The sequence below is a fragment of the Clostridium sp. DL-VIII genome, from assembly GCF_000230835.1.
In the GTDB taxonomy this organism is placed as follows: Bacteria; Bacillota; Clostridia; order Clostridiales; family Clostridiaceae; genus Clostridium.
The window spans coordinates 2999464-3057134 of record NZ_CM001240.1 but is presented as its reverse complement, the minus strand read 5'-3'; the positions used below and the strand labels follow the sequence as shown (position 1 = coordinate 3057134).

The window sequence follows — 57671 nt, the reverse complement described above, 5'->3', positions numbered from 1 at the left end:
TCTAAGTGGAAGTTCATCTGATTTCTTCAATTCATTAAAAGTATATAGATAAACTATAGTACTTTGTTCTATATCTTTTTTATAACTTATTCCTACTATATTATTATTTTTTTCCTTTACTATATCTATAGGTTTAGGTTTCTCTCCTGACCATTCTTTGAATTGCTCTTCTATTAATTTTATTGCATCTTCATGACTTAAAGATGATACTATAGTTATAATTGAATTTTTAGGTGTATAGTATTTCTTATAATAAGACATTATTTCTTTTCTAGTAAACTCCGAAACATTTTCCTCAATTCCAGTTACTTCATATTTAAGAGGACTTTCGGTAAACGCAATTCTATTTACATTTTTAAAACTAAAATCTTCTATATCATCTTTGCTCATTTTTATTTCTGAAAGTATTACCCCTCTCTCTTTTTCTATTTCTTCCTCATCAAATTCAGGGTTTATAATCATATCTCCTAATAGTTCGACTGCATTTTGTAATTCTTCTGCTAAACAGCTGATTGTATACACTGTAGCATCATAGTCTGTATAAGCATTATATTCTCCACCTAATGCTTCTAATTCTTCATTAAGCTCTTCATCACTTCTATTTACAGTCCCCTTAAATAATGTATGTTCAATAAAGTGGCTTATCCCTTTTTCCTTTATATTTTCGCATAATGCTCCAACCTTAATTCCAATATTTATTGCCGCTATTTGAGTATCTTTATTTATTGTTATTACCTCTAAACCATTCTTTAAGGTATGTGTCCTTACATCAAAATTTAATTTTATCATTATTTCTCTCCTAAACTGCATATATCTAATCTTATAATTAATATACCTTATAATAATATTCATTATCTATTTTAGTTTATCATAAACTATGCCACACATAATAATATCATAATTTTTTCAATTTCTTCAATCAAAAATCATAAGTTTATATTATAATGAAAGAAATAATATTGCTAATTATACTATTATATTATAAATTAATTAATATAAACTCCTACACTGCTGGATTCTTAAATAGAGATACATAATAAATCTTGCAATGAAAATATAAAAGATTGTAAAATATGTTTTGTGGCTGTTAATAATCAAACTTAAAGTCATGCAAAATAATTTATTTGTAATATATTTGCCTTATTTATAAGTTATAATCAATATTATAACTTATTCTTTAATGCTGAATCATTACTTATTTGTAATTTTTGCAATTTACCGCATAAGTCTAAGTTCAAAGCTAGCTATCTAGGGGTTTAATGTATTTTGAAGGAGATGATAATTTATGAAGAAATCTATTTTAATCGTTGAAGATGAATTAAGAATAAGATTTTTACTTAGAGACTATTTACTTAAAGAAAATTTTAATGTTTATGAAGCATCAGATGGAGAAGAAGGTTTATTTGTATTCAGCACTCAAAAAATTGATCTAATCCTCTTAGATATAATGATGCCGGTTATGGATGGCTTCACAATGCTTGGTAAATTAAGAGAAGCGTCAACTGTCCCAGTTATTCTTCTTACTGCAAAAGGTGAAGAAGAAGATAAACTTCAAGGATACGATTATGGTGCTGATGATTATATTACAAAACCATTCAGTCCAAAAGTTTTAATGGCTAAAATCAAAGCTCTTCTAAAAAGGACAAGAGAAGATTTAGATTCAAGCCTTCAAGATTTTAGAGGCCTTACTATAAATAAACTTTCTCATGAAGTTAAAATAGATGGACAAGAAATAATATTATCGCCAAAAGAATACGAACTATTAACATATTTAATTACTAATGAAGGAATTGCTTTAACCAGAGATAATATTTTAGATAATGTATGGGGTATAGATTATTATGGTGATATTCGTACTGTAGATACTAATGTTAAAAGACTTCGTGAAAAATTGTTAGATAAAGCTAATTTTATAGTTACAGTACGTGGCAGCGGCTATAAATTCGAGGCTAAATAATGAAGTATAATTTATCCAAAAGATTATTTATTATAACATTATCTCTCGTTGTAGGACTGCTGCTTATAGCATATGTCGCACAGGCTGTTTTCTTTGAAAGTTTTTATTCTTACAAAAAAACAACTTCATTAGTTAATGAAGTAAATAAATTTCACGATTTATATTCTTATCAATTTAGTAACAGCCATGATTTAAATATTGCTCTTCAAAAATTTGAAAATGACACTAATGCAAAAGTTATAGTTACCTCAGTGGATGGTAAAATCAAATATCTTCCTAATACTGACAATACTGATAATGAAAGCCTTAATACTTTAGCTGCTTTTGGTCAAGAATTATTAGATGATAAAGATTTAATAAATCAAGTTGTTAAATATTCTAAAACTGGATATACAAACTTTGATAACAATACTAAAATTGGAGTAATTAGTACTCTGTCTATCAATAGTTCTAATGACAGTCTTATGTTTTGTGTCTCGCCAATTCAGCCCATAAAGGAAGCTTCTGAGGTAATAAGTGAATTTTTCATTTATTTATTCATAGGTCTGATTGTCATTTCAGTACTACTTTCGTTTGTTTATTCTAATTTAATATCTAAACCTCTTGTGAATTTAACTCATGCTGCAAATAAAATTTCTAAAATGAATTTTACTGAAGTTTGTGAAACCGAAAGAGAAGATGAGATAGGGAGCCTCGCCAAATCTCTAAACTTTCTGTCCAAAAATCTTCAAGCTGCACTCCTCGATTTGCAGAGTAAAAATAAGAAATTAGAAGATGATATTGAAAAAGAACGGCAATTAGAAGATATGCGGAAAGACTTTATATCAAATGTCAGCCACGAACTTAAAACTCCTATTGGGATAATAGAAGGTTATGCTGAAGGACTTAAAGACGGCATAGTATCTGGTGAAGATGCCAATTTATATTTAGAGACCATAATTGATGAATCTAAAAAAATGACTGTTTTAGTTACTAATATGTTAGAGCTTTCAAAACTTGAATCTGGAATTATAAAACCAAACTTTGAATCCTTTAATATTAATAGATTAATTAACAAGGTCTTAAATAAACATAAGCCTGATTTTGAAGAAAATAAGCTTAACATAAACTTCAATCCCGCAGTACCTTATAGCTATGTTTATGCAGACCCATTTCAAATGGAGCAGGTTTTAACTAATCTTATAACAAATGCAATTAAATATACGCCACCTAAAAATGATATTAATATAAACATTGAGGAAAAATTAGATAGATTTAAAATATCCGTACAAAACATGGGTGTAACCATCCCTGAGGAAGAGATAAGTAAACTTTTTGATAAGTTTTATAGACTAGACAGATCCAGAGAAAGAACTCAAAAGAATAGTACAGGAATAGGATTATCAATAGTAAAAAATATCCTGCACCTTCATAATAGTGAATTTAATCTGCAAAACATAAATGGAGGAGTTGAATTCTACTTCTATCTTGAAAAAATAGTATCATCTGAGGATGAAGAAGAAATATAAAACTTTCTTCTAAATGAATCCTCCATCTACACGTATAATTTGCCCTGTAATATATGATGAATCTTCACTGCTTAAAAATACTGCAAGCCTTCCCACTTCACTTGGATCACCAAATCTTCCTAGAGGAATTTCTTCTTCTAGGGATTTTTTTTCTTCATATCCTAAAAATGAATTCATCTTCGTATTTATTACTCCTGGCGCAATACAGTTTACTCTTATATTTGATGGAGCAATCTCCTTTGCAAGAGCTTTTGTAAATAAGTTTATTCCTCCTTTTGTTGTTGAATAAAGAACTTCACATGATGCTCCTGTTTCTCCCCAAATTGAAGAAATGTTAATTATATTTCCTTGTTTCCTTGAAATCATATACTTCAACACATGCTTTGTTAAATACATAGCTCCTAATAAATTAGTATTTACAATCTCGCTTATTTCATCTTCAGTAGAGTCCATAAATAAACCTATTTTACTTATGCCTGCATTATTTATTAAAATATCAATTCTTCCCATTGCAGTTATAACTTCATTAACGATAGCTTCACAATTTTTAAAAGATGAAATATTTCCTTTTACTATAATTCCATACCCATCTACTTTTTTAATTTCTTCTAAAGTTTCTCTGGCTCCATCGTCATCCTTTGAATAATTTATTACTACACTTGCTCCCTCCTTTGCAAGTTCTAGTGCTATAGCTCTTCCAATACCTCTTGATGCTCCTGTAATCAATGCTACCTTACCACTCAATTTATTCATAATTCTCCTTAGTGATATATCTATCTACTAAGAGTTCACCACCTATCAAACTTTTTTACTTAATCAATCTTGTATACATATTTATCTTCTTATACTTTTTCTTTCTTCTTTATCATAAATAATTGTATATTTTAAAAATACTCACTATTATTTTAACGTTTCTTCAAAAACTCTAAGGGAGTTCTTGTAAAATATTTTTTCTATTTCTGCTTCTTTAAAATCATTTTCTTTAAGAGCTGCGTGCAATTTATCAAATTCTGAGGCATTCTTTATTTCCACTTCATTTTTTATTCCATCGAAATCACTGCCAATGGCTAGAACATCAATTCCACCTATATTTCTTATGTGATTTATGTGAAAAACCATATCTTCTATTGAAGATACACTTTTATTACCTAAAAAATCGGCGCAAAAATTCAAACCCATTACACCACCTTTTTCAGCTAATAATTTTATCATATCATCACTTAGATTTCTAGGATGATTTGTTATTGCTCTTGCATTAGAGTGAGATGCTATAAATGGCTTTTTGCAAACTCTAATTAAATCATAAAATCCGGCATCAGATAAATGCGATGAGTCTGGAATTATGCCTAAGCTTTCACATTTATCAATTACTTCAAGCCCTGTTTCAGTTAAATGTTCATTCTTATTAAGAAATTCTACATTAGGATAACCCAATTCATTTTTATAATTCCAGGTAATTGTTAATATTCTTATCCCCATTTTATATACTTTTTCTAAAATCTCTGTATTTCCCTTAACAACTTCCCCCCCTTCAATTGAAAGAAAAGCACCTATTTTACCATCCCTTTGTGCAGAAAATAATTCTTTATTATTTCTCACAATTTCTATTTCTTTAGAGTTCTTTTCAATTTCTTTCATGAATCTATCATATAAATTAATAAACTCATCATATGGATCATCATTTAATTTTTTATCTATAAAAAAAGCAAATACCTGCCCTAAGTTTCTCCCTACTTTTAAATTTTCAATGTTAACCTTACACAATTCATTTCTAAGGTTCAAATTTTCATAAAATATTCTTCCTGCCGTATCACAATGCAAATCTATATACATCATTTTCATTCCCCCATGTCAAAAAATTCTCCCTATAGAGTTTTTGCGTAATCCAAATATTTTTGTATTCTTTCTGGTCCTCCGGTTATACTTCTTGTAATATATAAAATATCATAATTACCTACTTCTATCTCCCATTTGATTAGTGAAATTTCTCCATTTATAATTTCAATGCAGGTTATTGCTGATGGAAATACGCAGCACCCATCATTAAAATAAATTCCTTCGTCAGGTTCTGGAAATATATCATTATGAGTATGCCCGCAGATAATCACTTTTCTTTCTTCTCGTGCAAGCTTTCCAAGTATACCGTCTATCTTACTACCTTTATCATAATTATTAGCAGGACTAATTGGTGACTTAAACCCAGCAACTCCTTCCATAAATCTCCATACATATCTAACCAAAAATCTGCTGGTCTTCCACATATCACAATTTATTATATCAACCTGATGTCCATGAAATGCAATTATATCACCATTAGAAGGTACATATCTAAGTATGATTCCCTCATAAAAATCTATTCTGCTGTATAAACTAATCATTTCACGTCCAAATCCATGTCCCATATCTTCAAAAAGTCTTTCTTGATCTTTTATAAATTGTGAATTTGATTTAACTATATCATGATTTCCAAATACCAAATATAATCTATTCTCCTCATAAAATCTATTCATTAATGCAAAAATATCCTTATAAGTATATGCTATATCCAGACAATTTTTATTTTTCCATAGTTCATCCCCATCTCCTAATTCAATTAAAGTATATCCGTTTTGATAATAAAATCCAAGAGCAGCTTTGTAAATATTCCTGTTCTGCCTTAATGAATCTGCATATCCTCCATCTCCCCTATGAACATCACTTATTATCACTATTTTTGAGTCGTCATCAAATTTAACTAGTTTTCCCTCATTTAATAATCTCTTGATAAAATCTTTACTTTTAGAACAATGTTCACTCATTATATCAATCCCATAAAACTACATTAATTTCATAATATTATATGAATCTTAGCCAATAGGTGACAATTTATATTTTTCTGAGCATTCTTCATTTAGCATATTATAGCAAATTTCTGTTATTTTTTATATTCATACTAAAAATATCACCTAAAAATTAAGCACATATTAACTCTAAGAAATGAAATAACTATCTAAAAACAATTATTTTCTTATCCTCTGCTAATATGTGCTTAATTTAAATATGCTTTTAGTACTCTGCAAAAATTTTTCCTATTTCAGAATAATCCTTTGTTTTAGTCAACGCTAAGGAAAGCAGTATTCTAGCTTTTTGAGGTGATAATGTATAACTTGGAATACAGTTGGAATATTTATCTATAGTTGAATCCTTTAATATTATTCCACTTCCTATTCTTGAAGATCTCACAACAGGAATTCCTTTATCTTCTAATTCCTTAATTTCATCTAACCATTTTGAACTAAAAGTTCCGCTTCCTGCTCCTGCTATTACTATCCCCTCACATCTTTGAGCAAAATAATCGATAATTGAAGGATCAGCATCAATATTAAAATATGCAATAGAAACCTGTGGTAATTTACTTAATTTTGAAATATCAAATTGCGAATATACCGTATGTGGCTTTACAGACTTATTAAAAAAATAAGGAATGTTATCTCTCATATACCCAAGACATCCAAATTCTATGGAACTAAATGCATTGGTTTTAAAAGTATTTACCTTTTGAACGTTTCGTCCACTATAAATCCCATCAGAAAATACAACCATGCATCCCTGCCCTATGGATAAATCACTGGCTGCAAGTGCCACTGATTGATATAAATTCAAGGGACCATCAGCACTTGTAGCAGTAGAAGGCCTCATTGCACCTGTTACTACCACCGGCTTGTTAGTTTTAACTGTTAAATCCAAAAAATATGCTGTTTCTTCTAATGTATCAGTACCATGAGTTATTACAAAACCATCTATATCATCTTGTTTTGAAAGTTCATTTATTTTATTTGCAAGTGTTAACCAATGATTAATAGTTATATCATTACTATCTACATTTGCTATTTGTTCACCATATATATTCGCTATTTTATCAAGATTATAAACACTTCTAATTAATGTCTGTATATCCAAATTACCTGCCTGATAATTTGTTGTTTTTCCTTCTTCTCCTGTGCCTGCAATAGTACCTCCTGTAGCTAAAATAACTATATTTTTAAGATTAGAATTATTCTTATTAATTAACAACACGTCTTCCTCCTCTGACATTTTTATATAAATTTTGTTTCTTAACTGCTTTATTTTGAAAGTCTGCTCACATCTATTAAATTAATTTCTTATTGTATATCACTGTATCTCTTTTACTATAAATAAACTTATCCTCTTTCACGCCAAATTATAACTATTAATATTTATATACTAGCATATTTAAATATTTTATAGCGATATATTTTTCTGAATCTTTAAAATTTCTGCTATGAATATTTATATAAACAAAGCATTGTTTATACAATTTCATTTACATTAGAAATTTAAACAATGCTTTTATATTAGGCATTTTAACTATGCCTCATATTAATTATTAATTACTTTATCCAAGAATTCTTTGCATCTTTCACTTGTAGGAGCTGTAAATATTTCTTTTGGATCTCCTTCTTCTACAATATATCCTTGATCCATAAATATAACTCTATCAGATACCTCTTTAGCAAAGTTCATTTCATGAGTTACAACAACCATAGTCATTCCTTCTTGTGCTAAATCCTTCATAACTTTTAATACTTCTCCAACCATTTCAGGATCTAGTGCTGAAGTTGGTTCGTCAAATAGCATTATTTTAGGATTCATTTCAAGAGCTCTGGCAATTGCTACTCTTTGCTTTTGTCCCCCTGATAATGTGTCTGGATAAACATCCTTTTTATCCTTCAAACCAACCTTATCTAATAAATTTAGAGCTTTTTCAGTCGCTTCACTTCTATTCATCTTTTTTAATTCTAAAGGTGCAAGCAACATATTTTCAAGGACTGTTAAATGGGGAAATAAATTAAAGGATTGAAACACCATTCCTATTTCTTCTCTTAACTTATTTATATCTTTATTATTTACAAGCTCTTGTCCTAGTATTGTTATACTACCAGCTTGAATTTCTTCTAAACCATTTAGACACCTTAAGAATGTACTCTTTCCTGAACCCGAAGGTCCTATGATACAAAGAACTTCTCCTTCTGTTACATTTACAGATATATCTTTAAGAACTTCTAATTGTCCATAACGTTTCTTTAAATTCTTAGCGCTTATTACCATAGTTAATTTTCCTTTCTATATAACTTGATACTAAAGTTAGTATTGTAATTACTATAAAATACATACATGCTACAATTGCATACATTTGAAGTGCTTTAAAGTTTCTTGCAATTATAATTTGTCCAGATGATGTAAGTTCTCTTATACTTATAACCGTCAAGATTGATGTATCCTTTAGTGTAACAATAAATTGATTCAATATAGATGGAATCATGATTTTAACTGCTTGAGGCAGAATAACCTTTCTCATAGCTTTAAAATAGCTAAGCCCTAAACATCTTGCAGCTTCCATTTGACCTTTGTCTACTGCTTGAATTCCGCCTCTGAAAATTTCAGCCATATAAGCTGTTGCATTTACTGTAAGGGTTATTATACCTGCTACCATAGGATCAAATCTTATGCCAAGTGCTTGTCCAACTCCAAAGTATAAAAATAAAGCTTGAACCATAAGTGGTGTTCCACGAACTATATATATGTATATTGTCGATATACCTTTTAATATTTTTGAATTACTTATACTGAATATACCTAAAACTATTCCTAATATTACAGCTAATATTAATGATATAACTGCAACTTCTATTGTTACCGAAAGCCCACTTAGTAAGCTAGGAAGGCTATCTTTTAGTAATTGAAAGATTTCCATATTTCATTTCTCCTTACTATTTTCCTATATATTGACCAACTATTTGATCATATTTTCCATTTTCTTTTATTTTCTTAAGACCTTCATTAAATTTATTTAATAAGTCTGTATTTTCACCCTTTTTTACTGCAAATCCATAATCGACAGTATCTAATTTATCTCCAACAATTTTTAGTTTTGAATCACCGTCAACTTTAATTTTATATGCGATAACTGGATAATCCTCTAACAAGAAATCATCATTTCCATTTTCCACCGCCTGAAACATTGATGGTGAATCTTCAAAATAATTTAATTTCAATCCGTATTTAGCTTCATTGTCTTCAGCAAATTTCGCTCCTGCTGTCCCCTTTTTGACTGAAACACTTTTTCCATTTAAATCATTTATGCTATTAATTGAATTATTATCTTTATTAGCTACTATTGATAACCCTGATACAAAGTATCCATCTGAAAAATCCAAAGTTTGTTTTCTTTCATCAGTTATAGTCATCGCTGATATAGCTCCATCTAATTGATTAGATGCAAGTCCAGGAATTATTCCGTTAAAATCCATTGGTTTTAGATCGTAATCAAAATTTTCTTCTTTAGCAACTTCCTCTAAGATTTCTACATCTATACCTTTATATTTACCATTTTCCTCAAATGAAAATGGTGCAAACTTAGAGTCACATGCGATTACATATTTTTTGTTTCCCGTATCTGCTTTTATATCTCCTTTAGATGCACCGCAGCCAGCCAATAATCCTACCGACATTGCTGATGCTAATAAAATACTTACTAATACTTTTCTATTCATCGTTAATTTGCCCCTTTGCAATTTATTTAATTAAACTAAAATATTAATTCATTGCATATTTATTAATCTAATACCCCTGCAACAAATTTCTCATAATCCATATATCTTTCATTATGAAACTTATTATATAGTTCAATTCAAAAACTGTCAATAAGGCTATATTCTTATTCTATATAATCCTTTCTGTTTGCAACTCCATACTTCCCCATTATGACAAAGCTTCAATGTCACTTAACTTGTATCAAAATTAATTTATAATCTCAGATATACATCCTCAATTATGAATCAAGATGCATGTCTTCCTTCATTTTTATCATTTTATGCAAGTTGCTTAAATGTCCCAATTTCATAATATAAAATGTTATATTATACAACAAAGAGTTATAAATGAGAAATCCATCTCAAACTTATAACTCTTTATTATAATTAAAACATGAATCTTACTTTCAAATAGGTTCGTCTATTTTGCGATATATTGACCAACTATTTTATCATATTCTCCATTATCTTTTAATTTCTTAAGGCCTTCATTAAACTTCTTTAATAAATCTGCATTTTCACCTTTTTTAACTGCAAATCCATAATCAACATTAGTTAATTTATCTCCTGCAATTTTTAGCTTAGAATCTGGATCGACTTTAATCTTATAAGCGATAACAGGATAATCTTCTAATAGGAAATCACAATTCTTGTTTTCAACTGCTTGGAACATTGATGGAGAATCATCAAAATAATTTAATTTTAATCCATACTTTGATTCATTGTCTTCTGCAAATGTTGCTCCTGCTGTACCTTTCTTAAGTGATGCACTTTTTCCATTCAAGTCATTTACACTCTTAATATCATTATTATCCTTATTAACAACTAATGATAATCCTGATTGGAAGTATCCATCTGAAAAATCTAATGTTTGTTTTCTTTCATCTGTAATACTCATACCAGCTATAGCACCATCTAATTGATTAGATGTAATACCTGGAATTATTCCATTAAAGTCCATTGGCTTTAAATCATAATCAAAATTTTCTTCTTTAGCAATTGCAGCTAAAAGTTCTACATCGATTCCTTTATACTTTCCATCCTCCTCAAAAGAGAATGGTGCATATTTTGCATCACATGCAATTACATATTTCTTATTTCCATCACTGCCATTAGATGAATCCTTTTTTGCTGCTCCGCATCCTGATAATACACCTACCGACATTACTGATGCTAGCAAAATTCCTATTAATGTTTTTTTGTTCATTTATTAATCCCCCTTAAATAATTTTAAGCTCGCAGTATATCTGCATTTTTAAAACATTATTTATATATTTTTATAAACTAAGAGACCTTCTTAATGTATTGTTTGAAGCATTATATTTTTTTATTCAAACATAACTAAGAACTTCTTATTTTATTAAAAGCTTAAATAAAATTTAATTTCTTATGCTTTTATACTTTCATAAGAATAAAACCTTGTTTCTAAATTCGAAATATGTTCTACTATCAACTCTTCTGCTTTTTTACTATTTCTATCAAGCAGGGCTTTTGCAATATTTACATGATCATCTTTTTCATTTGTAAATTCTAAGTTCTTGCAATCCATTAACAAAATTCGAGAAAGATTCTCCATTGTTCCCTCACAAGTTTCAATTAATAATGAATTATGAGTTGCTCTTACAATTGACATGTGAAATACATTATTTAATTCATTAAATTTTGCTATTTCACTGCCTTTAGAATCCTCTGGAAATTTCATAGCTAATTCGTGTATACCTTCCAGCTCTAATTCACTAGCTGTTTTAACTGCCAATTTTACAGCAGCTCTTTCTAAAATAGATCTCATTTGGAAAGATTCCCTTATACTTTTCTGCGTTACAGGCCTTACTAAATAACCTTTTCTAGGCAAGGATTTCAGATATCCTTCTATTTCCAATGCTCCTAATGCATCTCTCACTGGTGTCTTGCTTACATTGTACTTATCTGCCAATTCAGCTAATGTAAGAAAATCTCCATCTTTTATTTTTAAATTTAAAATATCTAATTTAATATGCTTATATATTTCCTTCGCATATGATTTATCGTCCTGACACAGAATTATCTCTCCTTTCATTGAAATCCCACTGATATATCAGCAAATGTAAATAAAAAAAAGCAATAAAACACCTATATAAATAAATGCTCCATTGCTTTCATTTGAATCTATTATATTTCAACAAAATATTCTTTGTCAAGTTTTTATCAAAATTTTTTTAGTTGTAATTAGATATAATAGCTATTTTAATTTCTATTCATTTATTTCAAATACAACTTCTGCTGCATCCTTAAATACTGATAATACAATTCCTTCTGTAGAATCTTCTATTGATGCACCTTGAATATTTTTTATATTGTGGATATTTCGCATTACAATTCTAATTCCATCAAAATTATTTGAAAGCTTTATCATTATCTTATTTTCGTTTCTTTCTGCCTTTACTTTGAACACAGTTTTACCTTGTACATCATTAATTTCTGCATTTGTCTCATTTATTAAATTAAATATATGAAGCTGCAAATTTTCTAAATAATTATAATCGCAGGTATTATCTTTGCCGCCTATTGGAATGATTGAATTTTCTTTTGCCATAAGCGGTAAAGTAAAAAAGTCAAATTTTTCATTAATCCAAGATCCTCCTTCTATAATTTCATTTGTAAGTATATTCGTCCACTTTCCCCTTGGTAGATAATAATCAACAGTTGACTCAAAATTAAAAATTGGAGCTATCAAAAGGCTGTCTCCAAACATGTATTGTCTTTCAAGATAGTCACACGCTCTATCCTCTGGAAATTCCATAATCATAGATCTCATTACGGGTATTCCTTTTTTATTCGCCTCTACGGCTTTATTATAGATGTAAGGCATCAATCTGCATTTTAACTTAGTAAATTTCCTGACAACATCTACTGATTCTTCATCAAACAACCAAGGGACTCTATAAGAATTTGATCCATGCAGCCTGCTGTGGGATGATAACAAGCCAAATTGTACCCATCTTTTATATACTTCTGGTGGCGCAGTATTTTCAAATCCGCTTATATCATGACTCCAAAATCCAAATCCTGATGACATCAAAGATAATCCACCTCTAAGAGTTTCTGCCATAGATTCAAATCTTGATTCACAGTCTCCGCCCCAGTGTACTGGAAACTTTTGACTTCCTGCTGTTGCTGAACGGGCAAATACAATTGCATTCTCCTCTCCAAGTTTTTCTTTAAGTAAATCAAAAACAGTTTTATTATATAAATACGTATAATAGTTATGCATTTTCAATGGATCTGATCCATCAAAATATACCCCATCAACTGGTATTCTCTCTCCAAAATCTGTTTTAAAGCAATCTACTCCCATATCAATTAATTTTTCAAGATATGAAGTATACCATTTGCAAGCTTCTGGATTTGTAAAATCAACTATTCCTTGGCCTGCCTGCCACATATCCCACTGCCATACGCCTCCATCTTTATTTTTTATGAAATATCCATTATCCATTCCTTCTTTAAACAATGGTGACTTTTGTCCTATATATGGATTTATCCATACACACACTTTTATACCTTTCGCTTTTATTCTAGATATTAAACCTGCTGGATCTGGAAATACCTCTTTATCCCACTCAAAATTACACCATTCATATTCCTTCATCCAAAAACAATCAAAGTGAAATACACTTAACGGAATATCACGATTTATCATACCATCAATAAAACTATTTACAGTATTCTCATCATAGTTAGTTGTAAATGATGTTGAAAGCCACAGTCCAAATGACCAAGCTGGTGGTAATGCTGGCTTTCCTGTAAGATCTGTATATCTTTCTATTGCTTCCTTTGGTTTATCTCCTCCAATAATCATATAATCTATTTTTTCTCCTTGTACAGAAAACTGACACTTTGACACTACTTCTGTTGCAACTTCGAAAGATACTTTTTCAGGTTGATTCACAAACACACCATAACCTTTGCTTGTAAAATAAAACGGAATATTTTTATAAGCAAGATCAGAACAAGTCCCTCCGTCTTCATTCCAAATATCTACAGTCTGACCATTCTTAACATACTGTGAAAACTGCTCTCCAAATCCATACACACATTCTCCGATGTCTAAATTCAATTGTTCTCTCCAGAAATTCCCATCAGCAGTTTTAATGTAACCTAATTGATTTTTCTGACTTTGTGTTAAAGGCTTTCCTTTATAATAAAAACTTAAGTTCCAATTATTTTTTCCTATTTTTATAGTTGTATCTCCACTTGTAAGCGAAAGAACTTCTTCAGTATCTTCAATACTAACCTTATGCTTATCATTTTCCAATATTTCAAAGGAAGGTCCATTATCTATCCCTCCAATATGATGATAGCCTCGTACTCTTACAATATTAGGAAGAGGCGATGATACATAAAAGGTGAGCATTGGATCATTTAAAGTTTGTCCCCTATCTGCGATTTCCTTACCTGATGCATAAATCACTATAGCTCGATCTTCTATCTTATAATCTATCATTTGTATTGGGCTAATTTTATTTACCCCATCTTTTAAAAGCCAATATCCATTTGTAAATTTCATATTTACCTCCAAATTTATATAAATTTTACAACAAAATGTTGCAATTATTCTTAAATAAAATAAATACTTAATTGTTTTAAATTCTACCCGTTAACTGCTAAATTTCTACCATTACTCAATCCATCGACTATTGAGTCATATTCTTTATCTAAATGATAAAATGACATAACAAAAATTTGTAAAACAACGACTACTGCAGGAATATAAATGAATATTGCATTAATTGACATTAATGCTGAAGCACTTTGAGTTACTGCATTTTCTGAATATCCTCCAAATGCCAAGATCCATCCAATCATTGCAGAGCCTAAGCCATTACCAACCTTAAATCCAAAACTTGATGCACTATTTACTAATCCTTCTGTTCTATAACCAGTTTTCCATTCACCATATTCAATAGTGTCAGAAACAATAGCAAACATACAAGATGAAATCCCTGCATTTCCAATACCTTTTAATGCAGATGCAGTCATTATTCCCACATAGCTTGTACCAACAAAACCAAACATGACAAATCCTAAGCCATAAATAACTGAACCAATAATCAGCATATTTCTCTTTCCGGTTCTTTTAATAATAATTGCAGTAAAGAACATTGCTGCAATTTGCACAACACTTGCTATCAAATTCATAGGTCCAATCATATTAGGATCTCTTAGTACAACCTTAGCATAGTAAACTGCTGCCCCACTATTTAAAGAGTAATTTATAAAAATTAGAACCAAAGTCACTGTTATCATTATCCAGTACTTATTTTTAAATAAATACTTAACTCCTGTATGGAATGGTATTTTCTCTTGATGTGTATTTTCAGAAGGTTTTACCCGTTCCTTAGTTCCTGTAAATGTAATCATGAATACTATAATTGAAAGTATACCAAACACTAAAAAGGTTTTTGTCCATGCTGAAGCATTATCGCCAAATAACTTTACTAAAGGTAATGTTAAATTTGTTATTATTAAGGTTCCTACTGTTGCCATAGTCATTCTAAAAATACTTAGAATTGAGCGTTGATATTGATCTTGCGTAATCAACGCATTTAATGTTGCATATGGTACATTTATAGCCGTATAAATAACAGATGAAACCAAATTATATGTAATAAAAATATATATTATTTTTCCACTTTCACCCAAGCCTGCTGGCACCGAAAATAATAAAACTGCTGCAAGTGCAAATGGAATAGTCATACGTAATATCCATGAACGACACTTCCCGAATCTTGATTTAGTTCTATCTACTATAACTCCCATCGCTAAATCCACTACACCATCAAATAATTTTGAAACTAGCATTACTGTTCCAACTGCAAGTGCACTTACTTTTATATAATCAGTATAATAATACAAAAGAAATGCAGACATAGCTGAATAAATTATATTACAACCTAAATCTCCGCAACCATAAGAAAACCTTTCCCAAAAACTGATTTTTATCTTTTTACTAATCTCGTTCATTACACTATATCCTCCTCGAAATGTATTGTAATTGTTATCATATATTTATGATAACAATTACACCTCGCATTCAAAAGTCATTATAGCGACATAAAAATATGACTATTCCGACTTATTTCGAAATAGTCATATTTTTCTCTTTTCTTTTTTCTTTTGGAGTACATCCATATCGTTTTTTAAAAAGCTTTATTGCAACCCTATAATTATTACATCCATGATTTTCAAAAATATCATTTATATTTAAATCCGTATCAATTAAATCTTTATATATATAATTAATTCGAATTTCATATAAATACTCGATGACTGTTAATCCCATATACTTTTTAAAGAATCTTGAGATGTAATCTGGATTATATCCAAATTTATCTGCCAATTGTTGCATTGTTATCTGCTCATCATGGCAATTATGTAAAAACATAGTGATTCCTTTTAATCTTTCTAAATATTTATTATCTCTTTTTATTTGCTTTAGAGCCAATTTAGAAGAATATGAATGAATCAAAGTAAAAAGCATATCGTAAAGCAAACTATTAAACTTAAGCAAATATCCTTCTGGTTGAATATCATATATTTCATACATATCATGAAATATTTTTTTAATCTTATTTAGCCTTTTAATTTCAGCTTCATCTATTGGATTCATATCAACATTAAAATAATACAAGTCCATATTGCGAACATATTTTTCAAAAACAACACTTGGTATCTGCAAAACTAATGCACGATTTTTCTTACTTGTAAATCCATGTACATTTCTTGAGTTTATAACAATAAATTCTTCTGGTAATACAGTAATTTTCTTATTTTCAAAAGCAACTGTAATACTGCCTTCAAGCATATAGACTATTTCTAAACTATTATGCCAGTGCGGTGCTACATACCCACCTTCATCTATTGATAAATAAAACTTTACCTCTATGTCTGGATTTTCAGAAACGATTTCATGCCTCATGTTTGAAATATCCATTTTTTCCTCCTCCTGATCTACTCATATATCTTTTTACTATATTTACAATTGCTAATTCTAACTTTCACATTAATACTATATTTATTTTATCACTTTAGCATCAATCTTTAAAAAAAATCAAGAGGATTTTACATAATATTTCTATTCATATGAATTCAAAAAAGTTTCTACACTTTAACTCAACACCTGAATGTTATTCATGTAGAAACTTTATTTTTTAATAGAAATTTATATTACAATTCTAATATTTGTTTAACTTCATCTATTTATTACTTTTTAGGACTAGTATAATTTATATTTTAAACTTTAATATCATTTCATTTAGCCTTTGTGCAAATTCCGTTTGATTTTGTGAAGTTAATGCCACTTGTTCTATTGCCTTTGCTGTTTCATCTATACTTCCCTTTATTGTTTCAACATGTTCTGATGATTTTAGTGAGGCTTCAGCCACATTCTGCATTGCTTCATTCACCTGACCAACTGTTGCAGTAAGTTCTTCTGACATAGATGCTATCTCTTCTGACATTTTACTTACAAAATCTGAATCCCTATAATATTGATTTCCTACCTTTTCAAATTCTTTGAACTGAGGATCCACATTTTCATTTATAAAACCTAACACGTCTTGACCATTTCCAGATAAATTTTTAAATGCCTCTTGAACTTTTCCAATAGTATCATGTATAGAAGCTACTGCCTTAGAAGACTGTTCAGCAAGTTCTCTTACCTCCTCTGCAACTATAGCAAAGCCCTTACCTTGCTCTCCTGCTCTTGCAGCCTCTATAGCAGCATTTAGAGCTAATAAATTAGTCTGTTCTGATATACTTGCAATCGTATCTGCCATAACCTTTATATTATCTACAACTTTGCCCTCCTCAATTGCATTTAGCATATTCTCTCTCTTCTTAGAATATAGTTCTCTAACTCCTTCTATTGCTTTTTTTCCGTACTTCTCTGCTTCTATAGCTCTTTCTTTAGATTGGACTGCATTATTGCTTCCTTCCATGGCTTTTCCAGAAAGCTCTCCAATATTTAAGTCAACTTCTTCTATAGATGCAGTCACCTCTTCTGTAACTGCACTTGTTTCTTGTATTCCAGCTACTATATTAGTTACAGCATTATTTATCTCTTCAGTTTTTGCTGATAATTCCTCTACTGTCGCTGAAAGTTCTTCACTTGAATCACTCATCTTTTGCGAACTATTCATAATAACACTTACGAGGTCTTTAATGTTTTGCTGAGCTTTTGTGAGAGCTGAACTTGTTTTCCCAAATTCATCTTTTCTTATAATTTGAAAATCCTTTGATAAATCATATTTCGCTAAGTTTTCAGCAAATTCTTTTATTTTAAGTAATGATGTATTTATGTCCCTTGAAATAATTAATCCAATTGCTAATGCTAATATTAATCCTGCTATGACAAGTATTATCATTATATGATCGCTATGTACATATATATCATTGTTTGTTAAATTATCTGTCTTTGCGCTATTAACATTTATATCTATTATCTTACCTATATTCTCCATAAGCGAATTTCTAATATCTCCTATTTGTTGATATTGATTAGCTGCTTCATCATATTCACCATCATCTATAAGTTTAATAACCTTATCTGTTAACGTTCTATACTGGCTAAGTTGCTCTTTAATTGTTGGCCACAATTGCTTTTCAAGGGTGTCCATCTGAATATCTTCATAGTTTGATATATCTTTATCTTCTGTTTCTATATTAGATTGAATCTGTTTTTCTAAATCATCTTTTTTTGAAGCATCTTTAACATAGGTTAATTCAATAATATTACTCTTGCTGCTGAGTAACGACTGTTTAATATCTGTAAGCAACTGTATTGACTGTAAGTCGTCATTATACATGGCTTTTGAATTTGCATCTGATGTTTTTAATGATGCTCTTCCTATCATACCTACAATAGCTATTAACATAGCCATAATAAGAAAAGATGATATTAATTTAGTTTTTACTTTTATATTCTTTAAAATAAGCATTTTTAATTCCTCCCCATATTCATATTACTAATTTACCTTGAAACCACTACCTTATAATGCATGTACTAATCAATCTCATCTTTGAAATTCAATTTAAATTTTTAAGTTTGTATTTTTTTAAGAATACTGTTATTCAATTAGTAGTTCTGCTAAAATTTATTATGTCATTGTCTTAATATTAACTGTAAATTATGGCAAACAGGTGACAATTATCATACTATGTAAATTATTGTAGATAGGCTCATAACTAGATTTTTTGTATTAAATTGATTTTCCAATCAAATTTTAAATTTTTATAGAAAAAGATTAAGGTTTCCCTTAATCCTAATCTTATAATTTCTTATTACTTTTATTTTTCATTATTTTCTACACCTTGATTAGATTTAAACCTAACCGTATTATAATTTCTTCAAAAAATTATGCAGCATTTCCGCTGTGATTCCCCAAATATTATAATCCTTATACTTATAAAATAAATATTTATAGTTAGCTTCTCTAAACTTATAGTTTTCTTTATTGACTATCAAATGATATGGAAAATCTTTTGATCTATCTATATTTATTTTTCCATTTACCTCTAAGTATTTATGATTTAGTAAATAATCTAGTGGAACATAAAATACATGATCGACCTCACTTTCATTTATTTTGATTTCTTCAACCTCTTTAATAACCCCTAAGAAAGGATGAATTATAATTCCATCATATCTTACTACCGTATCTAATTCATTTATTACATCAATATTATTAATTCCAAGCTCCTCAAATATTTCTCTTACTGCTGCTTCTTTAGGTGTTTCACTTCCATCTATTCTTCCGCCTGGAAAGCATATATCTCCAGGCTGGCTATTTAACTTTTTGGCTCTCATTTCAAACAATATACAAACCTCATCTTTTATTTTCACTAGTGGAATAATTACAGAAGACCTTTTCATTTTTTCCCAACCATTAATATATGGTTTAGTTCCTTGTATTTTAATTTTTATACTTTCTATGTCCATATATTCCCCCCTAACTTAGATTGACTTCTCATTGTTTATAATAAAAAACTACATTTTGCTAATAATTATTATATCCATATAGCTATAGAAATTATCAGCTAAAATGCAGTTACTAATAAATTAAACTTGTCACAATTATACATTTCCTTTAAATGATACTTTATTTAATTTAGGAATTTTAAATTAAATAAAAATTTTAATTCCATATGTATAGAATTATCTTACTATAAACAATTTAGATTTATATGTATAACTGATACTTTTCTGTATATTAAATTTCAATTAAAAAGCCAATTCCTTATACAAATCCTTAATTGTTTCAAAGCTATATGTTGGTTTAAATTCTGTATCAACTAAATCCTCTTTGGTAGCTTCTCCAGTAAATAGTACCGCAGTATCCACACCACCATTAATTCCACAAGCAATATCCGTGTAAAGCCTATCTCCTATAACTAAAGTTTCGTCTTTTGTAAATCCAGTCTGCTTTAAGCACATTTCAACAATTGCTTTATTAGGCTTTCCAATATACAAAGGTTCTCTTTTAACTGCATTTCCTATCATTTGACATATAGACCCACAGTCAGGCACAAAACCAAAGCGCGTCGGACAGACAAAATCCGGATTTGTTGCTACATAGTCAATATCTCTAGTTAATAGTAATTCACATATATTTTCTATCTTTCTATAGTTTAATTCATTATCAAACCCTACTACTGCACATACAATATCATCTTCTTGTTCTTCAGTGACATTTATATCAAAACTTCTTAGTTCCTGAATGAACGAAGCTGTCCCAAGTACAAATATCTTTTTATCCCTATACGTTTCTCTTAAATATAATGCTGTTGCATAAGATGATGTCACGAAGCTTGTTTCATCTACTTTAATTTCAAACTTTTTAAATTTTGTAATATAGTCCTGAATGCTGGTAGTAGAATTATTTGTTATAAAAATATATTTACCCCCAATCCTTAACACATGATTCATAAAATCCAATGTTCCATCTATTAATGTAGTATCTAATGCAATTGTTCCATCAATATCTAGTAAAAACAATTTTTTATCTTTTAGCATATCTTTACTCTCCATAAAACAAATTTATTACTTTCTACTGTATATACTATTATTATATAATATATTTAAATTTATAAACAGAATTTAAAGTTCTAATATATATGTTGCAATTAAAAATTTGCAATGATTAATTTAAGAGCATAATTAATAATATGTAATTATAATTATACTCTTATGACTTTATAAATTAACCATAACTTCTACAGGACAGTGATCTGATCCCATTACATTCATATGAATTTTAGCATCTACTAATTTATCTTTTAAACTTTCTGATGCCAAAAAGTAATCAATTCTCCACCCAGCATTATTACCTCTAGCATTAAATCTATATGACCACCAGGAATATACTCCTTCTGTATTAGGATAAAAATATCTATAAGTATCTATAAAGCCTGCCTCTAAAAGCTCTGATATCTTATTTCTCTCTTCATCTGTAAATCCAGCATTTTTTCTATTAGCTTTAGGATTTTTAAGATCAATATCCTCATGAGCAACATTTAAATCCCCACATATTATCACTGGTTTCTTCTCTTCCAGTTCCTTTAAATATTTTCTAAAAACATCTTCCCAAACCATTCGATAATCAAGCCTCTCAAGACCTTGTTTAGAATTTGGAGTATATACATTAACTAAATAAAATTCCTTAAATTCTAACGTTATAACTCGCCCTTCAGTATCATGTTCACTTATTCCAATTCCATTTTTTACACTAATAGGTTCCTCTTTTGTGAATACAGCAGTTCCTGAATATCCTTTTTTCTCTGCATAATTCCAATAATCTTTATAACCTTCTAATTTTAAATCTATTTGGCCTTCTTGAAGTTTACTTTCTTGTATACAAAATATATCTGCATCGGCTTCTTTAAAATATTCTAAAAAGCCTTTATTAACACAGGCTCTCAATCCATTAACATTCCATGAAATTAGTTTTTTCAATATTACACCCTCCTTAGCAAATTTTCTCAACTAATAATTATTATTATATAACATGTTGTAAATATAATCTATATTATTTTTTATACGGAACAAATTAAATATTTATAGCTTATAAAATGCTAAAGATCTCCACCTACAATCGTAATGGAGATCTTTAGTATATATAGATACCTCTATGCTGCCTGAAAAAAGAATATCAAAAAAGTAATAATACATATGCTTACTGGAATGCACATAGAATTTACCACCCCAGCTAATCCTTCATCACTTTTGCATAACCCCGTGAATACTGGCGAAAGAACAGAAACTGGACCAAATACTAGTATTACTAAAACATGCTTTATCTCTACCGAAAAAGGTACTAAGAAATAAATTATCAAAGCAAATATTACAGCACTTAAATAACGAATTCCCAGCATTGATGCAACTTTAACTAATTGTTCTTTTTTAAAATTGCACTCAAAAACCATACCTATCATAAGCATGGACAAAAAAGCATTCCCAGCACTCAAATTTGAAGTCACATTATATATTGCTTGTGGCAATCGTATTCCCGATATTGTTACAATAAACATAAACAGATATGTGTCAAAAGGTACAGACGAAAACATTTTTTTCAGAAATCCTTTAATGCTTTGCTTTCCACCTTCACCTGCTATTCCTGAAGCAATCGCATAAGTTCCTCCGGTACACATTATCGAATTACCAGTATCAAAAAGACTTGCTATTCCAACTGCATATGGTCCTAAAAAACTTTGCACATATGGAAGTGTAAAACATCCTATATTGTATCCTGCAAGGTTAAGCATATTAAAAGCCTTTTCTTTATTGTCTTTGTTTCTCGCTAAAATAAAGCCTATTGATGACATAATAATATTAGCTAAAAATCCAAATAAAATAATAAAAAGCATTGAATTATCCATTTTGAAATTTGCAAATCCAGTAATAAGAGCGCATGGCAAAGTAATATTCATAATTATTTTGGTAACAATCTTATAGTCCTTACTTTCAAACAAACCTCTTCTTTTAAAAACATATCCTAGTATGATAATAAGCACAAAGCTAAACGCTTTTATTAATATTTCCCCCATTTATATAACTCCTTCTTCTGTAATCTATAAATTGTAAAATTAAACAATTTTTCAATCAAATGTACAAATAATAATAGCACCTGCTATCACTATCCTATTATAGCAACTTATCTTATAAAACCCAATTTTATTTTTAGATACATTTACACATTAAAATTAAGATATATCTTTCAATCGCTATATTACTGCCATTATCAGCTAACAGCAAGATACTTTCCATAATATTTATCTTAAATTTACTTTCCCTATATACCAAAATCATCCTACACTATCCAAGTTCTCTTATACAAAAAAATGGTTGCACCACACTTCAATTAATAATTAGCAACATGCAGTTTACAATGTATAATTTCATATAAAAAAGACCAACAATCGTATTTAATTGCTGGTCAGCTTCACTAGTTTCTACAAATTTTCAAAGTTCACATTTTAAGAAAATTCTTTCTAGCTTCTAAACGTTACAATATTATTTATCTATTTATCTATTTATATTTAACTTCTGTTCTACTTTTATGCTTTTTATTCTTATGATTAGGCTGTTTATTTTTAATTTCTCTATAAATAGTATTTTTATTACTCTTACCATTTGTTTTGCTTTCTTTATATTTATTATATGTATTATTCTTCGACTTGTTACTTTTATCCTTTATAAGACATCTAGTATCATTTCCAATTAAATCTGTTCGTCCTGCCTCTGTTAAGGCTTCGTATACCAAGGTATAATATTTAGGATTTTTAAACTGAAGAAGTGCTCTCTGCATAGCCTTTTCATGCTTACTCTTAGGCACATAAACTTCCTTCATTGTCATTGGATCAAGCCCTGTATAATACATTGTAGTTGCTAACGTTCCTGGTGTTGGATAAAAATCTTGTACCTGCTCTGGCTGATAATTAATATCTCTTAAGTACTCCGCAAGTTCAACAGCACATTTTAAAGTACTTCCAGGATGAGATGACATCAAATACGGAATTATGTATTGCTTTTTACCAAGCTTTTTTGTTATTTTTTCAAACTTAGCTACAAATCTATCATATGTCTCGCCTGCTGGCTTACCCATATATTTTAGAACATCTTTAGATATATGTTCTGGAGCTACTTTTAGCTTTCCACTTACATGATGTTCAACTAATTCTTTAAAGAATGTATCATCTTTATCAGCCATAATGTAATCATATCTAAGACCAGAACGTACAAATGCTTTTTTAACTTTAGGAACTTTCCTTATAGCTCTAAGGAGCTCCAAATATTCAGTATGATCAACTTCCATGTTTTTGCATACATCTGGTGATAAGCACTCTTTCCCCTTACATGCTCCAAAAGCTAATTGTTTGCTGCAGGCTGGCTTTCTAAAGTTTGCAGTAGGTCCTCCAACATCATGTATATATCCTTTAAAATCTGGCATTTCAGTTATTTCTTCAATCTCTTTTAATATCGATTCTTTACTTCTGCTTTGAACCACTCGTCCTTGATGAAATGTTATAGCACAAAATTTACAATCGCCAAAACAGCCTCTTGAACTTACTGTGCTGAACTTAACTTCCTCAATAGCTGGTATTCCGCCTTTTGCTTCATAAACAGGATGATAATTTCTCATGTATGGAAGATTATATACATCATCCAATTCCTCTCTATTTAAAGGCGTCTCAGGAACATTCTGAACTAAATATTTATTTCCATGCTTTTGTACAATAATGCGTCCTCTAACCGAATCTTGCTCTTCATCTTCAATTCTGCTAGCCTGCGCATATTTGTATTTATCATCACAAACTTCTTTGTACGAAGGAATTTCAATATAATCTTGAATATCATCTAAACTTTCAGTCAGATAACAAGTTCCTCTTACATAAGTAATATCCTTTGCACGCACTTTATTTTTTAAGCTTTCTGCAACAGCTACAATTTGCTTTTCACCCATGCTGTAAATCAAAAGATCAGCGTTACTATCAACTAACATTGACTTTCTTACTTTATCGCTCCAATAATCATAATGAGCAAATCTTCTAAGGCTGGCTTCTATTCCACCAATAACGATATCTACATCTTTATACGCTTCTCTTATTTTATTACAATATACAATAGTTGCTCTATCCGGTCTATGGCCCATTTCTCCACCTGGAGAGTATAGATCTTTCTCTCTAAGTTTTTTACTTACAGTATAATGATTAACCATAGAGTCCATATTTCCCGCATTAACCAAAAATGCATATTTAGGTCTTCCGAGCCTCTGAAAATCATAAAGACTTTTCCAATCCGGCTGTGGTATAATACCAACTTTATATCCATTAGCTTCAAGAACCCTTGAGATAATTGCAGTTCCAAAACTATGATGATCTATATATGCATCAGCTGTAACAATTATGAAATCACATTCATCCCAGCCTCTTTCTCTCATATCCTTTTTACTTATGGGCAAAAACTTCTTTTCACTTGTCATTTTTTCACCTACACTACATTACTTATTTTTTCTCTTTGCATATTATATCATAAATGTTTTTCGTTTAATACACTTGAATTTTGCATTAATTAACTCTTACGTGTAACACTTTTTTATTATGTTCAATATATTAGTAATATGTAAGGTGTATTAATGATTAAAACCTAAAATATGCCGAACAAATGATTATGATATACAAAAGGAGAAATTAAATTATGAGTAATTGTTGTAAGCACCACCATCACCATCATGAATGCTGCTGCCAAACTCCTAACTATGGATATGGAAACTATGGAAACTACGGTTATGGTAACTTCAATGGATACGGAAATTATGGATTCCCAAATTATTATGGATATTATAACAATTGGGATTTCTTATTACCTTTATTATTCTTATTGTAGAAAATAAATGATGCCTAATTCTTAAAATTATTCAAAATTGTTAAGATACAAAAGATGAAATCCCTATCAATATCTTTTTGCCAAGATTAACAATAGATATGATATAAAAATAGACCTAAGAGATACTTTAATAATGTCTTTTAGGTCTTAATTTTTAATTTATTAATCATATTTATTTTAATTAATGAATATACTTATTATGTCATAAAATCCAACAAATAAGGCTCAATTCATATATAACTCTTTCTAGCAACTAAAAATACAGAACAGTAACAAAAGCACACGAAAAATTTATAGATTAAATTTTTCATGTGCTTTTAGCCATTTAATTATTCTAGTTATATTTGTTAATCTGTAATTAATTTTTAAATGAATGTATAGGCGCTGGGATTCTTCCGCCTCTATTTGCGAATAATTCTGATGTTTTTCCATTTACCTTCATCACAGGTGCTCTACCTAAAAGTCCACCAAATTCAACCATATCGCCTACCTTACATCCTGGAGCTGGTATAATTCTAACAGCTGTAGTTTTATTATTGATAACTCCAATTGCTGCTTCATCAGCAATCATACCTGCTATTGTTGATGCAGGCGTATCTCCTGGGATTGCTATCATATCAAGACCAACTGAGCACACGCAGGTCATACCTTCTAGTTTTTCTAAGTTTAATGATCCACTTATTACTGCATCTATCATTCCTGCATCTTCCGATACCGGTATGAAAGCTCCGCTCAAGCCACCTACATGACTACAAGCCATAACTCCACCTTTTTTAACTGCATCATTAAGCATTGCAAGTGCTGCAATTGTACCATGAGTTCCAACCTGTTCAAGACCTATCTCTTCTAAAATTTCAGCAACTGAATCACCAACAGCCGGAGTTGGTGCTAAAGATAAATCAACTATACCAAAAGGTACGCCTAATCTCTTTGATGCTTCATTTGCAACCAATTCACCCATTCTTGTGACTTTAAATGCAGTTTGCTTAATAGTTTCAGCAACAATATCAAAAGATTCTCCTCGAACCTTTTCAAGGGCTCTCTTTACAACTCCAGGTCCGCTCACTCCAACATTTATAATTCTTTCAGCTTCTCCAACACCATGGAAAGCTCCTGCCATAAATGGATTATCTTCAACTGCATTTGCAAATACAACAAGCTTAGCACATCCAAAGCCTTTTGTATCCTTAGTAAGTTCAGCAGTTCTCTTTATAACTTCTGCCATATCCCTTACTGCATTCATATTTATTCCTGATTTAGTACATCCAACATTAACTGATGCACAAACTTTCTTTGTTACAGCTAAAGCTTCTGGAATTGATTTTATTAAAATCTTATCCCCTTTAGTGCATCCCTTTTGAACTAAAGCTGAAAATCCTCCTAAGAAATCAATTCCTAAAGTTTCAGCTGCTCTGTCTAAAGTTCTTGCAAATTCAACATAATCAGTTTCATCTGTAGCCCCTGCTATTATTGACATTGGAGTTATTGAAACTCTTTTATTTACTATTGGAATTCCAAATTCAGTTTCAATTTGCCTACCAACTTCAACCAAGCGTTCTGCTGACTTTGTAATCTTATCATATATTTTAGTTCTAGCTTTGTTTCCATCTGGATCTATACAATCAAGTAACGAAATCCCCATTGTTATCGTTCTTACATCAAGTTTTTCTTCTTCAATCATCTTTATAGTTTCAAGTATATTATTAGTATTCATAAGCCCCTCCTAATTATAGTGAATGCATTGATTTAAATATTTCTTCTCTTTGAATCTTAACATCCACCCCAAGTCTTTCGCCCTCAGTTGTAAGTCCTGCGCGAACTTCTTCAAAATTCCCTTTCATGTCTTTGCAATCTAATATCATCATCATAGTAAAAAAGCCCTGCATTATTGTTTGATTAACATCTAGTATATTGATGTTATATTCTAACAACTTTTGGCTAACCCCAGCTATAATCCCGACTTTATCTTGCCCAATTACTGTTAATATTGCTTTCATGCTTATCGACTCCATTTCTAAGTTTATTTTTAAGATACTTATTCAGTCATATTTCAGTTAATTATAATTCAGCATGTTAGCTCATGCATCATTGTTTTACAATTTTCTTTAATATTCCTAAAAATATTATCCAATTCATATTGAATTGGATAATATCTAAAAGCATCATTATTATTACCTTTATTCTATAATTTATATTACCTTTTGTCAATTTTCACTGAACATTTTGTAACATTTTTTTCTTTACGTTCGTATTATTTTTGGAGTTCTCGCTATATTAAGAATATTATTATAAATAATAGCTTTATGCGCTATTTTACCTAAAATTCCTTTTGAGTCTATGAGTTTTAGAATTATTATACTTGAACACAATAAATAAGCGGCATACCTTCATCCAATATTCCGCTTAAACTTCTTATATTAAGAATTAATTTATGTTTTAATCCCTTAATCCCATTCTATTGTCAAGATTTCTAATTCTCCTTCCTTAAGAGAAACTTTATATCCATCAATTATTAGCCATGTTGCTAAATCTGTAATCATACTTCTTCTAATTTCATCTCGTTTATTTATAGCAAATACTGCTGAAACTTTATTAACCCCAGCTTTTTTTCCTTGCTCAATGTTTCTTAATATTATGTTCTTATTTTCGTTTAGCTTTTCTTCATATTCATCATTCACAATATTTCCTCCTTCCAACCTTATTTGATATATCACCCTTCAAATATTAATTTTTCAAATTAAGTTTAATTAGTATTTATTTATACTATTATAAATTTATGATATAAATTTCCAAGTTATTCTTTATTTTATTTCATAAAGAAAAAACCGTTCTAGAACATGTATGATTCTACATGCTATAAAACGATTTTAATAATATTCCTTAATCTTTTGATCTCTTATTTGCTTTCTGCTTCTGATGATACATCTATTCCTCTATGCTCTACAGCTGTAGAAAATACTATTTGAGTATCTGTATTTCCAAACTTCTGCAGTTCACCAATAAACGCATCTAATTCCAGTGTTGTATGATACGAAACTTTTATTAACATAGAATATTTACCGGTAACACAATTACATTCAAGTACATTTGGGCAGCTAGCTATAAAAGGATAAAACTCTGGTTTTTGTTTTGGAGTCATTTCCAAATTAATAAATGCCTTAATATTGTATCCTAATTTTAAAGGATCCACATGTGCAGAATATCCTGTAATAACTCCTGATTGTTCTAGTTTTTCAATACGAGCTGATACTGCCGGTGTTGATAAAAACACTTGCTCTGCCAAATGCTTTAATGGATAACGTGCATTTTCTTGTAAAAGTTCAATAATCTTAAAATCAATTTTGTCCATATATAGTACCCCTGCTTCTAAAAAATCATCTATATTTATATAATAAAAAACATATCAAATAATCTCTAAATTCATTAATTAGGTATTGATACGCTTCTTTGCGCTATTTTATTACTTATTTTAAATATATTCTTCTATAATTTAATACACATTACTTTGATAAGTAGGCCTTTGAATCTATTGATAAGTCCTATTAATATTTTAAAGTGTAAGACTGAAAATTACAAGTTTTTTTTTATTATGCCTATTAAAAAAATAAACTCACCTTTTATATTCTTAATTGTTACTTCTTATAACTTTTCTTTTTTTGTTTACGATTTGATTAAATCTTTCTATTTCTGGGTGCATAACTCTTAATTTCTTATCAAGAACTTAAATTTTTTCGCGTTATGCGAACATTAAATATATTTTATCATATTTCATTCGTTTTCATCTCATAATGTTTGCACTTCATAAAATTAAGCATTTTTTATGTGTAATTAAATTTAATTAAGTATAATATACTCATTTTTAGTTTTTATTCACAATTTCTCCTCTAATATTTACATGGATTTGAAATAGTGATAATCTTCATTTCAGGAAGATTAATGAAAAATATTTTTACTTTAACTTTGAATTAATAACGAAATAATAAATCTAATATTTTAAATTTAAAAGAATTATATAAAATGAAAGTGAGGATTTTTAAATGAGAACAAGAAAAGAATCTGATTCTATAGGAAGTATAAACGTACCTGCTGATTCTTATTATGGCATTCACTCTTTAAGAGCAACTAATAATTTTCATATTACAAATAAAAAATTGCATAGAGACTTTATTATAAGTCTTGTTGAAATAAAAAAAGCTGCTGCTATAGCAAATAGAGATGCCGGAGTTTTAACTTCTACTATTGCTAATGCTATAATAAAAGCTTGTGAAGAAATTATTTGTGGAAAATTACATGAAGAATTTATAGTTGATCCAATTCAAGGTGGTGCTGGAACTTCTGCTAATATGAATGCAAATGAAGTCATTGCTAATCGAGCTATTGAATTACTTGGTGAGACAAAAGGCAATTACTCTGTAATACACCCAAATGATCATGTTAATATGGCACAGTCCACTAATGATGTCTTTCCAACCGCCGGAAAACTTACAGTGTTGAAAATGCTTCCAAAAACAATTTCAGAACTTCAACGTTTATATAATACACTTAAATTGAAATCTTTAGAATTTGATAATGTTATAAAAATGGGACGTACTCAACTGCAAGATGCTGTTCCAATTAGACTTGGACAATCTTTTAATGCTTTTGCATCAATGATTAAGCGTGATATAAACCGTTTAAAAGAAACTCAAAAAGAAATGCTTGTCTTAAATATCGGTGGTACTGCCATTGGAACTTCTATTAATGTAAGTTCAAAATACCTAGAAAATATTATACCTGCTCTTAGAAAAGTAAGCGGTTTTAATGTAGTTCAATCTAGTGATTTAATTGATGCAACACAAAACCTTGACTGCTTTGTTGATATTTCAGCTGCTTTAAAAACATGTGCTGTGAATCTTTCTAAGATGGCAAATGACTTAAGATTATTATCAAGTGGACCAAAGACTGGATTTGCTGAAATCAACTTGCCTCCTATGCAAAATGGATCATCCATTATGCCTGGCAAGGTAAATCCTGTTATTTTAGAAGTAGTTTCTCAGGTTGCTTTTAATATCATAGGCAATGATTTCACAATAACAATGGCTGCGGAAGCTGGTCAGCTTGAGCTCAATGCTTTCGAACCTGTTCTGTTCTATAATTTGTTTGAATCTATAGAAACTCTTCAAAATGCAACTACAACTCTAATAGATAATTGTGTTTTAGGAATTACTGCAAACGAAACTAGATGTAAAGAACTCTTGGATAGCAGCATAGGAATTGTAACAGCGCTTTGTCCATATATAGGTTATAAAAAATCAGCTGATATTGCCAAAAAAGCATTAAGCACAGGAAACTCCGTTAAAGAACTTGTATTAAGGGAAGGAATACTGACTGTAGATGAATTAGAAAAAATCCTTGATCCTGTTTCTATGACGGAAATAAATTCCTCATTGAGTTCAAAATCAAGTCTTCAAATAGATGAAGCAATATAAATTTTAAATATATTGAATTAATAATACCATTATTGGCAATACTATTGTTTGAACATGATTTTAATAAATTGCAAAATTAACCCAAAAAAGAGATAACATATCATTTTCATATATGCTATCTCTTTTCTATTCAAATTAATATTTATAAATAATATTAACTTGAATAGCATTCATTTGATATATATGTTACTGGTATCCTTTGGTATTTACTAAAATTACGTTTAAATTCGTCGTTTAAAAAATAACGCTCTTTCTTTGAAGTCTCATTCAATCCTTCATTAAAACTTTTCAAATAATAAAAATCTTTTACCGCCTCAGTGTCAGATTCTACTCTATACTCTAATTCTGAATGTAAGTTATCCGCTAACTCATACCCTACTGGTATTTTCTTCTTCATCTTCTTAATTAATTCTTGTAAATTATACCCTTCAACCATATACAATTTATTATTAAGCAAAAGCGAAAGCGAGTTACTATAATAATTTTTATTTCTCTCAATTCTAAGCAAAAACTCTTTCACATATTCAATATTATCACAAGTCAGCAATAATGGAATTTTAATATCTATAAAATATTCAATCAATTCATTTTCTTTGAAATTGAATAAATCTTTAATATTTTCTGTATTATCAGTATAGAAATCAAAATTAAATTCCTCATTTTTAAAAATACAATTTCTTACTTTAAGCTCTAATCCCTCTTTAGAAAAACCTACCTCTGCCTGCTCACATCCTAAATCATCAGTATATAAAGCAGGATATTTTACCTTGACCATATAATATTCTGTACCCCTTCTATAGTTATTTTCTCTATCATTTCACCCTAAATTCTCTATTTGCAATACCTTTCTTATGATACCATATTCTTCTACAGATGTAAAAAATATTTTTCCTTATCTGTTCTTCTTATACTAATTCTAAGATATTCGTACCAAAAGTAAAAATCTTTTATTAATTAATAAAAATTATTGTTTAAATCTAGTAATTATAAAATATCAGTTGTATAATTATTATATACTTATTATATTTTGGGAAAGAAGGTAATTTTTAATGTATGAATTTAAAGAAGAATACAAGACAGGAATAAATTTTATTGACGAACAACATAAAGTTCTTTTCGAAATAGCTGATAGAACTTATACTCTCTTAAAAAATGATTTTACAATCGATAAATATGATAAAATAGTAACATTATTAGAAGAGCTACAAAATTACACTGCATTTCATTTTACAGCTGAAGAAGAATACATGAAAAAAATCAACTACAAGAGAATGTTTACCCAGAAAATTGAACATGATGCATTCATAAAGAAGCTTAATGATATAGATCTTTCTACAATAGATGAAAATCAAGATGAATATATAGTTAGTATACTTCAATTTCTTAATGATTGGTTAACAGGACATATTTTTGAAAATGACAAGCTTATAGGAAAATAATATATTTATTTATTTTATTCGATATATAAAATTTTAACCGAGGCTTACTGGAAATTTCTAAAACCTCGGTTAAAATTTATATATGTCTATCAATGTAATATTAATAGGAACTTGTCTTATCAAAAAATTTTATGCCACAGTTAGAATTCATTTCTTTAACATATATATGTATTCTTTGCAGACCTTATAGGTAAAATAATAGTAAATTTAGTTCTAACTTCACTGCTCTCCACAGATATATTACCGCCATAACTTTCTATTAACTCTTTAACTATATTTAATCCATAGCCGTGATTTTTGTCACTATTATTCTTAGTAGTAAATCCGGCCTCGAAAATCTTATCAATATATTTTTCTGGTATTTTCTCTCCATCATTCTCTATTTCAATAATTGTTTTATCATTAATACTAAAGGACTTAGCTATTAATGTACCTCTATTTTTCATAGCCTTTATGGCATTATTAACTATGTTTACAATTATTCTATATAACTCCATTTCTGACATAGCTATTAATTTAAAATCTGCATTATCATCTATTATTATATTTATATCGTCACACATAACATGTTTAGTTGCTAGTGATAATAGAGATTCCTTGGTCTGACCCTTTTCACCCGTTTTAGAACTATTAGGTGTATTTATAATACTTTTTAATAAACCAGCTACATCTTCATACTTTTCTCTAAGGCACAATTCATATAGTGATGACATTTGTATTCCATAATCACATTTTATTTTTTTCAATTCACTATTTTTAGCTTCTAAACTTTCATTCAATTGAAATATTTTATTAGCCCGTTCCTTTATTTTTGCAAAGTACACAGCACTAAATCCAATAAATACCATAAAAATTACAATTTTTATATTCTGATATATTAAAGCTTCATCATTGTATTCAATTGAGCCTAGTGAAAGTAAGAAATCTGGAGTAAAACTCATTATAAATATACAACTTATTGTAAACTTTTCAGCCTGCATAATTTTATAGATTTGTCTTATCTTATTAGGGTATTTAATACATATTAAATACAATAGCAGTTGACATACATAAACGAATAATATGCTTAAAAGCTCTATATGTCTTTTAAAAATAATGCATTCTAAAAATTCATATAAACTATCTCCAAATATAAGCATCCAAATTGCTCCAATTGAATAAATTAAATTAAATGCAACTAATGCTTCAATATATTTGTTTTTGAAAAAAAATACTATTATAACTATACTAAAAATATGTGTAACAAACACACATATAGAAAAATTGCCAAATATGTTAGGAATAAAGTAACCACCACATGATAATAAAAGCATGCATACTATCTTTTTTTTATCACTGAATATTTTTTTATCACGTAAACAATAACTTATTATATAAACAAAAAATATGCCTTGAGATATTGAATTCAAAACATCCATATAATCTATCTCCAATTCACATCCCCCTTACGCGATTTCTTTGTTATCTTAATTTTTTCATTGATTCCGGCATTTCCTCAACACCATGTCCATAATATGATGCTGTGCAAGCCTTAATCATACTACCTGAAATACTTAATAATAATTTTCCGAATACGTTTTTAATTGCCATAAAAATCACCTCTATCAAATTACTAAACTTAGTAAGAAAAATAATCTACAATATTAAAGTAAAAATTTTATAAGAGATGTGAAATTGGAAATATTTTTATTAAGATTTTTTACAAAATCTTATGTATAATTTAGCTTTTTCTTTACAATCTTTGATTATTTTCCCTTTTACTACCATAATATTATTATATCAACATCTATTATGTTTTTCAACATTATTTACTACGTTTTAAGGTGTATTTATTTCCATTTAATTCCGTATAATATTGGGTTTCCTCTTATATTTTACCAACATTCATAACGAACTATTTCCTCAAGATTCTTTCTCGGACGTGCTTTCGGCTGTTCATCTGGATATCCAACAGTTATAACTCCTACAACATATTTATCAGAAGGAATATTTAGAACTGGTCTAATTTCTTCTTGAGTAAATTCTGCAACCCAGCAAACTCCTAGTCCTAAATTATTAGCCTGTAGCAACATATATCCAGCTGAAATTGATGTGTCTCTAATTATTCGCTTTAATTCATCTTGTGGACTATTATCATCTATATCTATATTTATTTCTTCTTTTATTCTACAACGTATGTCTGCAACACATATAATAAATATCGGAGCTGTTAACATCCATTTTTGATTATTAGATGCTCCCATTACCTTTCGTCTCATCTCTTCAGATTTTACAATAATATAACGCCATGGCTGCGTGTTATTACCTGATGGAGCAAGTCTTGCACCTTCAAGTAACTCAATTATTTTTTCATCCTCAACTGGCTTATTAATATATTTTCTTATGCTTCTACGAATCTCAATTTCTTTAATCATACTAACAAAAACCTCCATTGTACTTGTTCAGATCAATAGTATATATTACTCTATTTAAATTTCTTTAATTATTTATGCATTCAATCTCCTCTTATTTTTATGATTATTATAACATAATTTATAATGCCTACAATGAAAGTGAACTTATTAACAGATTAGATTTTACAACTTAGCTTTAATTTTCGATTGATATTCATTACTAGAAACATATAATTCACAGTAGAATTATTATATTCTATAAATATTAAATTACCACTTAACATGTTGCTTAAGTTTTTTCAAAAAATAAGGCGTGCAAAAATTAATTATGTGGTTAATATCAATAATAACCATATTATTGATATTGACATAAGCATTTTACACACCTTCTTATATATCAGTATTTTTTAACAAATTCCTCCCATATGTCATTTTTCATAATGGGTGTTCCATGAGCTGGGCAAATCCATTCACATTCTAGATTTTTTAACAGCCCTAAAGATTTTTCAAGATTATATTGATTCCAATTCCTATCCTTCGGTAATAATTTAATATTTTCTTTAACAATAATAAACAAGTCGCCTGTAAACAAAACATTTTTATACATAAAAATAACATGCCCTGGAGTATGGCCTGGAGTTTTAATTACTCTTATTCCTCTAATATTCTCATAGCCATTATAAAAATAATTTATAATAGGTTTTTTGTATCTTATAAAAGTTTGAACAATTCTTTTAACTCCAAGCCTGCTTTTCTTTCCAATAATATATGGAGCATCTTCTTTGGATGCCCAAAGTGCTGCTCCTGTTTCATCCTGTAATATTTTTGCATTCCCCACATGACCAATATCATGATGAGTTAAAAGAATGTGCTTTATACTATTCAACTCAATATTCATAAATTTTATTTCACTTAAAATTTTTTCAGCTTCGCCTGGTAATCCAGTATCAATTAAAATATTTTCTTTATCTCTAATTAAATACACATGACTTTTTTCCGTACAATCAAGCATATTTACACCTTCTATTATTTCCATATTCTCACCCTTTTACATCTCCAATTCCTGTAAAATTCCAAGAGCTTCTTTTCATATCATTTTATTAATTTGTATAACAAATTGTTATTCTCTTAGATTAATATATTGTATAAATTTCTCATATATATTTTATAAAGACATCTTATGATGTAAATAATGATTAAGATTTTCATTCAATTTCTAATAATAAATAATAAAATATAATGGAGGAACAATCAATGCAGAAATGGGAAAAATTTTTAATTGTAAATCTTTTTATTCTTGGCTTATTAGGGTGGCTAATTGGATTCCTTTTAGCAAAGTCTGGGATGGATGAAATAAGAATTTTAGGTAATATAGATATCTTTAGTCTAATAGAATTGATTTTATTAATAATAGTAACTATCTGTGCTATCTTTGATTTCTATGAAACATATAATAGCAATATAAAATTCTGCAATGCAGAATTCAAGGTAATACCATATTATAAAAATAGATTTAAAAATATTTTTATATTCCTTGTATTACTTAGCGCTTCTGAATTAGTTGCATTTATAATTTCAGTTGATATGTATATACTTACTTTATTCCTTATAACATTGATCTTTACTTCTATTTTCGCCCTTCATAATAGTCTTAATGATTATATAGCCGATAATGGAATATTATATTGGGGAATACATTATACTTGGAATGATGTAAAATCCTATTATATAAGTAATGAAACTTTACTTGTGATAAATGTTATAAATAACTTTATATGTTTTGAATATAATAACGAAATCAAATTTACTATTGATACCAACTCTAAAAATGATATAACTAAATTAATAACCGAAAAATTATGTATTCTTGCCATCGAAAAACAAAATGCTGTTTAAGTTAATGAACATTTAGCTATTTACTGAATATTATATATGAAAAGAAAAAATATCATATGATAATGTAATTATCAGGAGATGTGGTTTATGATAAAGGAAAATAATGATTATATTCTTGAGAGTAAAGCAGCTAAGCCTCAAAAAGTAGTTAGTATTCCAGTACCTCTATTTGAATCAATGGAAGGAAATTACTTTGTAGGTCAAACAGATATTCTATGTGTAAAAAAAGGAGTAAATGCCTGGGCAGCTTTAGTAAATCCATATGACTCAGCCGTTAATTTATATACCAATGTTTTTACTATTTCAAATTTTTCTAATGAATATTTAACTGCAGAAATATGGCTCAACACTAATAAACCACCAATATGGAGTATATCAGATAAAGTTTCTCCAACAAATACTTCCTTAAATCCACTTCCTAGAAATGAAGTGAATATTCAATTTGTAAAATCTACTACTGAAGTTCCAATAAAGGGAGTTAATGTATATAAACGAATAGTTCCGCCAAATTCTACTCTAGTATCTGAGGAAGATGGTAAATTTATTTCGGCTCCATCTGGAAACTATTCCATTATTATAAAATCTTCAAGTCAGTTAGTTAGTAAAGTAATAACTGCATTTGGATGGTTTGAAAGATCAATATTGTGTTAATATATGCTAAATCATAAGAGGTTTATTTTTTACAATTGATACTAAATTTCTAATAAATTTTATTAATATTCTCGACATGTGAAAGAAAAAAACAATTCTAAATATGACGAGAATATTTTTCATAAAAACATATAATTATTTCATTTGCCCTCAAATACAACTTGAGTAACTTTTCCGCATTCAATAAAACCAACATTTTTATAAGCTTTATTAGACGCAGGATTAGATAAGTCCGTATAAAGGACAGGGACTTTATTTTCATTCATATATAAAAGTGGTGATTTACTTTCTCTTATTAAATGAAGCAGATTAAATTGTACTTCATCATCTATAAATGGCTTAGAATCTAATATATTATCTTGTCCAGAAAATTTAATTAACAAGTAAAATGCCTCCTTTATCTGCTTTGCGTTTAACATAAAATCATAATCCAAAATTTAATCTTCCCAAGATCAGATACTCTTTCAAAATAATCTACTTTTTTGAATCCAAGCTTTTCATATACTTTAATTGCTCGTTCATTAAAGTCTGCCACAGTTAATCGAAACTTTTCTATAGATAATTCATTTCTTGCAAACTCTAAACCTTTTCTAAAAAAGTCTATTCCCATTCCTTTTCCACATAAGCTAGGCTTCATTCCTAAGCCAATATCTGTAAATTCTTTTGAATCATAGGCCCCAAACTGATTTCCTATAGGTACTTGAGCAAATTTTCCAAAACAATAATATCCTATAAGCTTTTTTTCTTTATTTGAAACTGAAAAATAATATCCACTAAGAAATTCTTTTATACATTCATCACTTCCATCCATATTATACATTGAATATGGATCTTTATAAGTCCATATTGAAATCTCTCTTGCTTTATCATAATCCATTAGCTGTATATTTAGTTCCATACAATATTGCACCTTCTTACATTTACTATTTTATTTTCTTAGTTTTTTCCACCATGTCATTATATATAGTAATCTTCTCTTTTAAATGCTGCATATTTTCCTCTATTTTTTCTTTTTCTGCCTTTAATCTATTCATATGTTCATTTAATAATTCTAGTCGTTCCTGAATTGTATTATTACCTTCATATCTTAACTTTGAATAATATTGTATCTGTTTTATTGGCATATTGGTTTCTTTTAAGCGCATTATAAATTTTAACCATTCTATATCCTTTTCTGAATATATTCGTTTATTAATCTTATCCCTTTCTGGGTAAATCAAACCTATTTTCTCATAATACCTTAATGTATCAATGCTAATACCAAATTTTTTTGAAAATTCCCCAATATAATAATTCAAATTTTTTCCCCTTCCTATTGACATGGAGTTAACTCCATCATTTATCCTAATATTATCAAAAAACAGGAGGTATTACAATTATGGAAATAAGATATACAAATGGAATTAATAAACTTAATGAGGTTGATGGAAACGGAGGTGCTGCTGTAATAGAATCCTTAAAAAATATAGCCCCAGATCTTGGTAAATATATTATTGAATTTGCTTTTGGTGATATTTACACCAGACCCGCCTTTGATTTGAAGCAAAGAGAACTTATTACCTTATCAACTCTTGCTACACTTGGAGGTTGTGAAAATCAATTAAAAGTTCATATTAATGGTGCACTAAATGTTGGGGTATCAAAAGATGAGATTATAGAAGTATTCTTACAATGTATTCCTTATATTGGTTTTCCAAGAGTATTAAATGCAGTTTTCGTAGCAAAAGAGATTTTTAATGCCTAAAAAGTAATTATGTCATCTCATAAAATTAATCAAGAACAAAAGTGTCTGCGACACGCTCCTTCGGAGAAATTATTAATAGTTAAATTAAAAACCATAGAGATTGCTGTTCCTCTATGGTTTTCTTCTTATAGTTTATAACTTTTGCCATATACCCCATTGTATTCTTTAGGTCTCATAACTCCACCACATTTTTCGCATGAAAAACAAGGCGGTTCATCTATATTACTTTGATCCATCTCATCAAAGTATTCTACAACCTCCCTAGGTATATTTTCTGTTATTCCACAATTTAAACATTTATATGGTATTATATCTTTCACTTAACATCCCTCCAACTATGTTGTTGTCGGCTTTATTTTACCATATAGTACTCCTTTTGCAATTGCATATATTTCCAGGATGTTTTCTAATTTTTCTTTCCCTTCACTTATAAATTTATCTTTAAAATATTCTCGCATCGAGCCGTATCGTGGATACACTATATCATTAAATCTCATCTTACCACCACATTTAGAACATTTGCATGGATCTACCCCAAAAGACGCAAGAATTCGATATTCCCACTTTTCTATTGATTTCTTAATTTGTATTATTTTCTTATCTATCATCTTGATAAATTGATCTTTATCCTTACATCTCCTCGAATACAGTCCAAAATATCTCACCATTTTAAAATTCTTGTCTGGTATATGTATTATAACTTTTTTTATAAACTCAAAGACTGGCACTTTCTCTATTATTTCTTTATTGTCTTCATGTCTTTTATATTTAAATGTTACACTTTCACCATCATACGCAATTATTCTTGATTCTGCTATCGCAGGTCGTCCAACATATCTTCCAATATATTTTGCAGCTATCTTTGCTGATTTTATTTCATTTTTAGCATGAACATAAAATCCATCTTTATTATTTTTATATATTTTGTTCTTTAATCGTCTAAAACTATCTTTATTTCCTTCTCTTTTTATTATTTCATCTAATAATATTTTTTGCCATCTCTTTCTTAATGCTTCATACGAAAAATATTTAAAATTTCTCCAGGTAGTTAGCTTACCCTTTCCACCTTCTGTAACCATCATGTGGACGTGGGGATTCCACTTTAAATCTCGTCCAAAAGTATGTATAACTGCTATAATTCCAGGTATAAATTCTTCTTTTTTATTTTGCTTATACATCCAACTCGTAACAGCTTTAGCTGCACATTGCGGAAGTAACTTCAGCCTATCTCTTTCTCTTCCGAAGTAATTTCTAAGTTCCTCTGGTATTGTAAATACCATATGTCTATGCTTTACATTTATTAATTTTCCCAGCATTCCATTAACCCAATTATCAACATAAACCTTTCCACATGATGTACAAAATCTACTTTTACAAGTGAACCCAACTTTCTTTATTTCGCCACATTCCTTACATTTTAATTCAATATAACCATTACTTATATCCTTGCATTTCATAACTTTTTTTACTTCTGCAATAACACTAGGTCTAATTCTGTTTTTATATCTTTTATAAAATTCATTCCAATTTTCCTCTAATATTCTTCTTAATTTACTCTTAATCATTTCATCAATTTACCACATATATTTTTCTAATGCAAGTCTACGCCGCGCTTTCAGCGAGCGCGATTTTTATACTTTCCTATACAATGAAAAAATGCAGTCATGGGGATGACTGCATTCACAAATTATTAGGGTAAGTAAATAAGGGGTTATTTACTTTAGGGTATATAAATATTATAACATGATATACCACAATAATCCATATTAATTGATAATTTTTATTGCTCATTTCAAAAAATATATAAGCAGTAGTTAAATTGCCTCTACTGCTTATACCATAAAACACTAAAAATTTATCTAGTATAAATGTAATGTATTTATACTATCTCCTCTATAGCTAATATCCTTGGATTATTTCCTTCTTGAACTTTTATATATATTCTTGCCATCTTCATTTGCAAATTTTCTATTATTGTTTTTACTTTACATATGAAATAATAATCTTCCATGTTATTTGTAATCACTGCTACAGGATTAAAATTCCATCCTTTTATTCCATCCAATGCTTTGGTCAATATTTTCTTATCTTTTTTTGTGATTGCATTTCTAATTTCTAATTTTTCATTTTCATTTATCATTATATCAACCACCCTTTCTACTATTTATATTAATACTGATTTTTGTCAGTTGTTTGTCAAACTTATTAACCTTTTGTTAACATTATCATAAATCCATATTACCTTTCATTATGAAGTGCTATTAAAATAAACACCCAAACTGAAAACAAAAAATACATAAGTTTTTTATATATAGCAAAAAATCATTTTTTAAATTTATAATATATACAGATTAAATACTTATTATTATTAACAATACTAGGAGAATTTTATTAATTTAAGTTGTTTTTTTAAAATTTATTGACAAATATTAAAATGATAGTATAATAAAACCATACGCAAGGACTGGTGTAGATATACTCCAGTCCTATTTTTTTTAATAAACATTTGTTTATTGAAAAATTTTAGACATTATTAAAATGAGGGGAGTACATTATTATGAAGGACATTTTTAGAACAAAATCGGTCAAAAGTTTAATTAATGAAACTCAAGGTGAAAATTCCTTGAAGAAGGCATTAGGTTCTTTTGAGCTTACAATGCTTGGAATTGGTGCTATTGTTGGAAGCGGTATTTTCGTACTTACAGGAGTAGCAGCTGCAAAATTCTCTGGACCAGCTCTGGTACTATCATTTATTGTTGCTGGTTTTGCCTGCGCATTTGCCGCTCTGTGTTATGCTGAATTTGCAGCAATGATTCCAGTAGCTGGAAGTGCTTATACTTACGGTTATGCAGCTCTTGGGGAAGTTTGGGCCTGGATAATAGGCTGGGATTTAATATTAGAGTATGCCGTTGCAATTGGAGCTGTTGCAATTGGATGGTCTGGATACATGGTAAATCTTCTTAAGAACATCGGCATTATTTTACCTGCAAACTTAGTTAATTCTCCAGCTGATGGTGGAATTGTAAACTTACCAGCGATGCTTATAATCGCACTTATTTCTTTTTTCTTAATTATAGGTGTTAAAGAAAGTGCTAGATTTAATAATGTTATAGTAGCAATAAAAATCGCAATTATATTTCTATTCATATTCTTAGCAGTAGGACATGTACAACCTGCAAATTGGACACCATTTATGCCTTATGGTTTTAACGGAGTATTACAAGGTGCTGCATATGTATTCTTTGCATATATAGGCTTTGATGCAGTATCTACAGCAGCTGAAGAAGTTAAAAATCCTCAAAAAGATTTACCAAAAGGAATTATAGCATCGCTTTTAATATGTACAGTATTATATATAGTTGTATCTGCAATTCTTACAGGCGTAGTTCCTTACTTAAACTATATGAACACAGCAGCACCAGTTGCTTTTGCTCTTGAGCAATTAGGAATTAACTGGGGATCAGCATTGGTATCAGTAGGTGCAATATTCGGATTAACTTCTGTACTTTTGGTTATGATGTTTGGTCAAACAAGAATATTCTTTGCAATGTCTAGAGATGGACTTTTACCAGAAGTTATCGGTGGTGTAAACAAAAAGACAAAAACACCTGTAAACAGTACTCTTATGGTTGGAATTGCAACTGCGCTTATCGCTGGTTTCTTACCAATAGGAATAGTTTCAGAATTAACTAACATAGGTACACTTGCAGCATTTATCATTGTTTCTCTTGGAGTAATTGCATTAAGAAAGAAGAGACCTGATTTAAAAAGATCATTTAAATGCCCATTCGTACCTGTGACACCAATAATTTCAGCTTTAGCATGTTTTGGACTTATTTTACAACTTCAAACTGCAACTAAAATAAGATTCGTTGTTTGGTTTCTCATAGGACTTATAGTATATTTTGTTTATGGGAAATCTCATAGTACTATGAATGATGAAGCAGCTTCTACAGAGAATATATCCAACGAAAAATCTTTAGAATCAAATCTTACAGATTAATTCCTACATTAGAAACAAAAAAAATTTTTAATTAATATTATGAAGATAAAAAATAGCACAAGATTAAATCCTGTGCTATTTTTTATCTAATATATTTTATATGTTCTGTTCCATTGATTTAGAATAATGAATTATGTTATTTTCGTTTTTTACTGTTCTTATTGTTAAATTACTTATCTCATTCTGCAATGCCTCAATCTTATTATTAAAGATGTTTATAGCTTCTGTATTCTGCTTATATCCGTCAAATAAAGCTTTACCTCTAGGTTTAATATCATTTTCAATAATAATATTCGTTTTATCAACTTTATGTCCTAAATCATCAAATCTACTTTCTATTTTATCCAATCTCACACTAAAATCTGATTTTATTCCTTGAATCTCGGAATACATTTTATTAAGCAACTCAAATACCTCATTATTATCATCCATTAACCCGCCTCCTTTATATTGCACTTTTCTGTTACCTGATTTAAATCTACAACTATATGTTATAACTAAAACTGAATAATAATTAATCTATACTTACTTTTTTATTTCTTAACTGTTATACTTGTTTTGCCTCAAATATAGATTATAGCATAAACTTAACTTTTAGTATTCATATATTCATACTATAATTATTTCCAATATTACAAATAATATATACATATTAATTCTGTTAAATATTATGAAATACTCTTAGCCTTCTTTTGCTAGTTTGCTGCTGATGTCATTTGGTCAGATTTTATATTTTCAGTATTCATTTTATTCTTCAACATAAACCCAAGTGGTAATCCAATTAATACAATAATTGTAGATAAAAAATATATATCATTTATACCCATTGTATATGCCTTTTGTGCAAGCAAGTCACTAGCTGTATTATTTAAGCTCTCAAATATCCTTGTATGATAATCAATACGAATAAGGAGTAATGAACTAAATATACCTATAGCTAAAGAACTCGATACTTGACGTAACCAGTTATTAATCGATGAAGCATGCCCAGATAATGTTCGAGGTATTATTGACATTCCTGAATTTGTTATAGGCATTGTTGAAAAAGAAATGCCTACATACCTTATTGTCATCCAAAAAATTATATATAAATGAGATGTATTTAATTGTAATTTAGACATTTCCCAAGATCCTAAAGCTATAAAGCAAATTCCTGATATTATTAAGATTCTTGGATCAATACGATTATATAAAATTCCGACTATTGGCATCATAAATGCCATAACTAATGATGGTGGTAACAAAATAAGCCCCGTATCTAAAGTAGATAAATGTTGTGAATTTTGTAAATACAACGGAGTTAATAATGTTCCAGCATATAGAGCAATTGTTACTATACTAACTGCTGCTATACTTATGGTATACTTCTTAAATTTAAATACCCTTATATTAAGAGCTGGTGAATTTATTTTTAGTTCTCTCAATATGAATAGTACAAGGGAAACAGCTCCAATTATAATAAGAGAAATTATTTTTAAAGAAAGCCATCCCCATACAGATCCTTCACTGAAAGCTACTAATATTGATAGACTTAAAATAATAACCTCTATAAATCCGATTAAATCAAATGAATTTGCTTTTGATAAATTATATTGCGGAATGAAACGAATTACCAAAATAATAGCAATAATACCTATTGGCACATTTACCATAAAAATTGCTTTCCAACTAAAACATTGAATCAGCCATCCACTTAAAGTTGGTCCAAGTGCAGGGGCAAGCATAGAAGCCATGCTCCATAAACTTATAGCAAAAGCATGTCTATCTTTTGGAATCACCTGATAAATAATTGTCATAGTTGAAGGTATAACTAGTCCACTAAATATACCTTGAATAATACGAAAACTTATAAGCATAAAAATATTAACTGAAAGTGCACAAAAGATTGATGCAAATATAAATCCAGTAAGAGCAAATAAATATAGTTTCTTAAAACTAAACTTTTCTCCTAAATATCCAGCTAAAGGGCATGCTGCACCCGTTGCAAGCATGAATCCTGTCAATATCCACTTTACAGAATCTAAACTCGTATTAAATATTTTTATAAATTCAGTTAATGCAATATTTATTGCACTCATATTAAAAGTTCCTAAAAAAACTCCTAAAAATATTGGAGACATTACTGACCAAAAAGGTGTTTTATTATCTTGTGTACTTATCATTCTTATCATCCTCGATTTCTAAGTTTTATATTATTTAAATTTAACTAAAGATTACTTCTAGCTTTGTTAATTTGATTATATGACAAAATGGACATATAATGTTTTTATGATACTATTTAAAAGTTAATATGTCAATTTGTACATATAAAGGAGAGTTTTCATGAATACATTATCATATGGCCTTTTAGCACTTTTAGCCAATGAATCTATGTCAGGTTATGACTTGAATCTAAAAATGAATTTATTTTGGCACACTAGACATAGTCATATATATCCGCTCCTTTCCAAATTAGAAGAAGATGGATATGTAGAATTTGTTTTAGTAAAGCAATCTGGTAAACCTGACAAAAAAATTTATACCCCCACTAAAATGGGGCTTGATGCTACAAAGGAATGGCTTGAAAAAACAACTACAGCTCCTATTACTAAAGATGAGATGTTACTTAAAACATATTGCTTACACATATTAGATAAAGATAAAGCGAAAAAGATACTTAAGGAACGTGAAAAAATGTATCTTGATAAACTTTTATCATGCAAAAAAAGGATTGAGGATCTTAAAGCACAAGGGGGAATACTTGAAAGTGCAAATTCTGGCTACTTTGGCAGGTTTCTTATACTTACAAAAATTTTAGGCGATGCAAAATGGGGAATTGAATGGTGTCAATGGGCATATAGCCTATATGATACAGGAAATATAGATAATATTTTTGATGAAAGTCCATTTAATTAAATCCTTGCGTTCTATAAACATTTAAAGCACAATCATATACCCTCTTTTCCAAATTCATCTCCTCCTCACTAATTTTTGAATATTTATTCTAGCAATGACCATATATTAATTATAACGTCAACCAACAAATATAAAATGCAATATTTCAAATCTTATATAATATATAATAATCTTGTAATAATATCATCATTAATTAAAAAAAGCTGTTGAAAAATGACTTTTCAACAGCTTGTCTTTTACAAAAACATTTTCCAAAATTGCATCAAAACTCTGGAATGATTTCTACTATTTTTATACTCTTTTCTTGTTTTCCTAATATCTTATATTGTATTTCCACTTTGAATTTATCAGTAAAGCTAATATCAATGTATTGGTATTCCTCTTTTTCTTTTTTATCTTCAATTATTCCCATACTCATAGCCATTGGATTTTTTATAAAATGCAATTCATACAAACATTCTTCAACGTGAATTAACTCTTTTTGAGAAAAATTCACAACATTACTTAAATTTTTAAATTCAAATATAAACTTATCAAAGAAGCTAGTCCATCTTTCGAATATTTCATTTCTTTTAAGCTCTTCTCTTTGAATTACGTCTTTTTTCTTTTCGTTATACTCATTTACTAAATTTTCAGCATCCATTTTAAATTGTTGAAATTCATTTCCAATCTGCTTTATGGTTTCTTCTCTGCTTGTTATAATCTTAATGCTATCTTCTATTAACTCATTTTTATATGTAATTTCTATATTGATATCTGAAATTCTATTATTAATATCAATCGACTCAAATTTAACTGTTCTAAATTCCTCTGTTAATGAATCTAATACATCTACTAATGCTGCATTCTCTATATTTTCCTTAATTTCATTTATCTTATTTTCGTATGCTTTTTTCACTTCTTCTAATTTAGCATTTTGTTCCTTTAGCTCTTCTATATCTTCTTCAGCTTTGCTTTTATTTTTAACTGCAATGTTTAACAAACGATTTTCTTTTTTTAAATTACTTTCTATAGAATTTATTTTATCCTTACATATTTCTATTTTATTTTCTAATTCAAATAATTCTCTCTGTGACTTTTTTAATTCTTCATCTCTTTTTAATGCTTCTACTTCTTTATCACCATCTACAAAACTCGGAAGCATTTCCTCTTTAGGTGTAAACCTGCCTTTATAAGCCTTTACTGCCATCCATATAAGTCTTGCAAAATGCTGCCTATCTATTTTTTTCCACACGTTTAATAATGTTAGATTTTCTACTTCCATGGATTTCAAGAATTCCTTCCTGCGTTTTTCATCCATATTGTTTATAATTTCTTCTATATTTTCTTCTGTTTCTTGTAAATCAATGAAAGGTTGAGCATTTATAAACTCTTTTGCTTTGCCTTCAAGCTTTTCATTATATTTTAAATAAATATTATCAGCTTTTTTACCTGGAGTTAAATTTTCGTAAACCTTGTATAACTTAGATGCTTCTTCTATCACTTCTATTGATATAGCATCCTCAGATTCATCTTCAATATCACTTTTAATCTTCTCTAAAAGAATATTTAATAATCTTTCATTCAATTCTTCTCTTGTGCAATCTTTTAATTCTTCTTTTTTTTCATCAATTAAAGCCCATATTTCAGTTACTTCTGGTTCTTCAATCACATTATTTCTTCCAATTTTACTTCCTATAAGATTAATTATGCTTATAGTTCTTTTCTTAGCCTTTTGTATAACAGGCTTTGATATATTAGTTATATTCATAGTTTCAAGTAATGCAACTTGTTCAATTATATCATTATCTGCAATTTTTCTAAGTCCATCAAAAATATTAGGCATGTCTCTCTCCCTCGTATTCCTTATTAATTCTACTATTATTTTCTCTCGATTACATGTTACACTTTAAAAGCGCTTCACATACAAATTAATTAGCACTTTTTATATGTCATAAAATTACATAAAAAATAAGCCATATCTATATAATAGCATAAATAATCCAAAGATTGCATTATAACACTATTTTAGCACAAAATAATATACTATATTACATTAATTCTTATTTTTCTATTATGATGCAATAAATTTAGTAATGCTTTTATCTATAATAAACCTGCTTTATATGAATCACAATTTCATTCATGACATTTTTTATATTACCTTCATCTTTTATGAATTTATATTTTGATTTGTAAATAGAAAAAGGTACTCGTTATTGAGTACCCTTTTCTGACAAATTTTTATTTTAATGTATTTTTAATAACCTTTTTATTTTAAGCCTTGTTCATAGCTTTCTATCATGTGTTTTACCATAAACCCACCAACACTACCGTTTTGTCTTGAAGAAAGATTTCCTTTGTCTACGCTTTCATAGTTTCCTAATCCTATTTCTGAAGCAACCTCAGTTTTTAATCTACTTAAACCTGCCTTTGCCTCTGGAATTAAAGTTCTGTTTCTACCACTATTGCTTGAAGCCATATGAATCTACCTCCTTTAATATAATTATTATTTTGTTTGGCAGTAATATATTAACCACTATTACAAATTATAATCTAGTAGAATGTTGGTATGAGTAGAATTTATACACTGTATTAGTTAAATCTGATATATTGTTATCCTAAATCTTTAATATTAAACTCATTTTAATAAAAATTATTAAGCTCATTTATAGTAAAATTACGATGTTTTAATCCATTCTCCATAATATTTTTTATTCCTTGAATTCTTCTTCATAAACATATTTGCTAACTGAACATTAATCTTTTCAATATCAAACACATCTTCATAGTGTTGATTGCTTACCCATTCCTTTGTTTCTTCATATTCTGGATGTTTTTCATTGTTTATAATTTCCAAAAATTCTACATACCCACATATTCCTCCTACATCCTCAGGTGGGCATGCCCCCTCACCTTCTATACACATTGGGTATTCATATTCATAGTCTTCAATTTTCTCTTCTAAAGCTATTTCATGTTTCCAGTATTCACCTAGGTCATATATGTATGCAATATTAAAATCTTGATTTAAATACTTATCTATTTTAACCTTGCTGCTTAGTTTTGGTTTTACCTCTAATAAATTTGCAATAAAACCATATGGATCGTTTTTCTTTGTTAATTTAATTTTTGAATACATTTCATATTCTGCAATTGATTCTTCATCGCCAGTTATTCTCAATTGTTCCTCCACAAGATTAAAATCATACAGATGGCAGTTACTCCATCCCATAGAAAGTTGAATTATGTCATGCAATCTTTTAAATGTAATTTCTGCTGGAACGATTACGCGCCTCCATATTAGTGGTGCACTTCCCTCTAATGTTATTTTTATTTTGTATGCTTTCATAAACTATCATCCTATTCATTATTTTTATCTATAATTTTTTATGACTAGCATTATTATCTTCCTTAACCAAAAAATTATTCTACAAATTCAGAATCTTATTTTATGAGATTTAACTAAATCATAATATATAAAAAATGCTTAACCATAATAAATTTATCGTGGCTAAGCATTTTTATAAAATTATATGTTGTAATAAAATGCACTTATCATTATTTAATTTATGATTCATTAACTTTTTTATATCTATATTCTATCTAATAACTTTCTACATTCCCTGTGATTATGTACTATAAATACCTTCTTGTCTTTTGCATTTGATAATACTTGATAATATTTATCTCTATTAACTTTGTTAAAATTCCATATCCACTTCAAAAATTCCATATCAAATTTTTCTGGACAATTCTCCCCCATATCAGAACGTGTCTGTCCATAGTTTTTTAGCACACGCTTTATCACTCCAAATAAGCACCTAACTCTAGAAAAATCAAGGTAAATCACCGTATCACACCTACCTAATCTTTCACTTATTGTTCTGTTAAAATTACCATCTATAATCCAATAATCTTTTATAAGTTCATTATGTAGAAGAGTATCAAATTCTTTATCAGAAATTGATTTCCATCCGGCTCTCCAAAATAATTTATCTAAATGTATAACAGGCATACTCATCTTTTTCCCAAGATTTCTTGCTAATGTTGATTTGCCACTTCCACCACAACCAATAATCATAATTCTTTTACTTCTCATAACTATTAATATACCTCACCAAAATTGAATTCATTTCATTCTCTACTCTAGAATCTTTAGAAATATTATTTACTTTAATTTATTCATAATGATATTATACATTAAAATAATCAATAAACTCAAAGAAATTTAATTAATATAGCAAATCATAAATATATACATATATTTTATAATGCTAAAATGCTCACCCAAATGCCAATATTATTTGATATACTATTTCTACGTAAAATTAAATATACTTTAGGATGGGCATTAGAGCTTAAAACCGCATAAAATTCACTAATATATATTTATGCTCCTAGCTTAACAGTCCAAATATCCATTAGATATTCAAACATACTATAAGGTATATAACAATATCCTTTATCTCCCCATGAATCTCCCCAAGAGTTTCTAACAATGAAACTTCCATTATTAAAATTATCATCATATCCTACAATGCACAGAGCATGTCCACCAAGTTCCTTTTCTCCCTCCTTTGGCACTGGTACAATACCATCAGTTTTAACAGTTTCAAAAGATTCATATACAGTTATCCCAAATACCACTAAATGTTCAATTAGTAATGCATGTTTAATCTCATCAATAGACTTTATTCTTTGATATCCTGAAATTGTATAGTTTTTTGCCTCTTCTAACTCTTTCTCAGTAGGAGAATTTTCAAAAGTTTTTATATCATATGGCCATGAAGCTTCTAAGCAGACTCCCTCGTTTTTTAAAACCTTCATTCCATCTCTAAGAGATGCCCCACTATCTCTATAAACAGATCCTTCTAAGTCTCTTTCCCACCAGTATAAAAAAAGTCTAGATAATCTTTCAAAATGGTTACGATTATCATTTAATAGCATAAACTCCCTGAGTCCTGAAACAATTGCATTTGCAGTGCAGCTTCCTAACTGTCCCTGATCTACAACAGGTGAACATTTTTCCCTAAGATCAATTTTTTTGGGGAGTATTTCACTCTCCACAACATGTCTTTTTCCATACATTAAATCTCTTGAATCTACTTTGTCCTTAACTAAATCGTACTTTCTCATATAAATGCGCCCCTTTCTTTTACATTTTTTTCTATGTCCTAATCATAATGTTTCTTTATTTAAATTACAACATATTACATAATGATTTTAAGTATAAATATATGCATTTTAAGTTAAGATTCAGTAAACTTTATTCAACCTAAATTTCTAATACTCTAGGGTATATTTTTTTCTCAAAAATATTAAACTATTACTAACATAGAGGTGTTAAACATGAATAGGCGGCCTTTAGTTCCAGAAACAAAAGTAAAACTAGAAAAATTAAAAACTGAATTTGAAAATGAAATCGGAATAGAATTTAATGAAAAATATAATGAAAATACGAGTTCAAGATCAAAGGGACACATTAGTGGAAATATTGGAGGATTAATGACTAAAAAAATGGTTGAAGAATTCGAAAAGAATTTACTTGATTGATTAAGAAAACCCCTCCTATTTCTAGGAAGGGGTTCTCACAAGCTTACATTAAACTCTAAAAATATACTAACTCATCGTCAATTTTATTTATTACTTTATAGTCTTTTATAGCTATAAATGGAATTTCTCTTTGCTCTTGAGATATGAACTTTTTATGTATTACACCTTCTATCTCAACCCATTCTTTCTCCTTGAAATTTACTGTTTTATTGCTTTGACATAAAAGCCCTAAGAAAGAAATATCATCTTCGCAACATGTCATAGCATTTCTTCCAAAGGCAAAAACATTCTTAGGATACTTAGGATGGCTTAATGCAATTCCTTTTATTTTTATATTTTTTCCTTCGTACTTTTCTGGTGATTCTGTCACATCTAGATACCACACACCAAAATCATAATCCTTAAATTCAATTACTTTCGAATTTATATCAAAAGGTAATTCTAGTGGACTATCATCAATTTCACCATTTTCTAACTCAAAAATTATATTTGCTCTTGCATTAACAGCCTTTATGCTATTTCTAAACTTTAATTTATCTGTTTTTTCATTGCACCTATTAAAAATAATCAAATCTGAGTTCTTGAATTGTTCTATAAGAAGAGACTTCATATTTCCCATATAACTCTCAAACGTACTAGCATCAATAGGTGTTATTATTTGAGCAAACTCCCACTCCTCTGGAAAGTTTATCTTTTCTATAACATCGAACTGCCACATACCATTGTATTCTATTAAGACTTTATTTGGTTTCGTATTCTTATTACACTCTTTTAAAAATGAATCAGTTAAGTCTTCCTGACTATTAATATTCACTAATGTAATATTATTTTCTTTTAAGAAATCTCTTTCGCATTCTTCTATGCCACTTTCACAAACAATTAAAGTAATTTTTTCTCCTTGTGCAAAATCTGGATCATTAAATATTTCTTTAATAAAAGTAGTTTTGCCACACTCTAAGAAACCTGTAATAAGAAAAACTGGTACATCCGTCATAAGTTTACGCCTTCTTTCTTTACGTATTTCAATTTATATTTCTGTAAATTATATTACGCAATATATATAAATTTTATTATCATATTGCTATTTAAATCATAAGTCTTTATCTATCCATATTAAATGTGATAGCAATTTATCATTAAAAATTATATAATTTAAAATTTAATTCTTCAAGTTACTTTCTATTATGTAATCTTATATATGAAACAACTCTTCTATTCTAGCCTTGTCAAGTTTAGTTCCTATAACACATAATCTTCCTGTATAATCTGGTTTTCCTTCACGTATTTCGTATTCTCCTGGAACTAAATCGAAATTAATCCATCCGCCTTCGCTACAAGATATTATTCCTTTTGCTCGTAAGATAATTCCATACTCTGAAGAATCAGCTAAAGTTTTTAAAATTTCATCTAATTCTGTTTTAGAATACTTTCTTGGTGTTTCTATCCCCCAGCTTGTAAATACTTCATCTGCATGATGATGCTCATGATTATGACAATTGCAATTTTCATCATGCTGGTGATCTTCATGATCATGGCAGTCACATTCTTCATCGTGATGGTGATGTTCATGATCATGGCAGCTACATTCTTCATCATGATGATGATGTTCATGATCATGACAATCACATTCTTCATCGTGGTGATGATGTTCATGATCGTGGCTGTTACATTCTTCACTATGATGATGTTCGTGATGCTTTGCTTCACTTAAAAGTTCTTTTTCAAGAGAATTTTTATTTTCCATTGCCTGAAGAATTTGTTTTCCACTTATCTCATCCCAATTTGTAGTTATTATAGCTGCATCACTATTGTGCTCTTTTATTTGAGATACGCATGATTCTAGTTTTTCCTCTGAAAGTTTTTGGGTACGGCTTAAAACAATTGTGTTAGCATTTTCAATTTGATTATTAAAAAATTCCCCAAAATTATTCATATACATTTTGCATTTTACTGCGTCAACTACTGCAGTAAAACTATTAAGTTTTATAGGTGCCTCATCCTTTATGCTTTCTACAGCTCTAATCACATCAGATAGCTTTCCCACTCCTGATGGTTCTATTATTATACGTTCTGGAGAATACTTCACTAATGCATCTTTTAGCGCAACTCCAAAATCACCTACCAATGAACAGCAGATACAACCTGAGTTCATTTCAGTAATCTCAATTCCTGAATTGTTTAAAAATCCACCGTCTATTCCTATTTCACCAAATTCATTTTCAATTATCATAAGCTTTTCGCCATTAAAAGCCTCTTGGATTAATTTCTTAATCAATGTAGTTTTACCTGCTCCTAGGAATCCTGAAATAATATCTATTTTTGTCATTTAAAAACCCTTCCTTAATTTAAATTTACTATTTAATTAATAACTTTATTAATCTATACTAACTTATTGAGAATAGTTCCCACATGCCTTTTTTATTTTTATCCTACGCTTAAAATCCAATACTGTCAATATAGATATCACTAAACCAATATTAAATTCGATAAATGTATATGTTGCAATTAAGAATTTAAAAAATTTTTAGCATTGTTTTATAACTTATCAATACTTTATGTGCAATATGCCGAAATAATTTCATCAACTTTTATCTTTTGTATTGTAATTTATTAAAACAAGCGGATGCCTCAAAATGATCAGAAGTCATCTTGAGGCACCCACTCTGAAATTCTATAACTTATTATCTAAAATATAATTATCTCATATCTTCTATTTTAATATGGTCCATATCATCAAATGTTTGGTTTTCTCCACACATTCCCCATATAAATGAATAATTTTGTGTTCCAATTCCTGAATGAATTGACCAGCTTGGCGAAATCACTGCCTGTTCATTCTTCATCACTATATGTCTTGTTTCTTGTCCTTCTCCCATGAAGTGAAATACTGCTTGATCTTCTGGAACATTAAGATATAAATATACCTCCATACGTCTTTCGTGAGTGTGGCATGGCATTGTATTCCAACCACTTCCTGGTTCTAATATTGTTAAACCCATTACTAATTGACAGCTTTGACAAACTGCAGGATGAACATATTGGTTTATAGTTCTCTTATTCATATTAATTTCATCGCCGCATTTAATTTTATTAGCTTTCTCTAAATCAATTTTAACTGTAGGATATGATTTAAGAGCAGGTGCTGAATTTATGTAGAACTTAGCCGGATTTTTTGGATCCGCCGATTTAAATTCTATATTTTTAATGCCTTGTCCAACATATAGCCCATCCCTATATTTTAGATTATACTCTTCTCCATCCGTTATAATAGTTCCTTCTCCACCTACATTAATAACTCCAAGTTCTCTTCTTTCTAGAAAATAATCTGTACCTAATTCTTTAGAAGCTCCAAGTTTTAATGTTTGTTTTACTGGTGTTACACCACCAAATATAATTCTATCGTTATGACTATAAACTAAATTTACTTCATCTTCTATAAATACTTTTTCAACTAAATAATGTCTTCTCAATGTTTCTGTATCATAATGTTTTGAATCCTCTGGATGATTTGAATATCTAATTTCCATCTTCATAATTTTTCTCTCCTTTTCACTCTAGGCACACGTGTGCCCATATTGTTAAATATATTATATATTTTTATGTAAATAGTTTCAATACCATAATCAAATTTTTTTATTTTTGTATAGTAACCATATTTAAAATATACAAATTATTTATTTTAACCATTAAATTAATTTTCAATGAAATCTATAAAACATCATATCTATTTCAATATCCTACATATTGCTGATATGATGTTTTTTGTATTAACTATTTACTTTTTGCATTGCTTAATGGAGTTGCCGATTTCTAATTTAGATTCCATATATATCTTTCTATTAGTTATATTATTTTCATTATTTATACAATTTAATAATAAATCAATTGCAACTTTAGATATTTCACCTATTGGTCTTTTAATTGAAGTAATGCTTGGTATAATAAACTGTCCAATTTCATTTCTATCAAAGCCTAATATTGAAATATCATCTGGTACTCTTATCCCTTCTTCAGCAAGAGCTTTTATTGCCCCAGCTGCCATCTCATCATTAAAAGCAAAGATAGCTGAAAAATCTTTTTTTCTTTTAATAAGTTCTTTAGCTTTCATATATCCACTCTTAACACTAAAATCTCCATTTACTATCAATTCATTATCTACATTAATTTTATAATCTTTAAAGGCTTCTAAATATCCTTTTCTTCGCATCTTTGTAGAATCAAAATCTTCCACACCTTCAATAATAGCGATATTTTTATGACCTTTCTTTATAAGCTCTTCTACGCCTTTATAAGTACCTATACTTTCATCTGTATATACATTTACAACATCATATTCTATCTTTCTATTTATAACAACAATTGGTATATTATTATCTATAATTTCTTTTATGAAATTATCATCAGTTTCTTTCTGACTTACTACTAATATTCCATCATAATTTTTAGGATTTATTGTTTGCTCCTCATGCATATCTATTCCTTTTACAATAACATTATATTTCCTATCTATATTTCTATACACATTATGTATTACTGTCTGAAATACAAATGGTGAAGTTCCATTATCTATAGTTGAAAAGAACACGCCTATATTATAAGCCTTATCTATTTTTAAACTCCTAGCATTCATGTTTGGAATATAATTTAATTCTTTAACTGTTTTTAATACTTTTTCTCTAGTTTCTTCACTAACAGATTTAGAGCCAGTTAATACTCTGGAAACAGTTGAGTGAGATATACCAAGCACTTTTGCTACATCTTTAATTGTAGTTGCCATGTTTATCCTCCATAAATTTTATACATTCAGCGTCAAAGGTTGCTTTATTAAATAGCTTAATTCATTTTATCATTTTTATCTATGTTTTAAAAATTATATTTATATTTAATTTTCGGAATCTTATTGTAATCATTGCTTTAAATTGCCAAATACTATAAAATATTAATTAAGATACATTCCTAATTTCATCCAAAACTCTTAAAATATACAAATATACATAATTAAAGATCTAATAAATTTAAAGAAGGATTTTATATGATATTAAATGTAAATGTACAAAAAGTTAATATATTTAAAAAATGGGACATTATCATAATAATTACATTAATAATTTTATCCTTTATTCCTGAGGTTGTTTTTGGCATGGTAATGGGAAAAAGTTATACTGGGACTTATGCCGAAATAACCTTGGATGGCAAGCTTTACAAAAAAATACCATTGTCTGAACACAAGGGTGAAGATAAAATCAATATTAAAACTAACTATGGTTACAATGTAATTGACATAAATAACGACTCTATTAGAATACTAGATGCAGATTGCAAAGATAAAATTTGTATAAAGGCTGGGATTATATCTAAACCTGGTGAGAGTTTAGTTTGTCTTCCACATAAACTAATGGTAGAAATTAAGAGCACTAGCAATAATAACAATGACATTGATGTTATTAAAGCACACTGAGGTGAATAAAATGAATAAAACGTTTCGTATAGTATTTATAGGACTTTTAGTATCACAAGCTTTAGCTCTTTATACCATTGAAAGCATGATTCCGGTTCCATTCATTGCGCCTGGTGCAAAACTTGGACTAACAAATTTAATTACAGTAATTTCATTATACATATTAAATAGTAAAAGAGATGTCTTAATGATAATATTAATAAGACTCT

General features: G+C 28.8%; 58 protein-coding genes (2 of these 58 only partly in view). 13 read left to right on the top strand and 45 right to left on the bottom strand.

The window, feature by feature from the left end; genetic code table 11:
* On the bottom strand, positions 1–789 hold the 5' portion of the coding sequence (locus tag CDLVIII_RS14010) for a pitrilysin family protein (protein ID WP_009170095.1). 453 nt of this gene lie to the left of the window's left edge; only the first 789 of its 1242 coding nucleotides appear in the window; it begins with the start codon at positions 787–789; the stop codon falls past the left edge of the window.
* A 496-nt stretch (positions 790–1285) separates the two neighbouring features.
* Here CDLVIII_RS14010 and CDLVIII_RS14005 point away from each other — a divergent pair, with 496 nt between their 5' ends.
* Both CDLVIII_RS14005 and CDLVIII_RS14000 read left to right on the top strand, forming a co-directional pair.
* Positions 1286–1957 carry a response regulator transcription factor gene (locus CDLVIII_RS14005; protein WP_009170094.1) on the top strand — a complete coding sequence of 224 codons (672 nt, stop codon included), beginning with the start codon at positions 1286–1288 and terminating at the stop codon, positions 1955–1957.
* Positions 1957–3465 (top strand): HAMP domain-containing sensor histidine kinase, encoded by a 1509-nt coding sequence (locus CDLVIII_RS14000; protein WP_009170093.1) that lies wholly within the window; start codon positions 1957–1959, stop codon positions 3463–3465. Before CDLVIII_RS14005 ends, CDLVIII_RS14000 begins: the two co-directional genes overlap by 1 nt.
* A 9-nt stretch (positions 3466–3474) precedes the next feature.
* Here CDLVIII_RS14000 and CDLVIII_RS13995 read toward each other — a convergent pair whose 3' ends face one another.
* From CDLVIII_RS13995 to CDLVIII_RS13910, 18 genes are all read right to left on the bottom strand, one after another.
* On the bottom strand, positions 3475–4218 hold the full coding sequence (locus CDLVIII_RS13995) for an SDR family oxidoreductase (protein ID WP_009170092.1): 744 nt from the start codon (positions 4216–4218) through the stop codon (positions 3475–3477).
* A gap of 147 nt (positions 4219–4365) precedes the next feature.
* Positions 4366–5301, bottom strand: a complete 936-nt coding sequence (locus tag CDLVIII_RS13990) for a dipeptidase (protein WP_035301797.1) — start codon at positions 5299–5301, stop codon at positions 4366–4368.
* 29 nt (positions 5302–5330) lie between these two features.
* Positions 5331–6263: a metallophosphoesterase gene (locus CDLVIII_RS13985; protein WP_009170090.1), complete on the bottom strand. Its 933-nt coding sequence runs from the start codon at positions 6261–6263 to the stop codon at positions 5331–5333.
* Between the two features lie 247 nt (positions 6264–6510).
* A complete protein-coding gene (locus CDLVIII_RS13980) occupies positions 6511–7521 on the bottom strand; it encodes an asparaginase (protein WP_009170089.1) in 1011 nt (336 codons plus the stop codon).
* 324 nt (positions 7522–7845) lie between these two features.
* Positions 7846–8574: an amino acid ABC transporter ATP-binding protein gene (locus CDLVIII_RS13975; RefSeq protein ID WP_009170088.1), complete on the bottom strand. Its 729-nt coding sequence runs from the start codon at positions 8572–8574 to the stop codon at positions 7846–7848.
* Positions 8558–9220 (bottom strand): amino acid ABC transporter permease, encoded by a 663-nt coding sequence (locus CDLVIII_RS13970; RefSeq protein ID WP_009170087.1) that lies wholly within the window; start codon positions 9218–9220, stop codon positions 8558–8560. The genes CDLVIII_RS13975 and CDLVIII_RS13970 overlap by 17 nt, the downstream gene beginning before the upstream one ends.
* A gap of 16 nt (positions 9221–9236) precedes the next feature.
* Positions 9237–10019, bottom strand: coding sequence for a transporter substrate-binding domain-containing protein (locus CDLVIII_RS13965; protein ID WP_009170086.1), 783 nt, complete (start codon positions 10017–10019; stop codon positions 9237–9239).
* Between the two features lie 460 nt (positions 10020–10479).
* Positions 10480–11265, bottom strand: a complete 786-nt coding sequence (locus tag CDLVIII_RS13960; protein ID WP_009170085.1) for a transporter substrate-binding domain-containing protein — start codon at positions 11263–11265, stop codon at positions 10480–10482.
* 180 nt (positions 11266–11445) lie between these two features.
* Positions 11446–12114, bottom strand: a complete 669-nt coding sequence (locus CDLVIII_RS13955; protein ID WP_009170084.1) for a GntR family transcriptional regulator — start codon at positions 12112–12114, stop codon at positions 11446–11448.
* Between the two features lie 174 nt (positions 12115–12288).
* Positions 12289–14604, bottom strand: a complete 2316-nt coding sequence (gene yicI, locus CDLVIII_RS13950) for an alpha-xylosidase (RefSeq protein WP_009170083.1) — start codon at positions 14602–14604, stop codon at positions 12289–12291.
* Between the two features lie 83 nt (positions 14605–14687).
* The gene (locus tag CDLVIII_RS13945) at positions 14688–16061 is read right to left on the bottom strand and encodes an MFS transporter (protein ID WP_009170082.1); all 1374 of its coding nucleotides are present in this window, start codon (positions 16059–16061) and stop codon (positions 14688–14690) included.
* 112 nt (positions 16062–16173) lie between these two features.
* A complete protein-coding gene (locus tag CDLVIII_RS13940; protein ID WP_009170081.1) occupies positions 16174–17031 on the bottom strand; it encodes an AraC family transcriptional regulator in 858 nt (285 codons plus the stop codon).
* Between the two features lie 292 nt (positions 17032–17323).
* The gene (locus CDLVIII_RS13935) at positions 17324–19036 is read right to left on the bottom strand and encodes a methyl-accepting chemotaxis protein (RefSeq protein ID WP_009170080.1); all 1713 of its coding nucleotides are present in this window, start codon (positions 19034–19036) and stop codon (positions 17324–17326) included.
* Between the two features lie 398 nt (positions 19037–19434).
* Entirely contained in the window at positions 19435–20037 is a 603-nt protein-coding gene (locus CDLVIII_RS13930; protein WP_009170079.1) for a CoA pyrophosphatase, read from the bottom strand.
* Between the two features lie 282 nt (positions 20038–20319).
* A complete protein-coding gene (locus CDLVIII_RS13925) occupies positions 20320–21111 on the bottom strand; it encodes an HAD-IIA family hydrolase (protein WP_009170078.1) in 792 nt (263 codons plus the stop codon).
* Between the two features lie 180 nt (positions 21112–21291).
* A complete protein-coding gene (locus CDLVIII_RS13920; RefSeq protein WP_009170077.1) occupies positions 21292–22050 on the bottom strand; it encodes an exodeoxyribonuclease III in 759 nt (252 codons plus the stop codon).
* Positions 22051–22223: 173 nt separating this feature from the next.
* Positions 22224–23141, bottom strand: a complete 918-nt coding sequence (locus CDLVIII_RS13915; RefSeq protein ID WP_009170076.1) for an AEC family transporter — start codon at positions 23139–23141, stop codon at positions 22224–22226.
* Positions 23142–23623: 482 nt separating this feature from the next.
* Complete coding sequence (locus CDLVIII_RS13910; RefSeq protein ID WP_009170075.1) at positions 23624–25576, bottom strand: YgiQ family radical SAM protein; 1953 nt, start codon at positions 25574–25576, stop codon at positions 23624–23626.
* Between the two features lie 215 nt (positions 25577–25791).
* On the opposite strand from CDLVIII_RS13910, the gene CDLVIII_RS13905 reads away from it, so the two are divergent.
* Positions 25792–25980, top strand: coding sequence for a hypothetical protein (locus CDLVIII_RS13905; protein WP_009170074.1), 189 nt, complete (start codon positions 25792–25794; stop codon positions 25978–25980).
* A 358-nt stretch (positions 25981–26338) separates the two neighbouring features.
* Here the strand turns inward: CDLVIII_RS13905 and CDLVIII_RS13900 are convergent, their stop codons facing one another.
* From CDLVIII_RS13900 to CDLVIII_RS13885, 4 genes are all read right to left on the bottom strand, one after another.
* The gene (locus CDLVIII_RS13900; RefSeq protein WP_009170073.1) at positions 26339–27694 is read right to left on the bottom strand and encodes a PFL family protein; all 1356 of its coding nucleotides are present in this window, start codon (positions 27692–27694) and stop codon (positions 26339–26341) included.
* A gap of 13 nt (positions 27695–27707) precedes the next feature.
* A complete protein-coding gene (locus CDLVIII_RS13895; protein WP_009170072.1) occupies positions 27708–27977 on the bottom strand; it encodes an ACT domain-containing protein in 270 nt (89 codons plus the stop codon).
* 447 nt (positions 27978–28424) lie between these two features.
* Positions 28425–28658, bottom strand: a complete 234-nt coding sequence (locus CDLVIII_RS13890; protein WP_009170071.1) for a hypothetical protein — start codon at positions 28656–28658, stop codon at positions 28425–28427.
* A gap of 218 nt (positions 28659–28876) precedes the next feature.
* Positions 28877–29329 carry an Lrp/AsnC family transcriptional regulator gene (locus tag CDLVIII_RS13885; RefSeq protein WP_009170070.1) on the bottom strand — a complete coding sequence of 151 codons (453 nt, stop codon included), beginning with the start codon at positions 29327–29329 and terminating at the stop codon, positions 28877–28879.
* 688 nt (positions 29330–30017) lie between these two features.
* Here CDLVIII_RS13885 and CDLVIII_RS13880 point away from each other — a divergent pair.
* On the top strand, positions 30018–31448 hold the full coding sequence (locus tag CDLVIII_RS13880; protein WP_009170069.1) for an aspartate ammonia-lyase: 1431 nt from the start codon (positions 30018–30020) through the stop codon (positions 31446–31448).
* A 154-nt stretch (positions 31449–31602) separates the two neighbouring features.
* Here CDLVIII_RS13880 and CDLVIII_RS13875 read toward each other — a convergent pair whose 3' ends face one another.
* Positions 31603–32223 (bottom strand): DUF6304 family protein, encoded by a 621-nt coding sequence (locus CDLVIII_RS13875; RefSeq protein WP_009170068.1) that lies wholly within the window; start codon positions 32221–32223, stop codon positions 31603–31605.
* 274 nt (positions 32224–32497) lie between these two features.
* On the opposite strand from CDLVIII_RS13875, the gene CDLVIII_RS13870 reads away from it, so the two are divergent.
* A complete protein-coding gene (locus CDLVIII_RS13870; protein ID WP_009170067.1) occupies positions 32498–32887 on the top strand; it encodes a hemerythrin family protein in 390 nt (129 codons plus the stop codon).
* 155 nt (positions 32888–33042) lie between these two features.
* Here CDLVIII_RS13870 and CDLVIII_RS13865 read toward each other — a convergent pair whose 3' ends face one another.
* The 4 genes from CDLVIII_RS13865 to CDLVIII_RS13855 all read right to left on the bottom strand — a co-directional run bounded on the left by CDLVIII_RS13865 (position 33043) and on the right by CDLVIII_RS13855 (position 36316).
* A complete protein-coding gene (locus CDLVIII_RS13865; RefSeq protein ID WP_242835924.1) occupies positions 33043–34320 on the bottom strand; it encodes an ATP-binding protein in 1278 nt (425 codons plus the stop codon).
* 28 nt (positions 34321–34348) lie between these two features.
* On the bottom strand, positions 34349–34477 hold the full coding sequence (locus CDLVIII_RS32560) for a hypothetical protein (protein WP_009170065.1): 129 nt from the start codon (positions 34475–34477) through the stop codon (positions 34349–34351).
* 284 nt (positions 34478–34761) lie between these two features.
* Complete coding sequence (locus tag CDLVIII_RS13860) at positions 34762–35301, bottom strand: nitroreductase family protein (RefSeq protein WP_009170064.1); 540 nt, start codon at positions 35299–35301, stop codon at positions 34762–34764.
* Between the two features lie 376 nt (positions 35302–35677).
* Entirely contained in the window at positions 35678–36316 is a 639-nt protein-coding gene (locus CDLVIII_RS13855) for an MBL fold metallo-hydrolase (protein WP_009170063.1), read from the bottom strand.
* A gap of 218 nt (positions 36317–36534) precedes the next feature.
* On the opposite strand from CDLVIII_RS13855, the gene CDLVIII_RS13850 reads away from it, so the two are divergent.
* Together CDLVIII_RS13850 and CDLVIII_RS13845 are read left to right on the top strand one after the other, a co-directional pair.
* Positions 36535–37176 (top strand): hypothetical protein, encoded by a 642-nt coding sequence (locus CDLVIII_RS13850; RefSeq protein WP_009170062.1) that lies wholly within the window; start codon positions 36535–36537, stop codon positions 37174–37176.
* Between the two features lie 87 nt (positions 37177–37263).
* The gene (locus CDLVIII_RS13845) at positions 37264–37827 is read left to right on the top strand and encodes a DUF6143 family protein (protein ID WP_009170061.1); all 564 of its coding nucleotides are present in this window, start codon (positions 37264–37266) and stop codon (positions 37825–37827) included.
* Positions 37828–37967: 140 nt separating this feature from the next.
* On the opposite strand, the gene CDLVIII_RS13840 is transcribed toward CDLVIII_RS13845, so the two are convergent.
* From CDLVIII_RS13840 to CDLVIII_RS13830, 3 genes are read right to left on the bottom strand one after another with little or no spacing between them, the layout of a single operon-like run.
* Positions 37968–38210: a hypothetical protein gene (locus CDLVIII_RS13840; protein WP_144005378.1), complete on the bottom strand. Its 243-nt coding sequence runs from the start codon at positions 38208–38210 to the stop codon at positions 37968–37970.
* Positions 38211–38239: 29 nt separating this feature from the next.
* The gene (locus CDLVIII_RS13835) at positions 38240–38725 is read right to left on the bottom strand and encodes a GNAT family protein (RefSeq protein WP_009170060.1); all 486 of its coding nucleotides are present in this window, start codon (positions 38723–38725) and stop codon (positions 38240–38242) included.
* 25 nt (positions 38726–38750) lie between these two features.
* Positions 38751–39125, bottom strand: coding sequence for a MerR family transcriptional regulator (locus CDLVIII_RS13830; RefSeq protein ID WP_035302292.1), 375 nt, complete (start codon positions 39123–39125; stop codon positions 38751–38753).
* 80 nt (positions 39126–39205) lie between these two features.
* Between CDLVIII_RS13830 and CDLVIII_RS13825 the strand changes: the two genes are divergently transcribed.
* Positions 39206–39571, top strand: a complete 366-nt coding sequence (locus tag CDLVIII_RS13825) for a carboxymuconolactone decarboxylase family protein (protein ID WP_009170058.1) — start codon at positions 39206–39208, stop codon at positions 39569–39571.
* Positions 39572–39696: 125 nt separating this feature from the next.
* Here the strand turns inward: CDLVIII_RS13825 and CDLVIII_RS13820 are convergent, their stop codons facing one another.
* The 3 genes from CDLVIII_RS13820 to CDLVIII_RS13810 form a co-directional block, all read right to left on the bottom strand.
* Positions 39697–39891, bottom strand: coding sequence for a hypothetical protein (locus CDLVIII_RS13820; protein WP_009168857.1), 195 nt, complete (start codon positions 39889–39891; stop codon positions 39697–39699).
* A gap of 15 nt (positions 39892–39906) precedes the next feature.
* Positions 39907–41136 (bottom strand): IS91 family transposase, encoded by a 1230-nt coding sequence (locus tag CDLVIII_RS13815; RefSeq protein ID WP_009168856.1) that lies wholly within the window; start codon positions 41134–41136, stop codon positions 39907–39909.
* 314 nt (positions 41137–41450) lie between these two features.
* Positions 41451–41711 (bottom strand): hypothetical protein, encoded by a 261-nt coding sequence (locus tag CDLVIII_RS13810; RefSeq protein ID WP_009170057.1) that lies wholly within the window; start codon positions 41709–41711, stop codon positions 41451–41453.
* A 417-nt stretch (positions 41712–42128) separates the two neighbouring features.
* Between CDLVIII_RS13810 and CDLVIII_RS13805 the strand changes: the two genes are divergently transcribed.
* Entirely contained in the window at positions 42129–43574 is a 1446-nt protein-coding gene (locus CDLVIII_RS13805) for an amino acid permease (RefSeq protein WP_009170056.1), read from the top strand.
* Between the two features lie 96 nt (positions 43575–43670).
* Here CDLVIII_RS13805 and CDLVIII_RS13800 read toward each other — a convergent pair whose 3' ends face one another.
* Positions 43671–44006 carry a hypothetical protein gene (locus CDLVIII_RS13800; RefSeq protein WP_009170055.1) on the bottom strand — a complete coding sequence of 112 codons (336 nt, stop codon included), beginning with the start codon at positions 44004–44006 and terminating at the stop codon, positions 43671–43673.
* A gap of 263 nt (positions 44007–44269) precedes the next feature.
* Positions 44270–45736, bottom strand: coding sequence for an MDR family MFS transporter (locus CDLVIII_RS13795; protein ID WP_009170054.1), 1467 nt, complete (start codon positions 45734–45736; stop codon positions 44270–44272).
* A gap of 160 nt (positions 45737–45896) precedes the next feature.
* Here CDLVIII_RS13795 and CDLVIII_RS13790 point away from each other — a divergent pair, with 160 nt between their 5' ends.
* Positions 45897–46469, top strand: a complete 573-nt coding sequence (locus CDLVIII_RS13790; RefSeq protein ID WP_009170053.1) for a PadR family transcriptional regulator — start codon at positions 45897–45899, stop codon at positions 46467–46469.
* Positions 46470–46731: 262 nt separating this feature from the next.
* Here CDLVIII_RS13790 and CDLVIII_RS13785 read toward each other — a convergent pair whose 3' ends face one another.
* From CDLVIII_RS13785 to CDLVIII_RS13765, 5 genes are all read right to left on the bottom strand, one after another.
* A complete protein-coding gene (locus tag CDLVIII_RS13785; protein WP_009170052.1) occupies positions 46732–48294 on the bottom strand; it encodes a hypothetical protein in 1563 nt (520 codons plus the stop codon).
* A gap of 426 nt (positions 48295–48720) precedes the next feature.
* Positions 48721–48930, bottom strand: a complete 210-nt coding sequence (locus CDLVIII_RS13780; RefSeq protein ID WP_009170051.1) for an alpha/beta-type small acid-soluble spore protein — start codon at positions 48928–48930, stop codon at positions 48721–48723.
* A gap of 198 nt (positions 48931–49128) precedes the next feature.
* Positions 49129–49800 (bottom strand): plasmid pRiA4b ORF-3 family protein, encoded by a 672-nt coding sequence (locus tag CDLVIII_RS13775; protein WP_009170050.1) that lies wholly within the window; start codon positions 49798–49800, stop codon positions 49129–49131.
* 243 nt (positions 49801–50043) lie between these two features.
* Positions 50044–50550, bottom strand: a complete 507-nt coding sequence (locus CDLVIII_RS13770) for a topology modulation protein (protein ID WP_009170049.1) — start codon at positions 50548–50550, stop codon at positions 50044–50046.
* 290 nt (positions 50551–50840) lie between these two features.
* Positions 50841–51587: a C1 family peptidase gene (locus tag CDLVIII_RS13765; RefSeq protein ID WP_009170048.1), complete on the bottom strand. Its 747-nt coding sequence runs from the start codon at positions 51585–51587 to the stop codon at positions 50841–50843.
* 213 nt (positions 51588–51800) lie between these two features.
* Here CDLVIII_RS13765 and CDLVIII_RS13760 point away from each other — a divergent pair, with 213 nt between their 5' ends.
* The gene (locus tag CDLVIII_RS13760) at positions 51801–52004 is read left to right on the top strand and encodes an alpha/beta-type small acid-soluble spore protein (protein ID WP_009170047.1); all 204 of its coding nucleotides are present in this window, start codon (positions 51801–51803) and stop codon (positions 52002–52004) included.
* Positions 52005–52059: 55 nt separating this feature from the next.
* On the opposite strand, the gene CDLVIII_RS13755 is transcribed toward CDLVIII_RS13760, so the two are convergent.
* The 4 genes from CDLVIII_RS13755 to CDLVIII_RS13740 form a co-directional block, all read right to left on the bottom strand.
* Entirely contained in the window at positions 52060–52998 is a 939-nt protein-coding gene (locus CDLVIII_RS13755; protein WP_009170046.1) for a GTP-binding protein, read from the bottom strand.
* Between the two features lie 198 nt (positions 52999–53196).
* Positions 53197–54330, bottom strand: a complete 1134-nt coding sequence (locus CDLVIII_RS13750) for a GTP-binding protein (RefSeq protein WP_009170045.1) — start codon at positions 54328–54330, stop codon at positions 53197–53199.
* Between the two features lie 370 nt (positions 54331–54700).
* Positions 54701–55537: a 5-dehydro-4-deoxy-D-glucuronate isomerase gene (kduI, locus tag CDLVIII_RS13745; RefSeq protein ID WP_009170044.1), complete on the bottom strand. Its 837-nt coding sequence runs from the start codon at positions 55535–55537 to the stop codon at positions 54701–54703.
* 242 nt (positions 55538–55779) lie between these two features.
* A complete protein-coding gene (locus tag CDLVIII_RS13740; protein WP_009170043.1) occupies positions 55780–56781 on the bottom strand; it encodes a LacI family DNA-binding transcriptional regulator in 1002 nt (333 codons plus the stop codon).
* 255 nt (positions 56782–57036) lie between these two features.
* Between CDLVIII_RS13740 and CDLVIII_RS13735 the strand changes: the two genes are divergently transcribed.
* The gene (locus CDLVIII_RS13735) at positions 57037–57462 is read left to right on the top strand and encodes a NusG domain II-containing protein (RefSeq protein ID WP_009170042.1); all 426 of its coding nucleotides are present in this window, start codon (positions 57037–57039) and stop codon (positions 57460–57462) included.
* A gap of 10 nt (positions 57463–57472) precedes the next feature.
* A protein-coding gene (locus CDLVIII_RS13730; protein ID WP_009170041.1) for a Gx transporter family protein crosses the window boundary here: on the top strand, positions 57473–57671 show its start. The gene runs 326 nt beyond the window's last position; the window shows 199 of its 525 coding nt (coding positions 1–199); it begins with the start codon at positions 57473–57475; the stop codon falls past the right edge of the window.

What these genes read in the sequence shown, in the direction of transcription:
- CDLVIII_RS14005 (WP_009170094.1), top strand. Translation starts at nt 1,286, where the DNA reads ATGAAGAAATCTATTTTAATCGTTGAAGATGAATTAAGAATAAGATTT.
- CDLVIII_RS14000 (WP_009170093.1), top strand. Translation starts at nt 1,957, where the DNA reads ATGAAGTATAATTTATCCAAAAGATTATTTATTATAACATTATCTCTC.
- CDLVIII_RS13995 (WP_009170092.1), bottom strand. Translation starts at nt 4,218, where the DNA reads ATGAATAAATTGAGTGGTAAGGTAGCATTGATTACAGGAGCATCAAGA.
- CDLVIII_RS13990 (WP_035301797.1), bottom strand. Translation starts at nt 5,301, where the DNA reads ATGATGTATATAGATTTGCATTGTGATACGGCAGGAAGAATATTTTAT.
- CDLVIII_RS13985 (WP_009170090.1), bottom strand. Translation starts at nt 6,263, where the DNA reads ATGAGTGAACATTGTTCTAAAAGTAAAGATTTTATCAAGAGATTATTA.
- CDLVIII_RS13975 (WP_009170088.1), bottom strand. Translation starts at nt 8,574, where the DNA reads ATGGTAATAAGCGCTAAGAATTTAAAGAAACGTTATGGACAATTAGAA.
- CDLVIII_RS13970 (WP_009170087.1), bottom strand. Translation starts at nt 9,220, where the DNA reads ATGGAAATCTTTCAATTACTAAAAGATAGCCTTCCTAGCTTACTAAGT.
- CDLVIII_RS13965 (WP_009170086.1), bottom strand. Translation starts at nt 10,019, where the DNA reads ATGAATAGAAAAGTATTAGTAAGTATTTTATTAGCATCAGCAATGTCG.
- CDLVIII_RS13960 (WP_009170085.1), bottom strand. Translation starts at nt 11,265, where the DNA reads ATGAACAAAAAAACATTAATAGGAATTTTGCTAGCATCAGTAATGTCG.
- CDLVIII_RS13955 (WP_009170084.1), bottom strand. Translation starts at nt 12,114, where the DNA reads ATGAAAGGAGAGATAATTCTGTGTCAGGACGATAAATCATATGCGAAG.
- yicI (WP_009170083.1), bottom strand. Translation starts at nt 14,604, where the DNA reads ATGAAATTTACAAATGGATATTGGCTTTTAAAAGATGGGGTAAATAAA.
- CDLVIII_RS13945 (WP_009170082.1), bottom strand. Translation starts at nt 16,061, where the DNA reads ATGAACGAGATTAGTAAAAAGATAAAAATCAGTTTTTGGGAAAGGTTT.
- CDLVIII_RS13940 (WP_009170081.1), bottom strand. Translation starts at nt 17,031, where the DNA reads ATGGATATTTCAAACATGAGGCATGAAATCGTTTCTGAAAATCCAGAC.
- CDLVIII_RS13935 (WP_009170080.1), bottom strand. Translation starts at nt 19,036, where the DNA reads ATGCTTATTTTAAAGAATATAAAAGTAAAAACTAAATTAATATCATCT.
- CDLVIII_RS13930 (WP_009170079.1), bottom strand. Translation starts at nt 20,037, where the DNA reads ATGGACATAGAAAGTATAAAAATTAAAATACAAGGAACTAAACCATAT.
- CDLVIII_RS13925 (WP_009170078.1), bottom strand. Translation starts at nt 21,111, where the DNA reads ATGCTAAAAGATAAAAAATTGTTTTTACTAGATATTGATGGAACAATT.
- CDLVIII_RS13915 (WP_009170076.1), bottom strand. Translation starts at nt 23,141, where the DNA reads ATGGGGGAAATATTAATAAAAGCGTTTAGCTTTGTGCTTATTATCATA.
- CDLVIII_RS13910 (WP_009170075.1), bottom strand. Translation starts at nt 25,576, where the DNA reads ATGACAAGTGAAAAGAAGTTTTTGCCCATAAGTAAAAAGGATATGAGA.
- CDLVIII_RS13905 (WP_009170074.1), top strand. Translation starts at nt 25,792, where the DNA reads ATGAGTAATTGTTGTAAGCACCACCATCACCATCATGAATGCTGCTGC.
- CDLVIII_RS13900 (WP_009170073.1), bottom strand. Translation starts at nt 27,694, where the DNA reads ATGAATACTAATAATATACTTGAAACTATAAAGATGATTGAAGAAGAA.
- CDLVIII_RS13895 (WP_009170072.1), bottom strand. Translation starts at nt 27,977, where the DNA reads ATGAAAGCAATATTAACAGTAATTGGGCAAGATAAAGTCGGGATTATA.
- CDLVIII_RS13885 (WP_009170070.1), bottom strand. Translation starts at nt 29,329, where the DNA reads ATGGACAAAATTGATTTTAAGATTATTGAACTTTTACAAGAAAATGCA.
- CDLVIII_RS13880 (WP_009170069.1), top strand. Translation starts at nt 30,018, where the DNA reads ATGAGAACAAGAAAAGAATCTGATTCTATAGGAAGTATAAACGTACCT.
- CDLVIII_RS13875 (WP_009170068.1), bottom strand. Translation starts at nt 32,223, where the DNA reads ATGGTCAAGGTAAAATATCCTGCTTTATATACTGATGATTTAGGATGT.
- CDLVIII_RS13870 (WP_009170067.1), top strand. Translation starts at nt 32,498, where the DNA reads ATGTATGAATTTAAAGAAGAATACAAGACAGGAATAAATTTTATTGAC.
- CDLVIII_RS32560 (WP_009170065.1), bottom strand. Translation starts at nt 34,477, where the DNA reads ATGGCAATTAAAAACGTATTCGGAAAATTATTATTAAGTATTTCAGGT.
- CDLVIII_RS13860 (WP_009170064.1), bottom strand. Translation starts at nt 35,301, where the DNA reads ATGATTAAAGAAATTGAGATTCGTAGAAGCATAAGAAAATATATTAAT.
- CDLVIII_RS13855 (WP_009170063.1), bottom strand. Translation starts at nt 36,316, where the DNA reads ATGGAAATAATAGAAGGTGTAAATATGCTTGATTGTACGGAAAAAAGT.
- CDLVIII_RS13850 (WP_009170062.1), top strand. Translation starts at nt 36,535, where the DNA reads ATGCAGAAATGGGAAAAATTTTTAATTGTAAATCTTTTTATTCTTGGC.
- CDLVIII_RS13845 (WP_009170061.1), top strand. Translation starts at nt 37,264, where the DNA reads ATGATAAAGGAAAATAATGATTATATTCTTGAGAGTAAAGCAGCTAAG.
- CDLVIII_RS13835 (WP_009170060.1), bottom strand. Translation starts at nt 38,725, where the DNA reads ATGGAACTAAATATACAGCTAATGGATTATGATAAAGCAAGAGAGATT.
- CDLVIII_RS13825 (WP_009170058.1), top strand. Translation starts at nt 39,206, where the DNA reads ATGGAAATAAGATATACAAATGGAATTAATAAACTTAATGAGGTTGAT.
- CDLVIII_RS13815 (WP_009168856.1), bottom strand. Translation starts at nt 41,136, where the DNA reads ATGATTAAGAGTAAATTAAGAAGAATATTAGAGGAAAATTGGAATGAA.
- CDLVIII_RS13810 (WP_009170057.1), bottom strand. Translation starts at nt 41,711, where the DNA reads ATGATAAATGAAAATGAAAAATTAGAAATTAGAAATGCAATCACAAAA.
- CDLVIII_RS13805 (WP_009170056.1), top strand. Translation starts at nt 42,129, where the DNA reads ATGAAGGACATTTTTAGAACAAAATCGGTCAAAAGTTTAATTAATGAA.
- CDLVIII_RS13800 (WP_009170055.1), bottom strand. Translation starts at nt 44,006, where the DNA reads ATGGATGATAATAATGAGGTATTTGAGTTGCTTAATAAAATGTATTCC.
- CDLVIII_RS13795 (WP_009170054.1), bottom strand. Translation starts at nt 45,736, where the DNA reads ATGATAAGTACACAAGATAATAAAACACCTTTTTGGTCAGTAATGTCT.
- CDLVIII_RS13790 (WP_009170053.1), top strand. Translation starts at nt 45,897, where the DNA reads ATGAATACATTATCATATGGCCTTTTAGCACTTTTAGCCAATGAATCT.
- CDLVIII_RS13785 (WP_009170052.1), bottom strand. Translation starts at nt 48,294, where the DNA reads ATGCCTAATATTTTTGATGGACTTAGAAAAATTGCAGATAATGATATA.
- CDLVIII_RS13780 (WP_009170051.1), bottom strand. Translation starts at nt 48,930, where the DNA reads ATGGCTTCAAGCAATAGTGGTAGAAACAGAACTTTAATTCCAGAGGCA.
- CDLVIII_RS13775 (WP_009170050.1), bottom strand. Translation starts at nt 49,800, where the DNA reads ATGAAAGCATACAAAATAAAAATAACATTAGAGGGAAGTGCACCACTA.
- CDLVIII_RS13770 (WP_009170049.1), bottom strand. Translation starts at nt 50,550, where the DNA reads ATGAGAAGTAAAAGAATTATGATTATTGGTTGTGGTGGAAGTGGCAAA.
- CDLVIII_RS13765 (WP_009170048.1), bottom strand. Translation starts at nt 51,587, where the DNA reads ATGAGAAAGTACGATTTAGTTAAGGACAAAGTAGATTCAAGAGATTTA.
- CDLVIII_RS13760 (WP_009170047.1), top strand. Translation starts at nt 51,801, where the DNA reads ATGAATAGGCGGCCTTTAGTTCCAGAAACAAAAGTAAAACTAGAAAAA.
- CDLVIII_RS13755 (WP_009170046.1), bottom strand. Translation starts at nt 52,998, where the DNA reads ATGACGGATGTACCAGTTTTTCTTATTACAGGTTTCTTAGAGTGTGGC.
- CDLVIII_RS13750 (WP_009170045.1), bottom strand. Translation starts at nt 54,330, where the DNA reads ATGACAAAAATAGATATTATTTCAGGATTCCTAGGAGCAGGTAAAACT.
- kduI (WP_009170044.1), bottom strand. Translation starts at nt 55,537, where the DNA reads ATGAAGATGGAAATTAGATATTCAAATCATCCAGAGGATTCAAAACAT.
- CDLVIII_RS13740 (WP_009170043.1), bottom strand. Translation starts at nt 56,781, where the DNA reads ATGGCAACTACAATTAAAGATGTAGCAAAAGTGCTTGGTATATCTCAC.
- CDLVIII_RS13735 (WP_009170042.1), top strand. Translation starts at nt 57,037, where the DNA reads ATGATATTAAATGTAAATGTACAAAAAGTTAATATATTTAAAAAATGG.